56 protein-coding genes (2 of these 56 only partly in view) are annotated in these 55,309 nt (G+C 70.5%); 37 read left to right on the top strand and 19 right to left on the bottom strand.

Annotated features, from left to right (window positions below; translation table 11 throughout):
* Positions 1–86, top strand: the 3' portion of a protein-coding gene (locus tag JJ691_RS18935; protein ID WP_211770075.1) for an alpha/beta hydrolase. 787 nt of this gene lie to the left of the window's left edge; 86 of the gene's 873 nt are visible here — the last part of the coding sequence; its start codon lies beyond the left edge, outside the window; it ends in the stop codon at positions 84–86.
* On the opposite strand, the gene JJ691_RS18930 is transcribed toward JJ691_RS18935, so the two are convergent.
* Positions 80–742, bottom strand: coding sequence for a GntR family transcriptional regulator (locus JJ691_RS18930; RefSeq protein WP_211770074.1), 663 nt, complete (start codon positions 740–742; stop codon positions 80–82). The genes JJ691_RS18935 and JJ691_RS18930 overlap by 7 nt on opposite strands.
* Before the next feature lie 45 nt (positions 743–787).
* Here JJ691_RS18930 and JJ691_RS18925 point away from each other — a divergent pair, with 45 nt between their 5' ends.
* The gene (locus tag JJ691_RS18925; RefSeq protein WP_211770073.1) at positions 788–1,210 is read left to right on the top strand and encodes a VOC family protein; all 423 of its coding nucleotides are present in this window, start codon (positions 788–790) and stop codon (positions 1,208–1,210) included.
* A gap of 110 nt (positions 1,211–1,320) precedes the next feature.
* Here the strand turns inward: JJ691_RS18925 and JJ691_RS18920 are convergent, their stop codons facing one another.
* Positions 1,321–1,872, bottom strand: a complete 552-nt coding sequence (locus tag JJ691_RS18920; protein WP_211770072.1) for an Lrp/AsnC family transcriptional regulator — start codon at positions 1,870–1,872, stop codon at positions 1,321–1,323.
* 111 nt (positions 1,873–1,983) lie between these two features.
* Here JJ691_RS18920 and JJ691_RS18915 point away from each other — a divergent pair, with 111 nt between their 5' ends.
* The 7 genes from JJ691_RS18915 (at position 1,984) to JJ691_RS18885 (ending at position 8,484) form a co-directional block, all read left to right on the top strand.
* Positions 1,984–3,186 (top strand): aminotransferase-like domain-containing protein, encoded by a 1,203-nt coding sequence (locus JJ691_RS18915; protein ID WP_211770071.1) that lies wholly within the window; start codon positions 1,984–1,986, stop codon positions 3,184–3,186.
* Entirely contained in the window at positions 3,183–3,605 is a 423-nt protein-coding gene (locus JJ691_RS18910) for a cupin domain-containing protein (RefSeq protein ID WP_211770070.1), read from the top strand. Before JJ691_RS18915 ends, JJ691_RS18910 begins: the two co-directional genes overlap by 4 nt.
* Position 3,606: 1 nt before the next feature.
* Entirely contained in the window at positions 3,607–4,380 is a 774-nt protein-coding gene (locus tag JJ691_RS18905) for an SDR family oxidoreductase (protein ID WP_211770069.1), read from the top strand.
* Positions 4,381–4,863: an HAD domain-containing protein gene (locus JJ691_RS18900; protein WP_211770068.1), complete on the top strand. Its 483-nt coding sequence runs from the start codon at positions 4,381–4,383 to the stop codon at positions 4,861–4,863. It begins immediately after the preceding gene.
* 168 nt (positions 4,864–5,031) lie between these two features.
* Positions 5,032–6,036: a glycoside hydrolase domain-containing protein gene (locus JJ691_RS18895; protein WP_211770067.1), complete on the top strand. Its 1,005-nt coding sequence runs from the start codon at positions 5,032–5,034 to the stop codon at positions 6,034–6,036.
* Positions 6,037–6,093: 57 nt separating this feature from the next.
* Complete coding sequence (locus tag JJ691_RS18890; protein WP_211770066.1) at positions 6,094–6,900, top strand: SAM-dependent methyltransferase; 807 nt, start codon at positions 6,094–6,096, stop codon at positions 6,898–6,900.
* Positions 6,901–7,347: 447 nt separating this feature from the next.
* Complete coding sequence (locus JJ691_RS18885; protein WP_211770065.1) at positions 7,348–8,484, top strand: HNH endonuclease signature motif containing protein; 1,137 nt, start codon at positions 7,348–7,350, stop codon at positions 8,482–8,484.
* A gap of 100 nt (positions 8,485–8,584) precedes the next feature.
* Here the strand turns inward: JJ691_RS18885 and JJ691_RS18880 are convergent, their stop codons facing one another.
* On the bottom strand, positions 8,585–9,475 hold the full coding sequence (locus tag JJ691_RS18880) for an alpha/beta fold hydrolase (protein ID WP_211770064.1): 891 nt from the start codon (positions 9,473–9,475) through the stop codon (positions 8,585–8,587).
* A 69-nt stretch (positions 9,476–9,544) separates the two neighbouring features.
* Here JJ691_RS18880 and JJ691_RS18875 point away from each other — a divergent pair, with 69 nt between their 5' ends.
* Positions 9,545–10,024, top strand: coding sequence for an SLATT domain-containing protein (locus JJ691_RS18875; RefSeq protein ID WP_211770063.1), 480 nt, complete (start codon positions 9,545–9,547; stop codon positions 10,022–10,024).
* A gap of 101 nt (positions 10,025–10,125) precedes the next feature.
* Complete coding sequence (locus tag JJ691_RS18870; RefSeq protein WP_211770062.1) at positions 10,126–11,676, top strand: beta-N-acetylhexosaminidase; 1,551 nt, start codon at positions 10,126–10,128, stop codon at positions 11,674–11,676.
* Here JJ691_RS18870 and JJ691_RS18865 read toward each other — a convergent pair.
* Complete coding sequence (locus tag JJ691_RS18865; RefSeq protein ID WP_211770061.1) at positions 11,650–12,399, bottom strand: helix-turn-helix domain-containing protein; 750 nt, start codon at positions 12,397–12,399, stop codon at positions 11,650–11,652. The genes JJ691_RS18870 and JJ691_RS18865 overlap by 27 nt on opposite strands.
* Positions 12,400–12,560: 161 nt before the next feature.
* On the opposite strand from JJ691_RS18865, the gene JJ691_RS18860 reads away from it, so the two are divergent.
* The 5 genes from JJ691_RS18860 to JJ691_RS18840 are packed head-to-tail and all read left to right on the top strand — an operon-like array spanning position 12,561 to position 17,103.
* On the top strand, positions 12,561–13,475 hold the full coding sequence (locus JJ691_RS18860; RefSeq protein ID WP_211770060.1) for an NADP-dependent oxidoreductase: 915 nt from the start codon (positions 12,561–12,563) through the stop codon (positions 13,473–13,475).
* 28 nt (positions 13,476–13,503) lie between these two features.
* Positions 13,504–14,415, top strand: coding sequence for a LysR family transcriptional regulator (locus JJ691_RS18855; RefSeq protein WP_211770059.1), 912 nt, complete (start codon positions 13,504–13,506; stop codon positions 14,413–14,415).
* A 57-nt stretch (positions 14,416–14,472) separates the two neighbouring features.
* Positions 14,473–15,339, top strand: coding sequence for an alpha/beta fold hydrolase (locus JJ691_RS18850; protein ID WP_211770058.1), 867 nt, complete (start codon positions 14,473–14,475; stop codon positions 15,337–15,339).
* Positions 15,336–16,319: an NADPH:quinone reductase gene (locus tag JJ691_RS18845; RefSeq protein ID WP_211770057.1), complete on the top strand. Its 984-nt coding sequence runs from the start codon at positions 15,336–15,338 to the stop codon at positions 16,317–16,319. The genes JJ691_RS18850 and JJ691_RS18845 overlap by 4 nt, the downstream gene beginning before the upstream one ends.
* Before the next feature lie 43 nt (positions 16,320–16,362).
* The gene (locus JJ691_RS18840; RefSeq protein WP_211770056.1) at positions 16,363–17,103 is read left to right on the top strand and encodes a dienelactone hydrolase family protein; all 741 of its coding nucleotides are present in this window, start codon (positions 16,363–16,365) and stop codon (positions 17,101–17,103) included.
* A 2-nt stretch (positions 17,104–17,105) separates the two neighbouring features.
* On the opposite strand, the gene JJ691_RS18835 is transcribed toward JJ691_RS18840, so the two are convergent.
* Positions 17,106–23,300 carry an SDR family NAD(P)-dependent oxidoreductase gene (locus JJ691_RS18835; protein ID WP_211770055.1) on the bottom strand — a complete coding sequence of 2,065 codons (6,195 nt, stop codon included), beginning with the start codon at positions 23,298–23,300 and terminating at the stop codon, positions 17,106–17,108.
* Positions 23,301–23,445: 145 nt separating this feature from the next.
* Between JJ691_RS18835 and JJ691_RS18830 the strand changes: the two genes are divergently transcribed.
* Complete coding sequence (locus tag JJ691_RS18830) at positions 23,446–23,862, top strand: hypothetical protein (protein WP_211770054.1); 417 nt, start codon at positions 23,446–23,448, stop codon at positions 23,860–23,862.
* Here JJ691_RS18830 and JJ691_RS18825 read toward each other — a convergent pair.
* Positions 23,854–24,714, bottom strand: a complete 861-nt coding sequence (locus JJ691_RS18825; protein ID WP_211770053.1) for a LysR family transcriptional regulator — start codon at positions 24,712–24,714, stop codon at positions 23,854–23,856. The two genes, JJ691_RS18830 and JJ691_RS18825, sit on opposite strands and share 9 nt — an antisense overlap.
* Before the next feature lie 68 nt (positions 24,715–24,782).
* On the opposite strand from JJ691_RS18825, the gene JJ691_RS18820 reads away from it, so the two are divergent.
* On the top strand, positions 24,783–25,658 hold the full coding sequence (locus JJ691_RS18820) for an EamA family transporter (protein ID WP_249228024.1): 876 nt from the start codon (positions 24,783–24,785) through the stop codon (positions 25,656–25,658).
* Positions 25,613–26,113 carry a methylated-DNA--[protein]-cysteine S-methyltransferase gene (locus JJ691_RS18815; protein WP_211770052.1) on the top strand — a complete coding sequence of 167 codons (501 nt, stop codon included), beginning with the start codon at positions 25,613–25,615 and terminating at the stop codon, positions 26,111–26,113. The genes JJ691_RS18820 and JJ691_RS18815 overlap by 46 nt, the downstream gene beginning before the upstream one ends.
* Here the strand turns inward: JJ691_RS18815 and JJ691_RS18810 are convergent.
* Together JJ691_RS18810 and def are read right to left on the bottom strand one after the other, a co-directional pair.
* Positions 26,110–26,733, bottom strand: a complete 624-nt coding sequence (locus tag JJ691_RS18810; protein ID WP_211770051.1) for a phosphate signaling complex PhoU family protein — start codon at positions 26,731–26,733, stop codon at positions 26,110–26,112. The genes JJ691_RS18815 and JJ691_RS18810 overlap by 4 nt on opposite strands.
* Before the next feature lie 96 nt (positions 26,734–26,829).
* Entirely contained in the window at positions 26,830–27,369 is a 540-nt protein-coding gene (gene def / locus JJ691_RS18805; protein WP_211770050.1) for a peptide deformylase, read from the bottom strand.
* A 56-nt stretch (positions 27,370–27,425) separates the two neighbouring features.
* Between def and JJ691_RS18800 the strand changes: the two genes are divergently transcribed.
* Positions 27,426–27,908 (top strand): helix-turn-helix domain-containing protein, encoded by a 483-nt coding sequence (locus JJ691_RS18800; RefSeq protein ID WP_211770049.1) that lies wholly within the window; start codon positions 27,426–27,428, stop codon positions 27,906–27,908.
* Positions 27,909–27,974: 66 nt separating this feature from the next.
* The gene (locus tag JJ691_RS18795) at positions 27,975–29,552 is read left to right on the top strand and encodes a chloride channel protein (RefSeq protein WP_249228023.1); all 1,578 of its coding nucleotides are present in this window, start codon (positions 27,975–27,977) and stop codon (positions 29,550–29,552) included.
* Here the strand turns inward: JJ691_RS18795 and JJ691_RS18790 are convergent, their stop codons facing one another.
* Positions 29,553–30,167 carry a DUF4142 domain-containing protein gene (locus tag JJ691_RS18790; protein ID WP_211770048.1) on the bottom strand — a complete coding sequence of 205 codons (615 nt, stop codon included), beginning with the start codon at positions 30,165–30,167 and terminating at the stop codon, positions 29,553–29,555.
* 261 nt (positions 30,168–30,428) lie between these two features.
* Between JJ691_RS18790 and JJ691_RS18785 the strand changes: the two genes are divergently transcribed.
* Positions 30,429–30,710, top strand: coding sequence for a hypothetical protein (locus tag JJ691_RS18785; protein WP_211770047.1), 282 nt, complete (start codon positions 30,429–30,431; stop codon positions 30,708–30,710).
* Positions 30,711–30,812: 102 nt separating this feature from the next.
* Positions 30,813–31,727, top strand: a complete 915-nt coding sequence (locus JJ691_RS18780; RefSeq protein WP_211770046.1) for a DUF3048 domain-containing protein — start codon at positions 30,813–30,815, stop codon at positions 31,725–31,727.
* Between the two features lie 51 nt (positions 31,728–31,778).
* On the opposite strand, the gene JJ691_RS18775 is transcribed toward JJ691_RS18780, so the two are convergent.
* Positions 31,779–33,017, bottom strand: a complete 1,239-nt coding sequence (locus JJ691_RS18775; RefSeq protein WP_211770045.1) for a glycosyltransferase — start codon at positions 33,015–33,017, stop codon at positions 31,779–31,781.
* A gap of 2 nt (positions 33,018–33,019) precedes the next feature.
* Complete coding sequence (locus tag JJ691_RS18770) at positions 33,020–33,637, bottom strand: TetR/AcrR family transcriptional regulator (RefSeq protein WP_211770044.1); 618 nt, start codon at positions 33,635–33,637, stop codon at positions 33,020–33,022.
* Positions 33,638–33,767: 130 nt separating this feature from the next.
* On the opposite strand from JJ691_RS18770, the gene JJ691_RS18765 reads away from it, so the two are divergent.
* From JJ691_RS18765 to JJ691_RS18750, 4 genes are all read left to right on the top strand, one after another.
* On the top strand, positions 33,768–34,757 hold the full coding sequence (locus JJ691_RS18765; protein WP_211770043.1) for a quinone oxidoreductase family protein: 990 nt from the start codon (positions 33,768–33,770) through the stop codon (positions 34,755–34,757).
* A 15-nt stretch (positions 34,758–34,772) separates the two neighbouring features.
* A complete protein-coding gene (locus JJ691_RS18760) occupies positions 34,773–35,282 on the top strand; it encodes a DUF302 domain-containing protein (RefSeq protein ID WP_211770042.1) in 510 nt (169 codons plus the stop codon).
* Between the two features lie 90 nt (positions 35,283–35,372).
* Positions 35,373–36,599, top strand: coding sequence for an MFS transporter (locus JJ691_RS18755; protein WP_211770041.1), 1,227 nt, complete (start codon positions 35,373–35,375; stop codon positions 36,597–36,599).
* A 36-nt stretch (positions 36,600–36,635) separates the two neighbouring features.
* The gene (locus JJ691_RS18750) at positions 36,636–37,208 is read left to right on the top strand and encodes a TetR/AcrR family transcriptional regulator (RefSeq protein WP_211770040.1); all 573 of its coding nucleotides are present in this window, start codon (positions 36,636–36,638) and stop codon (positions 37,206–37,208) included.
* Position 37,209: 1 nt separating this feature from the next.
* Here JJ691_RS18750 and JJ691_RS18745 read toward each other — a convergent pair whose 3' ends face one another.
* The 4 genes from JJ691_RS18745 to JJ691_RS18730 form a co-directional block, all read right to left on the bottom strand.
* A complete protein-coding gene (locus tag JJ691_RS18745; protein ID WP_211770039.1) occupies positions 37,210–37,794 on the bottom strand; it encodes a hypothetical protein in 585 nt (194 codons plus the stop codon).
* Positions 37,752–38,495, bottom strand: coding sequence for a creatininase family protein (locus tag JJ691_RS18740; protein ID WP_211770038.1), 744 nt, complete (start codon positions 38,493–38,495; stop codon positions 37,752–37,754). Before JJ691_RS18740 ends, JJ691_RS18745 begins: the two co-directional genes overlap by 43 nt.
* A gap of 74 nt (positions 38,496–38,569) precedes the next feature.
* Positions 38,570–39,073 carry a hypothetical protein gene (locus JJ691_RS18735; protein ID WP_211770037.1) on the bottom strand — a complete coding sequence of 168 codons (504 nt, stop codon included), beginning with the start codon at positions 39,071–39,073 and terminating at the stop codon, positions 38,570–38,572.
* 58 nt (positions 39,074–39,131) lie between these two features.
* Entirely contained in the window at positions 39,132–39,719 is a 588-nt protein-coding gene (locus tag JJ691_RS18730; protein ID WP_211770036.1) for a TetR/AcrR family transcriptional regulator, read from the bottom strand.
* 107 nt (positions 39,720–39,826) lie between these two features.
* Here JJ691_RS18730 and JJ691_RS18725 point away from each other — a divergent pair, with 107 nt between their 5' ends.
* The 5 genes from JJ691_RS18725 to JJ691_RS18705 all read left to right on the top strand — a co-directional run bounded on the left by JJ691_RS18725 (position 39,827) and on the right by JJ691_RS18705 (position 46,363).
* Complete coding sequence (locus tag JJ691_RS18725; RefSeq protein ID WP_211770035.1) at positions 39,827–40,858, top strand: ABC transporter permease; 1,032 nt, start codon at positions 39,827–39,829, stop codon at positions 40,856–40,858.
* Entirely contained in the window at positions 40,858–41,508 is a 651-nt protein-coding gene (locus JJ691_RS18720) for an ABC transporter ATP-binding protein (RefSeq protein ID WP_211770034.1), read from the top strand. Before JJ691_RS18725 ends, JJ691_RS18720 begins: the two co-directional genes overlap by 1 nt.
* A gap of 91 nt (positions 41,509–41,599) precedes the next feature.
* Positions 41,600–44,572, top strand: a complete 2,973-nt coding sequence (locus JJ691_RS18715; RefSeq protein ID WP_211770033.1) for an NACHT and WD repeat domain-containing protein — start codon at positions 41,600–41,602, stop codon at positions 44,570–44,572.
* Between the two features lie 110 nt (positions 44,573–44,682).
* Complete coding sequence (locus JJ691_RS18710; RefSeq protein ID WP_211770032.1) at positions 44,683–45,540, top strand: oxidoreductase; 858 nt, start codon at positions 44,683–44,685, stop codon at positions 45,538–45,540.
* A gap of 10 nt (positions 45,541–45,550) precedes the next feature.
* Positions 45,551–46,363: an NAD(P)-dependent oxidoreductase gene (locus JJ691_RS18705; RefSeq protein ID WP_211770031.1), complete on the top strand. Its 813-nt coding sequence runs from the start codon at positions 45,551–45,553 to the stop codon at positions 46,361–46,363.
* Here JJ691_RS18705 and JJ691_RS18700 read toward each other — a convergent pair.
* Together JJ691_RS18700 and JJ691_RS18695 are read right to left on the bottom strand one after the other, a co-directional pair.
* Positions 46,360–47,904: a purple acid phosphatase family protein gene (locus JJ691_RS18700; RefSeq protein ID WP_211770030.1), complete on the bottom strand. Its 1,545-nt coding sequence runs from the start codon at positions 47,902–47,904 to the stop codon at positions 46,360–46,362. The two genes, JJ691_RS18705 and JJ691_RS18700, sit on opposite strands and share 4 nt — an antisense overlap.
* Before the next feature lie 93 nt (positions 47,905–47,997).
* A complete protein-coding gene (locus tag JJ691_RS18695; RefSeq protein ID WP_211770029.1) occupies positions 47,998–48,456 on the bottom strand; it encodes an anthrone oxygenase family protein in 459 nt (152 codons plus the stop codon).
* Positions 48,457–48,528: 72 nt separating this feature from the next.
* Here JJ691_RS18695 and JJ691_RS18690 point away from each other — a divergent pair, with 72 nt between their 5' ends.
* From JJ691_RS18690 to JJ691_RS18680, 3 genes are read left to right on the top strand one after another with little or no spacing between them, the layout of a single operon-like run.
* The gene (locus tag JJ691_RS18690; RefSeq protein WP_249228021.1) at positions 48,529–49,200 is read left to right on the top strand and encodes a TetR/AcrR family transcriptional regulator; all 672 of its coding nucleotides are present in this window, start codon (positions 48,529–48,531) and stop codon (positions 49,198–49,200) included.
* 41 nt (positions 49,201–49,241) lie between these two features.
* Positions 49,242–50,342: a serine/threonine-protein kinase gene (locus JJ691_RS18685; RefSeq protein ID WP_211770028.1), complete on the top strand. Its 1,101-nt coding sequence runs from the start codon at positions 49,242–49,244 to the stop codon at positions 50,340–50,342.
* A gap of 45 nt (positions 50,343–50,387) precedes the next feature.
* Positions 50,388–52,691 carry a molybdopterin-dependent oxidoreductase gene (locus tag JJ691_RS18680; protein ID WP_211770027.1) on the top strand — a complete coding sequence of 768 codons (2,304 nt, stop codon included), beginning with the start codon at positions 50,388–50,390 and terminating at the stop codon, positions 52,689–52,691.
* 13 nt (positions 52,692–52,704) lie between these two features.
* Here JJ691_RS18680 and JJ691_RS18675 read toward each other — a convergent pair whose 3' ends face one another.
* Positions 52,705–53,133: an uL11 family ribosomal protein gene (locus JJ691_RS18675; protein ID WP_211770026.1), complete on the bottom strand. Its 429-nt coding sequence runs from the start codon at positions 53,131–53,133 to the stop codon at positions 52,705–52,707.
* 108 nt (positions 53,134–53,241) lie between these two features.
* Here JJ691_RS18675 and JJ691_RS18670 point away from each other — a divergent pair, with 108 nt between their 5' ends.
* Together JJ691_RS18670 and JJ691_RS18665 are read left to right on the top strand one after the other, a co-directional pair.
* Positions 53,242–54,060 (top strand): hypothetical protein, encoded by an 819-nt coding sequence (locus JJ691_RS18670; protein ID WP_211770025.1) that lies wholly within the window; start codon positions 53,242–53,244, stop codon positions 54,058–54,060.
* Positions 54,053–54,469 carry a GntR family transcriptional regulator gene (locus JJ691_RS18665; RefSeq protein ID WP_211770024.1) on the top strand — a complete coding sequence of 139 codons (417 nt, stop codon included), beginning with the start codon at positions 54,053–54,055 and terminating at the stop codon, positions 54,467–54,469. Before JJ691_RS18670 ends, JJ691_RS18665 begins: the two co-directional genes overlap by 8 nt.
* Here the strand turns inward: JJ691_RS18665 and JJ691_RS18660 are convergent.
* Positions 54,424–55,309, bottom strand: the 3' portion of a protein-coding gene (locus JJ691_RS18660) for an LCP family protein (protein ID WP_211770023.1). Its footprint extends 602 nt past the window's final position; 886 of the gene's 1,488 nt are visible here — the last part of the coding sequence; its start codon lies beyond the right edge, outside the window; its stop codon occupies positions 54,424–54,426. The two genes, JJ691_RS18665 and JJ691_RS18660, sit on opposite strands and share 46 nt — an antisense overlap.

Raw genomic sequence — 55,309 nt, 5'->3', positions numbered from 1 at the left:
CGCATTACGACGTGTACCGGGGCGGCGCGGCCTTCGATGAGGTGGTCGAGGCTGAGGTCGAGTTCCTGCGCCGGATCGTTCAGTGACGCGCGAGATGTGCCAACAGCGCGCGGCGGGCGGAGTGCACGTGCTCCTCGGCCGTGCGAGCCAGAGCTTTGGCGTCGTGGCCGCGGATCAGTTCGGCCAGCTCGCGATGCTCGGCGACGACGTGGGCGAGGTAGTCGTGCGGGCTGACCGTGATCCGGCGCAGTTGGAACAGGTACACCTGAGACCGGACCGCCTGCCAGGACTGGATGAGGCGGCTGTTGCCGGCGGCCGCGTACACCGCGTCGTGGAAGGCGATGTCGAGGGCCAGTAGCCGTGGGCCACCGCGATCGAGATCGGACGACATGGTCTCGACGATCTGGTCCAGGGCGGCGAGGTCGTCGGGGCTGGCGGCGGTGCGGGCGGTGATGGCGGCCAGGCGGTCGAGTGCGGCCCGGACGGTGTACACCTCCTCGACGTCGCGCGGGGTCACCTCGATGACGGTGGTGCCGCGATGCCATTCGCTGCGCACCAAACCCTCACGTTCCAACAGTGCCAGGCCTTCACGCACCGACCCCCGGCTCACGTCGAGGCTGGCGGCCAGTTCCACTTCCCGCAGCGGCGCGCCGGGCGGGAAGTGGCCGGCGAAGATCGCGTCCCGGATCCGGTCGGCCGACTCCTCGGCCAGGCCGCGGCGGGCCGCCCTGGGCAGGTTCATGTCCTAATGTTGACATTCGAACATCGGCGCTTCAAGGTGGGAGCCATGACCACGCGCCCTGCCTTCCACCTGGCCATCCCCGTCGACGACCTGGCCCGCGCCCGCGCCTTCTACGGCGGCGTGCTCGGCCTGGCCGAGGGCCGGTCGGCCGAGCACTGGGTGGACTGGGACTTCCACGGCCACCAGGTCGTCACCCACGTCGTCGCCGGCGCCCGCAACGAGGCCGGCCGCAACCCCGTGGACGGGCACGACGTGCCGGTGCCGCACTTCGGCCTGGTGCTCACCGTCGAGGACTTCCACGTGCTGGCCGGCAAACTCCGCGCCGCCGACACGCGGTTCGTGATCGAGCCCTACCAGCGCTTCGCCGGCGAGCCGGGGGAGCAGTGGACCATGTTCCTGCACGACCCCGCGGGAAACGCCCTGGAGTTCAAGGCGTTCCGCGACGAGGCCCAGCTGTTCGCCAAGTGAAGCCGAGCATGATGTTCCGCTCGGCGTCGGACAGCACCCGCCGGTAGACCTGTGCCGGCCCGAAAGGCGGGGCAGTTCGGTGAGCCGCCTCGGTCAGCTTCCCCGTTCGCTCAGCGGCCCGGGCCGGCGCGCCGGATCATGTCGGCGATCAGCTCGCTGGCGGTGTTCTTCGGCCGCATCTCGGCCACCGACAGCGAGGTGTTGGTGCGCTGGATGCCGGCGATCTGCCAGACCCGGTTGATCAGCAGCTCGCGCAGGTGGGTGTGGTCACGCACGCGGACCCGCACCAGCATGTCGACCCCGCCGGTGACGATCACGACCTCCTCCACCTCCGGCAGTCCGGCCAGCTCGGTCATGATCGAGCCCTGCTCGACGCCCTCGGCCGCGGTGACGGTCAGGTAGGCGATCGTGGGATAGCCCATGGCGCTCCAGTTGAGCCGCACCCCGTAGCCCTCGATCACGCCCTGCCGGTGCAGCCGGGCGATCCGGTCGGCCACTGCGGGCGCGGACATGCCCAGCTCACGGGCCAGGCTGCGCTGGGAGATCCGGGCGTCCTGGCTCAGCAGCAGCAACAGCTGGAGGTCGACGGCGTCCAGCTGGGCCGGCTCCACGGGCGGGGCCGCGTGCGCGGCGATGCCGCCGAGCGGCTTCACCCATTCCATCGTCACTCTCCGTCACTTGAATGGTGTCTGGACGCCTCGACCATGCGTATGTAAGGTCAGTGACGAAACTCTCCTGGCAAACGCAAGTACCTGTCAAGGCGGGGGTGGCATGTGATCGACTGGAGCGAGCGGCTGGCCCGACGCGCCCGCACCGCGCCCGACCTCATCGGCGGCATCCTGGCCCTGGCCGGGGCGCGGGATCTGATCAACTTCACCGGGGGCTTCCCCGATCCCTCCCTGTTCGCCACGGACGTCGTCGGCGACATCGCCCACAAGCTGATCGAGACCGACGCCGCGGTGGCGTTGCAGTACTCGCCGAGCGAGGGCATCGCCAGCACCCGCGAGGCACTGGCCGATCGGCTGGCCGCCACCGACGGCCGGCGGCCCGGCGACGGCGAGCTGATGGTGACCAGCGGCGGCATCGACGCGATCACCCTGATCGCCAGGACCATGCTCGATGCCGGCGACGTGGTGGTCGTGGAGGAACCCAGCTATCTCGGCGCGGTCTCCGGCTTCATGGCCTTCGATCCCGTGCTTCGCGGCGTGCCCCTGGACGAGGACGGCCTCGACGTCGACGCGCTGGACGCGTTGCTGACCACGCTCCCGGCGCCGCCGAAGCTCGTCTACACCATTCCCGACTTCCAGAACCCCAGTGGCCACACCATGTCCGTGCCGCGGCGGGCCGCGCTGGTGGAGCTGTGCCGGCGGCACGGCATCCTGATCATCGAGGACGTGGCGTACAGCCAGCTCGGCTTCGACGACGGGCCGCGGCCCAGCCTGTGGTCGCTCGGGCCGGACGTGGTCGTGCAGATCGGCACCTTCTCCAAGGTGTTCTTCCCCGGCGTGCGGCTGGGCTGGGCCGTCGGTCCGGCCGAGGTCGTCACGCGACTGTGCGTGGCCAAGCAAAACTCCGACCAGTGCGCCGGCGCGCTCGGGCAGCGGATGATGGAGGAGTACCTGCGCGCTGGGCACCTCGACGAGCATCTGCCGCTCGCTCGCGCCCTGTACCGGGGTCGGGCCACCGCGCTGGTCGGTGCGCTGGAACGGCACTTCGAGGGGCTGGGCACGTGGACCGTGCCGCGTGGCGGTTTCTTCAGCTGGCTGCGGGTTCCCGGCGTGGACACCGTGGCGCTGGCCGACGTCGCCCGGGAGAGCAAGGTCGCCTTCGTGCCCGGCGCCGGGTTCTTCGCCGAGGCTAGCGACAACGAGCACCTTCGGTTGTCCTACAGCAGAGTCAGCGAGTCCGACATCGACGAGGGCGTCGCGCGGTTGGCCGCCGCCGTCCGGTCCCTGCGGGAGAGGCGGGCGTCTTGACCACCAGCTCGGAGCACTTCAGCACCGAGGGCGGCGGCACGCCGACCGCCCCCGGCCGGTTCGTCGACGTCGACGCCATCCAGGCGATGACTCTGGTGCCGGGCCTGGACTTCCGGCCCGTGCTCGGTCAGAGCATGCTGCTGAACTTCGCCTCGTACGAGCCGCACACCGAGGCGCCGACGCACAGCCACGCCGAGGAGCAGATCGTCATCGTCACCGAGGGCGAGTTCGAGTTCACCATCGACGGCGTCACCCGGACCATGCGGGCCGGCGACGTCGCTGTCGTGCCGCCATGGGTGCCGCACGGCGCGCGGACGCTCGACACCACCTGCAAGGAGATCGACGTGTTCACGCCGCCGCGGTCGACCCTGGTCGACTACGCCGCCACGCAGGTCTCGCCGTCGACCGTCGAGGACTGACATGGATCTCGGACTGGCCGGCCGCCGGGCGCTCGTCACCGGCGGCTCCAAGGGAATCGGCCTGGCCGTCGCCGCCGAGCTGCTCGCCGAGGGCGCCCGGGTCGCCATCTGCTCCCGCAACGCCGCCGAGCTCTCGGCCGCCGCCCAGTCCCTCGACGGCGAGGTGTTCCACCAGGTCGCCGACGTCACCGACGCCGCCTCCGTCCAGTCCTTTGTGGACTCAGCCGCCGCTGCGCTCGGCGGTGTGGACATTCTCGTGAACAACGCCGGTCGGGCCCATCCCGGCGACTTCGAGACCCTCTCCGACGAGGACTGGCGGGCCGACCTCGACGTCAAGCTGTTCTCCCAGATCCGCTGCTTCCGGGCCGCCCTGCCGCACCTGCGGGCCAGCGACTCGCCCCGCGTGGTCAACGTCAACGCCGTCTACGCCCGCCAGCCCGACCCAGCCTTCTTCGCCACCACCGTGGTCCGGGCCGCCTGCCTCAACCTGAACAAGGCCCTCGCCCAGGAGTTCGGCGCCGACGGCATCCTCGTCAACAGCGTGAACATCGGCTTCGTCGACACCCCGCAGTGGGCCAACATCCACGCCCGCCGCGCCCCCGACACCGACCGCGGCGAGTTCCTCGACTCCCTCGCCGCCGCCGAGGTCCCCCTCGGCCGCTTCGGCCATGTCGACGAGGTCTCCGGCCTCGTCGCCTTCCTCGCCGGCGCCCGCGCCAGCTACATCACCGGCGCGGTCATCGACGTCGCCGGCGGCATGGGCAAATATGTGTGAGTGCACCGCCCGCTGATCTTCCTGGACGTCGACGGAACGCTGATCCCCTTCGGCGGCGGCCCCTATCCGAGCCACCACACCGATTCGGTCAATCCGCTGCTCGAACGCCTGGATCCGGCGCATGGCGCCCGGTTGTCCGCACTCCCGGGCGATCTTGTCTGGGCCACCACATGGCTGTCCGAAGCCAATGAGCTGATCACGCCCGTGCTCGGCCTGCGACCGCTGCCGATCGTCGCCTGGCCCGACTCCGACGACGAGGAAACCCCTGGCCTGCATTGGAAGACGCGGCATCTGGTGGCGTACGCGGCCGGTCGGCCGTTTGCCTGGGTGGATGACGAGATCGGGGCGGTCGACCGAGCCTGGGTGGTGGCGCACCACGGCGGGGATGCCCTGCTGCACAAGGTCAATCCGCGGGTGGGGTTGGTCGCGGCGGACTACGCGGCGCTGGCCGAGTGGGGTCGGCGGACCCGGATGGCGGATTGACGAGGGTCGGGGGTGGGCCGGTGGCGGGAGGAATGGCGAAATGCCGGCGGGGCTGCCTCTTCGGGCGCTACCGTTGACGGTGGCCATCCGAGGGAGCGGACGTCGGCCAAACTTCTCACTGCCACTGCAATTGAAGGGGGCTGCCGTGGACATGTGTGACGGTGACACGTGATCAGAGGACTGGACTATTCCGCGGGACGGCCGCGCGGCTCGGCCATCAGGGCCGCCGGCTACGACTTCGTGCTGCGGTATCTGGACAACGGGTTGGGCGAGCACGTGTTCCTCAGTGCCGCTGAGGTGGCGGACCTGCGGGCCGCCGGCGTCGCGATCGGGCTGGTGTTCGAGAAGAAGCTGCGTCCCCCGGCGCCGGATCGCTCCACGCTGGGGCGGTCCGCCGGAATCGCCGACGCGCAGGCGGCGATCGCGCAGGTCAACGCGTGTGGACTGGCGGGCTGGCCGATCTACATGTGCATCGACTTCGACATCCCGGACTACGCGCCGAATTCCTCGGATCCGATGGCGAAACTGGGGCCGTGCGGGCAGTACCTGGCCGGCGCGGCCAGCGTGCTGGGCCATGCCCGAATGGGCGTGTACGGCGGTTTCTACGCGGTGTCGCGGGCGTTGGACGCCGGCCTGGCGACCTACGGGTGGCAGTCGATCGCGTGGTCGGGCGGCCAGGTCGACCCGAGGATCAATGTGCTGCAACGCAACGACCTCGTCGTCACGATCGACGGCACGGAGTGCGACGTCGACGAGGCACACCAGAGCGATTTCGGCCAACAGGACCGGCCGGTAGCGGTGGGAGGAAACGACATGGCTGTGTTCCTGAAGAACCTGGACGACCCGACCCAGTACGCCACCCAGGACGGTCCGCTGGTCAGCGGGGTCCGCGAGGCGGTCGGGCAGGCGACGCTGAAGGCGTGGCCGGGCGCGAGCTGCGAGATCGGCCTGAGCAACCAGGAGTTCACCGACCGGGTGAACAAGAGCAAGTCCATCGAGGGCCTGGCCGCGGCGATCGCGCAGCTGCCGGCGTTGTTGGCCAAGGCGATGCCGGTGAGCACCGGGTCGCTCAGCGCCGACCAGTTGACGGCGGCGGTGGCCGCGGGCGTGCGGCAGGCGCTGGACGGCATGAGCCAGACGACGGTGCTGCACGACAAGGCCGCCAGCAGCTGAGCGTGTTCACCGGGGCGTGCCTGGCCGGGCGCGCCCCGGTGAACCACAATGGCGGCCATGCCCGAGCACGATGATCAGGAATCGGTGGACGTCAGCCGTCCCAATCCGGCCCGCATGTACGACTACTACCTCGGCGGCGCGCACAACTTCGCGGTGGACCGGGAGGCGGCCGACCGGGTGCTGGCGATCCTGCCGGAGACCCGCGAGTTCGCCATGCGCAACCGCGAGTTCCTGCAGCGGGTCGTGCGTTTCCTGGCCGAGGACGCCGGCATCACCCAGTTCCTCGACCTGGGCTCCGGCATTCCTACGGTCGGTAACGTGCACGAGATCGCCCAAGCGGTGCGGCCGGGCAACCGCGTCGTCTACGTGGACCACGAGCCGGTGGCGGTCGCCCAGTCGCAGCGGCTGCTGGCCGACAACCCGTACGCGACGGTGGTGCACGCCGACGTCCGTGCGCACGAGACAGTGCTCAACCACCCGGAAACCCAGCGGCTGCTGGACTTCTCCCAGCCGCTGGCCGTGTTGATGCTGCAGGTGCTGCCGTTCATCCCGGACGCCGACGACCCGGCCCGGACGATCGCGGCCTACCGGGACGCGTGCGTGTCCGGCAGTTATCTGGCCGTGGCGCACAGCCTGTCGTTCGACTACTGGCCGGGCGCGGTGGCCGAGGCCGTCGACATGTACACGAAGAGCACGCACCCGCTGAACCTGCGCACCCCCGACCAGGTCGCCGCGTTTTTCGACGGCTACGACCTGGTCGAGCCGGGCGTGGTGTTCACGGCGGTGTGGCGGCCGGAGAAGCCGGTGACCGACGAGGAGGCGATCGGCAGCCGGGCGGTGGCGGGGCTGGGGCGGTTGGCCTAGCTCGTGGCTCGTCGACCTCGGTCGGGTCGTGGGTTGCGGGCCTGCGTGGACGGTTGGCCAGTTCGCGTGGGTTGGGTGGGCGGTGAGGTTGGGTGGGCGGTGAGGTTGGGTGGGCGGTGAGGTTGGGTGGGTTGCCGGCGGTTGGGTGTGGGGTTGCTTCTAGGGATGGCTGTGGACGTGGGTGGGGTGGGGCTCGGGTGGTTGTGTTGCCGTGGGGTGGGTTGCCTGGTGTGGGGTGTGGGTCGGGTGTCCGCACCGCGTAGTTGCCGTATGCCGGCATGTCATTGCCGGCCGCCGGCTGGTGGTTTCCCGCCGGCCATCGCCCGTGCCTCGTATCGCCCCACCCCGCCGCGTCAGAGGAAAGCGCTTGCCTGAATGTGTCACCCACACAGGTAATCCCTGCCCCACAACAGGAATCGATCACTGTGGGGCGGTAGAATCGGGGGTATGGAAGCGACCCTGACCGCCGACGCCCAGTGGTGGCGCATGGACGAGGGATCGCTGTGGGCCGCCGGCCAGCAGAGCCAGGACCGGCAGCGCGCGGAGTACGTGCGGCAGGTCGAGCTGGTCGCCGAGCTGTGGGACCGCACGGCGCGAGGCACAGATGACCAGCGGGCGCTGGTGGCGGATCTGGCGGCCCGGTGGAAGATCACCCGGGCGGAGGCGCGGGATCTGCTGCGGCACGCGTTGCTGTTCCGCCGCGAGGCTGTTCGCGAGGCGGCGCGGGCGGGGAGGCTCAGCAAGCAGCACCTGACCGTGCTGGACAAGACCCTGGCCGAAGCACCCGAGCCGGACCGGGACAAGGTCGAGACCGAACTGCTGGACAAAGCCCGCACGTTCGACGGGGCGGCGCTTCGAATGCTCGGACAGCGCATCCTGCAACTACTCGACCAGGACGGCAAAGAGCCTGACGACCCGGACCTGGCCGAACCCGCCCGCGAGTTCCACTACACCAACCGGCGCGACGGCTCCATGGTGTTTCGGGGCAAGTTCGACCCGGAGAGCGGGGCGACGTTGGAGGCGATGCTCAGCCCGCTGGCGAAGCCGGCCTCCGCTAGCGACACGCGCACCACTGCGCAGCGTCAGGGCGATGCGCTCGCCGAGATCATCGACCTCGCGGCCGGCAGCGACAGCCTTCCCGATGAGGGCGGCGAGAAGCCGCACTTGGCGCTGACCATGCCGCTGGCGGACTTCCTCGCTCAGCGGGGTACGGCCGAGATGGACGGGTCGGGGCCGCTCAACGCCGCTTCCGCGCGCCGGATCGCCTGCGACAGCACCGTTCTGCGCGTGGTCCTGGGTGCCCAGTCCCAGCCCCTAGACATCGGGCGCGCCACCCGAACGATCCCGACGCAGATCCGCCGGGCGTTGATCATCCGAGACCGGGGATGCGCCTTTCCGGGATGCCATCGAAGACCACGGCAATGTCATGCCCACCACGTGATCCACTGGGCAGACGGCGGACCCACCAGCACCGACAACCTCGTGCTGCTGTGCGGGCAGCATCATCGACTGATCCACCACAGCCACTGGTCAGTCAAGATCAACGACGGGGCACCGGAGTTCGGGTGGGCGGCAGCCAGCTAGGAGACGGCAGCCCACCCCGACGACGTGCTGCGGCCGCGCGGTCAAAGGCCGGTGACTGCCCCACAAGCAGCAGTGCCCGGCTCACCGGTGAAACACGGACTTAGCCGTGCCAGCTGAGGATGCGGGACGAGACCCGGTCCGGGGCCTCGATCTGCGGCAGGTGGCCGAGTCCGGGCAGCACGTCGACCGTCCACTGTGGAAGGCGGCGAGCCGCTTCCCGGGCCGAGCCGACGGAGACCATCCGGTCCTGCTCGCCGTGCACCAGCAGCACCGGCGCGGTGATGTCGTGCAGGGCGGCCCACGCGGCCCGGCGGCCGTTGTTGATCGTCAGCAGTGATCGGGCCGAGGCCAGGAAGGCGTCGTCGGCCCCGGGCATGGCGTCGCGGATCTCGATCAGGGCCACCAGCGCGTCGACGAGGTCCGGCGGCACTCGTGACGGGTCTACGCAGCAGCGGACGAACGTCTCCCGCACCTGCTGGCGGGGCGTGCGCCCGAGCCGGCTCAGCGCCAGCACGCCCCGGCCCATCGGCAGCAACGCCCGGCCGAACAGCATCGTCGCGGCCACGTCCAGACGGGAACGGGACACCAGCGGCAGCGCCGGGTCGATCAGGATCAGTTTCGACACCGTCTCCGGGCGCGCCGCCGCCTGCCGGGCCGAGATCAGGCCGCCCATCGAGTTGCCGACCAGCACCACTGGCCCGCCGGCCACCTGCTCGATGAAGGCGTTCACCAGCTCGGTGTTCGCCTCGATGGTCGACACCCGCTGGTCCGGCGTCGTCAGGCCGTACCCGATCAGATCGGGCGCCAGCACCCGGAACCGCGCGGTCAGCCGCGGCGCGAGCACACTCCAGTCCAGATGCGAGCCGCCGAGCCCGTGCACCAGCACCATCGGCGGTCCGTCCACCGGCCCGCCGAAGTCCACGTAGTGCACCGGGCCGCCGAGGTCGGCGTGCCGGCTCGTCCCGCCCCAACGGGCCAGCGAGGACGTCATGCACCCCAGGATACGGACGACCCCGAACGGCGGCTGGAAGATGAGCGCCGGTGCTCTAGCGTGCGGCCGATGCGAGCGAGGGAATGGCCCGAACCGCCCGATCCGGGGCTCGGACCAGCAGACCTGATCAAGGACTTGTTGCTGCGGATCGAGGTCGGGAACGAGTACGCGCGCCGGCGCAAAGAGCGTTTCCGGCGAAGCTCCGTGGCGGTGAAGAGTGTTGGGCTGGCGATGTCCGCGGCGTCGACGGTGATCCTCGGGTTGCAGAACCTGAACTTCTGGGCAAGCGTCGGTTTTGTGCTGGTCGCCCTGCTGACCGTCATGAACACGCTCGAGCCGTTCTTCGCGTGGCGCTCCCGGTGGGTGCTCATGGAGGAGGCCCAGTACCGGTTCTATCGGCTGCACGACGACCTGCGCTTCTACCTGGCTGCCAATCCGATCGATCAACTGGACCGGGAGCGGGTCGACGCGGCGTTCGAGGAGTATCAGCGGATCTGGGGCACGCTCGGCGAACGGTGGCTGGAGTCCCGACGCGTTCCCGGCCCGTGAGTTCCGGTATGTGAACGCGATATCGGCAGGTCGGCGGGTTTCGCTGGATCGATCACGCCGATAGCCTCAGCGGCGGTCCCCTGCGAGATCGGCGGTCGGCGATGGTGCGGAAACTGCTCTGCCTGACGGTGTCGTGCCTGGCGGTGGCGCTGTTCGCGCCGGTGGCCGTGGCCGCGCCGGACACGCCGCCGCCGGTGCGGGTGGTGCCGCAGCCGTCGTCGATCGTGACGTTGCCGGGTCAGGCTTTCACGCTCAGGCCGACGACGAGAATCGTGGCGTCGGGCGGGGCGGCGGACACGGGCCAGTACCTGGCGGGGCTGTTGCGGCCGTCGACGGGATACCGCTTACCGGTGACGAACACAGGGCTGCCGGGGGACATCAGGCTGGATCTGGGCGGACCGTCGAGCCTCGGCGATGAAGGGTATCGGCTGACGGTGACGGCGGTCGGCGTCGAGATCGCGGCGCACACGACGGCGGGGTTGTTCTACGCCGTGCAGACGTTTCGCCAGCTGCTGCCGGCGAAAGCGGAGGCGCGCACCGTCCAGAGTGGACCATGGACGGCACGAGGGGTGGCGGTGCGGGACACGCCCCGCTACGCCTGGCGCGGGGCGATGCTGGACGTGGCCCGGCACTTCTTCCCGGTGGCGCAGGTGGAGAACTACCTCGACCTGATCTCCCTGTACAAGATCAACACGCTGCACCTGCACCTGAGCGACAACGACGGCTGGCGCATCGACATCAACGGCTGGCCGCGGCTGGCCCGCTATGGCGGCAGCACCGACGCCACCCGCGGGCCGGGCGGCTTCTACACCCAGGACGACTACCGGGAGATCGTCCGCTACGCGGCCAGCCGGCACGTCACGATCATCCCGGAGATCGACACGCCGGGGCACGTCACGGCGGCCCAGGCGTCCTACGCGGAACTGAACTGCGACGGGGTGGCGCCGCCGCTGCTGAACCCGGGCTGGAGCTCGCTCTGCGTGCCGCTCGAGGTCACGTACAAGTGGCTGGACGACGTGATCGGGCAGCTGGCCGCGTTGACGCCGGGGGACTACATCGACATCGGCGGCGACGAGGCGGTCAACACGAGCCCGGCCGACTACAAGTACTTCATCGACCGGGTCCAGCAGATCGTGTTGTCCCACGGCAAGAAGCTGTTGGGCTGGCACCAGATCGAGGCTGGCGACCTGACCGGCACGGCCACCGCCCAGTACTGGGGCACCGCCGGGTCGGCCGACGACGAGGCGCTGGCGCGAGTGGCCCAGCAGCGCGGCAACAAGCTGGTGCTCTCGCCCGCCGACAAGACCTACCTGGACATGAAGTACGACGCGTCGACGCCGATCGGGCAGGACTGGGCCGGCTACACCAGTGTCAGCGACGGCTACGACTGGGACCCGGCCACCTTCGTGCCGGGCGTGGCCGACGACGTCACCGGCGTGGAAGCTCCACTGTGGACGGACGTGTTCCCGACCTGGCACGACGTCGAGTACATGACCTTCCCGAGGCTGCCCGGGATCGCGGAGATCGGCTGGTCGCCGGCCAGCACGCACTCGTGGGCCGACTACCGGGTCCGCCTGGGCGCGCAGGCCCAGCGGTGGGATGTGCTGGGGGTTTCCTACTACCGCTCACCCGAGGTGCCCTGGGCCGGCTGAGCGGCGGCCGATCCGGCGGCCGAGGTCGGCGTGCTCGCGGGCGACGGCCAGGCGCTGCTCGGCCAGGGCCAGGGCGGCCGAGTGCTGGCGGAGCCGGCGGTCGAAGCCGACCAGCGGCGTCCCCCGCCAGCAGTCGAGGCTCGCGGCGTACAGCTCGTACGCGCGGACGAGATCGCCCATGCTGCCGGCGGCCGCGGCACGGCCGGCGTACGCCTGGAACTCCAGCACGTCGAGTTGGCCGCATTCGACGTTGAGCCGGTAGCAACTTCGGTCGGTGGTGGTCAGCGACAGCATCGGGCCGAGCATCCGGCGGACCGCGTCGGCGTGGCCGCGCAGCAGCCGCCGGTGTGATGCCGGCGGCTCCTCGCCCCACAGCACGTCGGTGATCTCGTCCCGGCCGACATCCCGGTTCGGCTGGAGCGCGAGGATCGCCAGCAGCGCCGCCGCCTTCGGCCGCAGTAGGCCCAGCTCGCGGGTCCGGCCCAGCACGACCAGGGGACCGAGCACACCGATCTGCACCTGGTCGCCGGCCCGCGCCGGCACGCCGTCCAGCACCTGCTGGATCTGCTGCCGCGACGCCATCCGCGGCGTGCTGATCTTGCCGTTCTCCCAGTAGCGCAGCGAGCGCACGCTCACCCCGGCTCGCACCGCCAGCTCGCGCTGCGTCAAGCCGGCCGTCTCCCGCTGCGCCCGCAGTGACCGACCGAACTGCCCATCGTCCACGATTCGCTCCCCACCTGGTCCGACCAGGCAAGCAGTAGTCGCCGGCGGCAAGTTCGGTGTCGGTGTCGGGCGGCGAACAACAACACCCGAACATTCGCGGAACAACGCCGGACACGGCAGGGTTGGGCCAGACAGGTGACAGCCGGAAGGGGCGAACGTCGATGTCGGACACGTATCGGGCCGTGGAGTACTCGCAGCACGGCGACTCCTCGGTGCTGACGGTGGGGGAGCGGCCGGTGCCCGAGCCGGGCCCGGGGCAGGTGCGGCTCGCGGTGCGGGCCGCTGGGGTCAACCCGTTCGACTGGAAGGTGCGCAAGGGTCTGTTCGGTCCGTCGATGCCCGGCAAGTTCCCGGCCGTGCCCGGGTCCGACGTCGCCGGCGTGGTCGAGGCCGTCGGGCCGGAGGTCACCGCCTTCGCCGTCGGCGACGAAGTCCTGGGCGCCGCCTCCGGTTCGTACGCGGAGCGGGCTCTGGCGTCCGTGGGCAACCTGGTCCCGAAGCCCGCCACCCTGTCGTGGGCCGCCGCCGCCGCCCTGAACACCGGCGTGACCACGGCGTATCGCGCGTTGGCGCTGCTCAACCTGGCCGCCGGGGAGACGCTGCTCATCGACGGCGCGGCCGGCACCGTCGGCACCGTGGCGGCTCAGATCGCAATCGCCAGGGGGCTGACCGTCATCGGCACGGCCAGCGCCCGCAACCACGAGTACCTGCGCTCCCTGGGCGTCATCCCGGTGCTCTACGGCGCCGGCCTGATCGACGAGGTCGACGCCATCGGCCAGGTCGACGCCGCCCTCGACGCCTCCGGCCGGGGCGGGCTGCCGGCGCTGATCGAGCTCACCGGCGGCACCGAGCGGGTGATCACCATCGCCGACGGGAACGCGGGTTCCCTCGGCGTCCGGTTCACCTCGGGCAGCGCCGAGGAGCAGGTGCCCGGGGCCCTGGCCGAGGGTGTCGCGCTGGCCGCCGCCGGCAAGCTCAAACTGCCGGTCGCCACCTATCCGCTGGTCGAGGCGGCCGAGGCCCAGGACGAGAGCGAGGAGGGCCACGTCCGGGGCAAGCTGGTGCTGCTCGTCTGACCACGGCGGTTGGTGAGACACTCCGCTTATGATCAGTTCGCGTCAGCTGGAGTACTTCCAGGCGGTGGCCCGGGAACTGCACTTCACCCGGGCCGCCGAGGCGCTGCGGATCGCCCAGCCGGCCCTGTCCCAGCAGATCCGCAAGCTGGAGCGGCAGCTCGGCCTGGACCTGTTCGAACGCAACAACCACAAGGTCTCGCTGACGCCGGCCGGCGCGGCGCTGCTCAAGCACACCGAGCGGATCCTGTCCGACCTGGTCGCGGTGGAGCAGGAGATGCTGGGCTGGGCCGGCGGCGTGCGCGGCCGGATCCGGCTGGGCCTGGCCCGGGGCCTCACGGCCAGGCTGGCCCGGGTGTTCGCGGCGTTCTCCAGCACGTACCCGGCGGTCGAGGTCGAGCTCCAAGAGCAGAACACCAGCGAGATGCTGACCGGCCTGCAAGCCGGCCGCCTCGACGTGGTGACGCTGGCGGCCCCGCCGCCGCCCGGCGACCGGAGCCTGCTGTCCCATTCGCTCGGCGCGGAGCCGTTGGTGCTGGTCACTGGGGTGGACACGGCGCTGGCCCGGCAGACCCGGCTGCGGCTGGCCGAACTGGACGGCGTGGACCTGATCAAGTACCCGCCGGGCTCGGCGGTGGGGGAGATCATCGCCGGGGCGCTGGCGGCGGCCGGCGCGCAGCCGCGGGTGCGGTTCGAGACCCGTGACTACAGCACGGCCCGGACACTGGTGAACGTCGGCCTGGCGGCGGCGATCATGCCGAGGTCGGTGGCGCGGGCGGACGGGCCGCGGGTGCATGTGGTGGAGCTGTCCCCGGAGCCGGTGTGGACGCCGGCCCTGGCGTGGTCGGCCCACCGCCGGCCGACTCCGGCCCTGGCCACGCTGATCGACTTCATGGTCGGGCATCCCGCCCTCGCGGTCAGCGGTGATATCTCCGAGGTCTGACCATCAGCGTCATCAGGTCTTGGACATATGGCCGTGGGGTGGCCGAAAGTGACAGCCATGACCTCGTTGGCCGAAGCACGCGTCCGTGGCCTGGCCCAGCGGCTCTCGCTGGACCTCGGCTGGCCCCGCCGGCTTGGCCGGCCGCCGGCCCACACGCACCGGGTGCGGCTGACCGACCACGACACGATCGTGGCCCAGCGCGGCGACACCGGGCCGGCGGTGCTGCTGGTGCACGCGCTCGGCCTGGACTGGCGAATGTGGGAGCCGGTGATGGACGCGCTGGCCGACGGCCGCCGCGTGTTCGCCTACGACGTGCGGGGGCACGGCGCGGCAGCCGGCTCGCCCAGCCCGTACACGATGGCCGACACGGCTCGTGACCTGATCGGCGTGCTGGACGCGATCGGCGTGCAGCGGGCCCACGTGGTCGGGCTGTCGTTCGGCGGCGGTATCGCCCAGACCGCCGCCGTGGCCGCGCCGGAGCGGTTCGCGTCGCTGTCGCTGTTGGCCACCACCGACTTCCCGTTCGACGCCTTCGAGGGGCGGGCGTCGTCCGTGGAGACCGACGGCATGGCGGCGCAGGTCGCCCAGTCGCTGACACGGTGGTTCACCGCCGACGCGCTGGCTGTGAACGGGGACGGCGTCCGGTACGCCCGCGAACGCGTGCTCAGCGGCAACCCGGTGGACTGGGCCGCCGCCTGGCGGGCGTTCAAAGGCCTTGACGTGCAAGGGAAACTGGCCGGTCTGGGGCTGCCGACCCTGGTGTTGGCCGGCGCGGCCGACGTCTCCACCACGCCGGAGATCATGCGCGGCATCGCGTCCAGGATCCCGGGCGCGCGTTACCGGAAGCTGCCCGGCACCCCGCACATGCAGACGCTGGAGCGGCCGGAATTGGTCGCCGCGGCGCTGGCGGAGTTCCTGACGTGAGGGCCGCCTGGTACGCCCGGCCCGGCGCCGCCGACGAAGTCCTGGTGGTGGGCGAGTTTCCCGAGCCGGAGCCGGGCATCGGCGAGGTGCGGGTCCGGCTGCGGGCCACCGGCGTCAACCCGGCCGACGTGAAGCGGCGGGCCGGCGTCGGCGGACGGACGATGATCGCCGCGCGGGTGGTGCCCGGCGACGACGGGGCCGGCGTGATCGACCGGATCGGGCCGCGGGTCCCGGTTACTCGTCTCGGCAGCCGGGTGTGGGTGCACTCGGCCAACCACGGCCGGCCGCTGGGCACGTCCGCCGAATACGTGGTGGTGCCGGCCGACCGCGCGGTCGCCTTGCCGGAAGGCGTGTCGTACGAGGCCGGCGCGTGTCTGGGCGTGCCGGCTCTGACGGCCCATCGGGCAGTCTTCGCCGACGGCCCGGTGGCCGGAAAGACCTTGCTCGTCACCGGTGGAGCTGGGGCGGTCGGCCACTACGCGATCGAGTTGGCCAAGCACGGCGGGGCCACGGTGCTGGCCACCGCGAGCACGCCGGAGAAGCAGAAGTCCGCGCTGGCCGCCGGGGCCGACCACGTCGTCGACTATCGCTCGGACAACGCCGCCGCCGAGATCCTGGCGTTGTCCAACGGCGGCGTGCAGCGGGTCGTGGATGTCGCGTTCGGGGCGAATCTTCCGTTGACAGCAGCGGTGATCGCGACGAATGGGACGATCGCAGCGTACGGTTCCGACGCGGTCGCCGAGCCGGCGCTGCCGTTCTACGCCTTGATGCGTCGTGGCGTGACCATCCGCACGGTGCGGGTCTTCACCATGCCGTCGCCGGCGATGTGCGCCGCCACCGAGCACATCACCCGGCTGCTGGCCGACAACGTGCTCACGCATCCGGTCGCCGCCCGGTTCCCGCTGGCCGACATCGCCGCCGCGCACCGGCTGGTGGAAAGCGGGGACGCGGTGGGCAAGGTGCTGATCGTCGAGCGGTAGGTTAGACGGAAGCATGGTTCCGAATCGCGAGTGGAGTGACCGCATGCGCAAGGAAATGGTGAACGTGCCGACCGAGGACGGCGTGGCCGACGCCTACCTGGTGGTGCCCGACGGCGGCGGTCCCGGGGTGATCCTGTTCATGGACGCCTTCGGCCTGCGGCCGCGGCTGGAGGAGATGGCCGAGACCATCGCCGCCCGCGGCTACGCGGTGCTGGTGCCCAACCTGCTCTACCGCGGCGGCCCGCTGCCCAAGATCGACATGGCCGACCTGGCCGACGCGAGCAAGCGGGAGGCGCTGTTCGGCCGCATCATGCCGCTGATCGGCGCGCTGGACACCGCCGCGATCACCCGCGACGCCGCCAAGTACATCGACTTCCTGCATGCGCAGGACGGCGTCGAGGCCGGCCCGGTCGTGATCACCGGCTACTGCATGGGCGGCACCAACGCCCTGCGCGTGATCGAGGCGCTGCCGGACCGGGTCAAGGCCATCGCGTCCTTCCACGGCGGCCGCCTGGCCACCGACCAGCCCGACAGCCCGCACCTGGCCGTCGGCAACATCACCGGCGAGGTCTACTTCGGACACGCCGACAACGACCACTCCATGAGCGTCGACCAGATCAAGGTCCTGGAGGCCGCCCTGGACGAGGCCGGCGTCACCTACCGCTCCGAGCTGTACGAGGGCGCGACGCACGGCTTCACCATGTCCGACACCGCCGCCTACAACGCGGCTGGCGAGCAGCGCCACTGGGAGAACCTGTTCGCCCTGCTGGAGCGCACTCGCTGAGGCTAGCGGTGGATCTCGCTGTGCAGGTGTGCGGCGAGATCCACCACGGTCGGCCGGTCGAACAGCAGCGCGGCCGGTAGGTCCAGGCCGGTGAGCTCGGCCAGGCGGGCGCGGGTCTCGACCACCGTCAGCGAGTCGAAGCCGAGATCGGGAAACGGCCTGTCGGTCGGCAACTTGGCCGGATCCTCGTGCCCGAGCACTGCGGCGAGCTCCGCTTGCAGCAGGGTGGTCAGCTCGTCCAGCGAAGGGTTTCGCGGCCAGCGGCGCCTCGTGGCCGGCCGCACACCGGCGACGGCGGGGATTTCCCTTGCACCACCGTCGAATCGGACCGGGATGAGCACCGGCTGGTCGGATCCCAGGGCGGCGTCGAACAGGGCCAGGCCCTGCTCCGGGGTGAGGCCGACGATGCCGGCGGCGGCGATGCGGCGGCGGGCCTGCTCGGAGAGCTGGCCGCCGAGGCCGACATCCCAGAGCCCCCAGGCCAGCGAAACCGCCGGTAGACCGAGGGTTCGGCGGTGTGTGGCGAGGGCATCGAGGAATCGGTTGGCGGCGCCGTAGTTGGCCTGACCCGCCTTGCCGAAGACACCGGCGATCGAGGAGAACAGCACAAACGCCGACAGCGGCAGATGCCTGGTCGCCTCGTGCAGATTCCAGGCCCCGTCGGCCTTCGGCCTCAGCACCTCGTCCATTGTGGACGGAGTCTGGGCGGCGAGCACGGCGTCGTCGAGCACGGCGGCCGCGTGGATGACCGCAGTGAGCGGCGGATCGCATTCTCGCACCAGTCGTTCGACGAAGTCCCGGTCGGCGATGTCACCGGCGACAACCCGGGCCTCCACATCGACGGCACCTGGATTGCGGCCGACCAGCACCAGGTGTCTGACGCCGTGCTCGGCCACCAGGTGTCGGGCGATCAGCGACCCGATCCCGCCGGCCCCGCCGGTGATCAGCACCGTGCCGGCCGGGTCGATCGGCCGGTTGGTCGACGGAACCGCCCGGGTCACACGCAGGGCACGCGGCACACCGTCGCGGATGGCCAACTGCGGTTCGCGGCTGCCGCCCACCATCGGCAGCACCCGGTCGAGCGGGAACTCGGCGTCGAGGTCCACCAGCGTGATCCGCTCCGGGTACTCGGCCCCGGCCGACAGGCCCAGCCCCCACACCGCCGCCGCGGCGAGATCCGGATCCGGCCCGGTGGCGTTCCTCGTGACCAGCACCAGCCGCTGGCCGGTTTCCTGCCACTTGTGCAGTTCTGCCAAGGCCTGGCTGGTCAACGAGCGTAGATCGCCGCCGGCGATCTCGACCAGCTTCGTGTCGTCGATGACCGGCGCGCGGGGGACTTCGATCCAATGTGGACGGTAGAGCATCGTCTGCTGGCTTGGCAGCGGTCGGGTGCGCATCGAGGCTACGACCGCGATCGGCTCGCCGGCGGTGTCGAAGAGCTCGACCCGGACCGGGACATCGCCCTGCGTGTCCGAACTGGCCGGCCTGCAGCGGACCCTCGCCCGGCCGGCGGTGGCATAACGGTCGATTCCCGCCCAGAGGAACGGCACCCGGTCAGCGCCGGGTCCCTCGGCGAGGGCCGTCGCGTGCACGGCGGCGTCGAGCAGCACCGGGAACGCGTCGGCCTCGACCTCGGCGAAGATATCGGCGCCTCGCCGCCAGAGCGCCGTCACGGCGCGGAAGGCCGGCCCGTAGCCGAGGAAGTCGTAGGCGATGTCCAGCTCGGTGGCGTCGGCGGGCGGCCATTCTCCTTGATATGGCGCGGGTTTCGGGGACGGGGAGGCGATGCGGCCGGTGGCGTGGCGGATCCACTCGTCGCCGGCCAGGGCGTAGATGTCGATCCGGCGGTCGTCGAGCACGACCTGGAGTTGGATCTCGTCCCGCACGCGCAGCGGCCGCTCGATGGTCAACTCCTCGACCGCCTGACCGGCCTGCAGGGCGACCTCAAGGAACATCGTGGCTGGCACCAGGGTTTCGCCGCCGACGATGTGGTCGTCCAGCCACGGATGGGTGCGCCGGCCGATCGCCCCGCCATGCATGATCCGCGGCGAGTCCGGGGCCCGCAACGCCGGCCCGAGCAGGCTCGTGGTGGTTCTCGCCGGCTGCGGGTCCAGCCAGTAGCGGGTGCGCTGGAACGGATACGTGGGTCCGTTGACGAGTCGGGCACCGCTGCCACGGAACAGCGCTGGCCAGTCGACGCCGATGCCGGCGGTGTGCAGCGTGCCGACCGCGTCGAGCAGTCCACGGCCGGCATGCGTGGTGGAGACTGCCCGCGTTGCGGTGCGGCTCAGCACGGCATCAGGGCCGACCTCCAGGAAGATCGAGGTGTCTGGGGCCAGCATGGCCAGCCCGTCGGCGAAGCGGACGGTTTCGCGGGCGTGCCGCACCCAGTGGTCGGCGTCGATCTTCGTCACGACGTGCCCGGTGAGTCCGGAAACCAGCGGAACCTCCGGCCGGCTATAGGTCAGTTTCTCGGCGATGGTCCGGAATTCGTCCAGCATCGGTTCGATGAGCGGCGAGTGGAAGGCGTGGCTCACCTTGAGCCGGGTGCTGCGCCGGAACCGGCCGGCGATCGCCGTCACCGCGGCCTCCTCGCCCGACAGCACCAGCGAGCGCGGGCCGTTGACCGCCGCGATGGACACCGGCCCGGTCAGCAGCGGCGTCACCTCGGCCTCGGTCGCGTCCACGGCGATCATGGCCCCGCCGGCTGGCAACGCCGCCATCAGACGGCCCCGCGCGGCCACCAGCGCCGCCGCGTCCGCCAATGACATGACGCCGGCAATGTGCGCCGCGGCGATCTCGCCGATCGAGTGCCCGACCAGGAAATCCGGTCGCACGCCCCACGATTCCAGCAGCCGGCACAGCGCTACCTCGAACGCGAACAAGGCACCCTGGGCGTTATCGGTGTGATCCAGCTGTTCGCCGGTGAACGCTGCCTCCCGCACCGAACCGCCGACCGCCGCGCACGCCTCGTCAAAAGCCTTGGCGAACACCGGGAACAGCCGCGACAGCTCGACGCCCATGCCCGGCCGCTGAGCACCTTGGCCGCTGAACATGAAGGCCACCTTCGCCCCGGCACTGACGGTGTGGCCGGTGGTCTCGCCGTCGGCAATGGCCCGCAGCGCGGCGAGGTCGGAGGCCATCGCCCGGTGGTCGAGCGCGGTGCGGGTGGCGAGGGTGAAGGAGAGATCAAGCGTGTGCTCAATGGCCAGCAGGCCGGCGGCGACGGCCCGCAGCGCGGCTGGATCCGCCGCGCTGAGCAGCAATGGAGCCGCCGGGAATTCATTGCGGGCGGGAACATCGGCTACCGGCGGTTCTTCGATGATGACGTGTGCGTTGGTGCCGCCGATGCCGAACGACGACACGCCGGCGCGCCGGATCCGGTCCCCGGCGGGCCACGGCTGGGCCTCGGCCAGCAGCGACACCAAGCCGGCCGACCAGTCGACGCGTGGTGTGGGATCGTCGGCGTGCAAAGAGGGCGGCAATTGCCCGTGCCGCAAGGCTTCGACCATCTTGATCACGCCGGCGACGCCGGCGGCGGCCTGGGTGTGGCCCAGGTTGGACTTCACCGAGCCGAGCCACAGCGGACGGTCCCGCCGCTGGCCGTAGGTGGCGATCAGCGCCTCGGCCTCGATCGGGTCGCCCAGGGGAGTGGCGGTGCCGTGCCCGTCGACCGCATCGACATCCACAGTGGACAGACCGGCGTCGGCCAACGCCGAGTGGATCACTGCCCGCTGGGCCCGGCCGCTCGGCGCGGTCAGGCCGTTCGACGCCCCGTCCGAGTTCACGGCGGATCCGCGCAACAGGGCCAACACCGGATGGCCGTTCCGCCTGGCGTCCGCCAGACGCTCCAGCAGCAGGATGCCGACGCCCTCGGACCACGCGGTGCCGTCGGCGTCCGCGGCATACGACCGGCACCGGCCGTCCGGGGACAGGCCGCGTTGCCGGCTGAAAGCCAGAAACGCGCGGGGAGTGGACATCACGGTCGCCCCACCGGCCACCGCGAGCGAGCACTCGCCGGCGCGCAAGGCCCTGGCCGCCCAATGCAGAGCCACCAACGACGACGAGCAGGCGGTGTCGACGGTGACCGCCGGCCCGTTCAGGCCATAGGTGTAGGAGATCCGGCCCGACGCGACCGCGTGCGAGGAGCCGATGCCCAGCCGCGCCTCCAACTCGTGCGAATCGAACCGGCTGGCGTAGTCCTCGTTCATCACGCCCACGAACACGCCGGTGTCGCTGCCGCGCAGGGGTGCGGTGTCGATGCCGGCCCGCTCGAACAGCTCCCACGACGTCTCCAACAGCAGCCGCTGCTGGGGATCGGTGGCCAGCGCCTCCCGTGGCGAGATTCGGAACAGCCCCGCGTCGAAGTCGGCGGCGTCGTAGAGGAAACCGCCGCGCCGCGTGACGGAACCGCCGATGTGGTCCGGATCCGGGTCGTAGAGGTCCAGGTCCCAGCTGCGGTCGGTGGGGAAGTCGCCGGTCGCGTCGACGCCGTCGGCCACCAGGCGCCAGAGGTCCTCGGGCGACCGGACACCGCCCGGATAGCGGCAGGCCATGGCCACGATGGCGATCGGCTCGTCGGCGGCGGGCCGCCGGCTCTCCGGCTCGGACGTCCGCTGACCGTCGCGGATCCGGGCCACCTCGGCGATCAGCTCGCCCGGCGTGGGAAAGTCGTAGACGAGCGAATGCGGCAGCTCCACGCCGGTCAGCGCGACGATCCGGTGTCGCAATTGGACACTGGCCATCGAGGTGAGCCCGAGCTCGGCGAACGGCCGGTCGCGCCACCGGTCGCCGCCGTCGTCGCCACACAGCGCGATGATCTCGGCCCGCACCGCGGCCTCGATGTCGGCGCCGGGTTTGAACATCCGGCGCAGCGGCTTTCCTGACGCCGTGCGGGGAATCGCCTCGGCCGTCTCGAAGGCGACCGGCACCTTGTGCGGGGACAGTCGCCGCAGGCAGAGCCGGCGCAGCTCGTCGGCATCGAAGCCGCCCTCGGCCGGCACGATGTGCGCCACCGGCACCTGACCGAGCACGTCGTCGGGCCGGCCGACCACCAGGGCATCGCGCACCGACGGCGATTCCGCGAGAATGGTCTCGATCTCCAGCGGGTGCACGTTCTGCCCGCCGCAGATGATCACGTCGTCGACCCGGCCCCGCACGGTGAGCCGACCGTCGGTGAACTCGCCGGCGTCACCGGTGCGATACCAACCGTCCACAATGGATTTAGTCGGCTGGTTGTGGTAGCAGAGCATCAGACCCGGACTGCGCACCTGGATCTCGCCGTCCACGATCCGAAGGTCCACGCCGGGCAGGGGAGTCAGCGCGTCCTCGCCCGACTGCTGCACGGCGATCTTGCCGCCGGCTTCCGTGCTGCCGTAACCGTCGAGGAACGGCACATCGCCGAACAGATCCCGCACTGCGGCCCGGGTGGCCGGCGGGCACGGCGCCCCCGAGGACAAGCACAGTCGAGGCGTGCCCCCGCGTCTCAACTGGAGGTATGTCGTCGGCACACCGGCCAACACGCACCCGGGATGCTCGGCGAGCAACTGCTCCAGGTTGCCGTCGGCGATCCTGGTGTGCGCGCCGACGGTGAGCGAACCGATGATTGCCAGCGACAGCGCATAGGCGTGGTGCATCGGCAGGGGCCACAGCATGGTGTCCTGTTCGGACAGTCCGAACGTGGTGGCGTAGCACGCCGCTGTCGACCACAACATCGCCCGCTGCGTGGTCAGCACGCCCTTGGGCCGGCCGGTCGTGCCGGATGTGTAGAGCAGCCAAGCCGGTTCGTCCACGCCGAGGTCGTCGCGCGGCGGGCCGAACGACGGCCCGTCCTCGACGACTACCGTGCGCAATCCCGTGCGCCGGGCCAGGTCGGCGTTGCTGGCCTCGGTCACGATGAGTGTCGCACCGGAATCCTGGGCGATGTACGAGAGTTCCGCTTCCGTTGCCCGCACGCTCACCGGCACGGCGATCGCCGCCGACCGCAGCGCCGCCAGCAGGTACTCTGCGAACTCCACCCGGTTTCCCAGGTGGAGCAGGACCCGTTCGCCTCGTTCGACGTCGAGGCGACCGGTGTCGCGCAACAAATCCCCGTAGGTGACGGTACGGCGGCCGTCGCTGAACGCCGGCCGGTCGGCATTGTGACCGCGCAACGACGGCAGCAGCGGTCTGAGCAGGTCCGCGCGGAGGCTCCCCATCAACCAGGTCTACCTGATCGCGCCGCCGATGTACGGCGTTTCCAGGGATTTCCCTCGTGCCGCCGTGGTCGTCGACATCGGTTCGGCCGCCGTGCCTACCTTGACGTGGTCCGACCAGCCAGCCCTGTCCAAGGGAGAGGCGCCCATGACCGCCGTTGCCAACACCCCGTCCGATCTCCAGCTGTTCGCCGGCGACCGCATAGTCGTCGGCGAGGCGGTGGACGCGCTGATCATGCGCGCCGGCTTCGGGGCCGAGGTGAACGGCATCCTGACCCGCTGCATGCTGCACGCGCCGATCATCCTGTCGGCCGGCCGGCGGTGGGAATGGATCTTCCTTACCCAGGCCCGGACCGCGCTGCGCCAGGCCACCTGGGCCGACTTGGTGCGGATCCAGGTGGGCTGGCTGCACGCCGGCGCCGAACTGCTGCTGCCCACCGACGACGCCGACGGCACGGCCGAGCGCCGCTGGCAGCAGCGGCCGCTGTTCGGGCAGCCGCTGCCGCCGTGGACCGCCGTGGTGTCCGCCGCCCGGTCCGCGTCCTCGGTGTGCGGCCTATGGTGATCCTTCCTGGTACAGCTCCGTGAGCAGGGCGATCGCCGCGTGCGTGGCCGGATGCGGATCATGGCTGCGCCACACCAGGTTCACCGGCACCGGCGGGGCGTCGCGCACCCGCCGGTAGACGATCCCGTCGCGCCGGTACTGGGTGACCGTGGACTGCGGCGTGATGCCGACGCTGCGCCCGGTCGCGATCGCGGCCAGCCAGTCGTCGACGTCGTTGATGGGCTCGAACCGGGGCTGCCGGTCCGGCGGCCACAGGTCGACGGTGGTCGTGCCGGTGCGGTGGTCGACCATCACCACGCGCTCGCCGACCTCGGCCAGGGTGATCGACCGCCGCTTGGCCCACGGGTCGTCGGCGGCCAGCACGCAGTAGCGGGGTTCGCTGCCCACCGTGGCGTGCGAGTAGCGGTGGTGGTCGATCGGCGTGCGGACGATGGCCAGGTCGCACAGGCCCTCGGCCAGGCCGCCGGTCGCCGTGTTCGTGCGGACCAGCAACAGATCCACACCCGGATAGCGGGCCGCCCACCGGCGCTGGAACTCGGCGGTGTGCCGGCCGACCGCCGACCAGGCGTGTCCGATGCGCAGCCGGGTGTGGCCGGTAGTGGCCTCGCGGACCAGGTTGTCGGCCTCGGCCAGCAGCTGCCGGGCGCGGGCCAGCACCTGCACGCCCGCGGTCGTCGGCGTGACGGAACGGCTGGTGCGGTGCAGCAGCCGGACGCCGAGCACCTGCTCCAGGGCGGACAGCGTGCGGGACACCGCCGCCTGGGACACCCCCAGCTCGATGGCCGCGTCGGTGAACGTGCCGGCGTCCACGATCGCGACCAGGCAGCGGAGCTGACGCAGTTCGAGATCCATGACTCCAGCGTATAGATAGCGCGTCGGATGCATTTTGCGTATGCGACGGCGCGACGCAGGCTGCCGGTATGACTGAGCGCGAACGCGTCGGTGGGATGGCGATGATGTTGGGCGGCGCCCTGTCCAACCAGGTCGGTGCGGCGACGGCGGCGCTGGCGTTTCCGGTGATCGGGCCGGCCGGCGTGGTCGCCGTGCGGCAGTGGGTGGCCGGCGCGCTGCTGCTGGCCGCCGGCCGGCCTCGGTTACGGGAGTTCACCGGCCGCGAGTGGCGGCCCGTGCTGGCCTTGGCACTGGTGTTCGCGACGATGAACCTGTCGCTGTACACCGCGATCGACCGGATCGGCCTCGGGCTGGCCGTGACCCTGGAATTCCTCGGGCCCGTGGCCGTCGCGCTGGCCGGATCGCGGCGGTTGGTCGACGTGGGATGCGCCCTGGTCGCGGCCCCCGCCGCCGTGGTGCTCGCCCGCCCGCAGCCCAGCGCCGACTACCTCGGCATCGGGCTTGCGCTGCTCGCCGCCACGTGCTGGGCCTGCTACATCCTGCTGAACCGGACCGTCGGCCAGCGGCTGCCCGGCGCGCAGGGCTCCGCCGCCGCGGCTCTCGTGTCGGGGCTGGTGTATGTGCCGATCGGGCTGGTCGTGCTGTTTCTGCACCCGCCGACCATCAACTCGCTTGGCGAGGCCCTGGCCGCCGGCGTGCTGTCCTCCGCCATCCCGTTCCTTATCGACCTCGTCGCCCTGCGACGCGTGCCGACCCAGTTCTTCGGGCTGTTCATGAGCGTCAACCCCGTGCTGGCCGCCCTCGTCGGGCTCGTCGTGCTCGGACAGCGGCTGGCCTGGATCGACTGGTTGGCCATCGCTGCCATCGCCGCCGCCATGGTGGTCGCTAGTCTGGGGCCATGGGCGTTCGGCACACGGTCACAGGCTCGCCGGTCGGCGACCTGACCCTCGTCGCCGACGGGTCGGCGCTGATCGGGCTGTACTTCGAGGGGCACAGCCGCAATCCCCGGCTGCCCTCGCTCGGCCCCCGCGACGACTCCGGCTTCGAGGACGTCATCGCCCAGCTGGACGAGTACTTCGCCGGCTCCCTGACGTCGTTTTCGGTGGAGCTGGCCCCTCGCGGCTCGTCGTTCGAACTCGCCGTGTGGCAGCAGTTGTTGGCGATTCCCTACGGCGAGACGCGGACCTACGGGCAGTTGGCCGTGGCGCTGGGGGATCCCGGCGGCGCTCAGGCCGTCGGCAACGCCAACGGCTGGAACCCCATCAGCATCATCGTGCCGTGCCATCGGGTCGTCGGCGCCGACGGCCGCCTCACCGGCTACGCCGGCGGCCTGTCCCGCAAGCGTTTCCTGCTGGCACTGGAAGAACCGCCGGCCGAGGACCTCGGCCGCCTCTTCTAGACCCGCTGCTTGGGCTGGTCCGGGCAGGTCGCCGCGAACTGGGCCGCCAGCAGCACCGCGTGGTCGGCGTACTGCTCATAGAACTGGCTGACGAGGCCGGCGTCGATGCGGTTCATGTCGTCCCCGCAGAGCGTGGTCAGCACCGGGAACAGGGAGCGGTGCAGCTCGTCCATCTCCTTCTCCGCCGCCGTCACCGTCGCCACGTAGCCGCGATCGCCGTAGTACAGCACGCAACCGGCCGACAACGTCATCTCTCTGGCGATGTCCCCCATGTTGGCGAACCTTTGCCGCAGCGCCACCGGCAGCACCGGCTGTTCCCCGTGCATGCGGACGATCTTGGCGATGTGCCGGGCCAGGTCGTGCATCCGCTCCAGCTCCGTCACCGCCCGGGCCGCCGCGATCGCCTCCCGCAGCTCCCGATGGGCCAGCCGGCGCCGCCCCACCAGCACCGCGATCGTCTCCTCCTGCCAGTCCACCAGCCGGCTCGCCGGCGTCGGCGCCTCCAGAACCTTCCACGCCGCAACGGGATCAGCCGTCAACAGCGCCGAGGTGGCCTGATCGATCGTGTCGGCCACGATCTCGCACGTGTCCGTCAGCTCGACATCCGGTACCTGCCGCATCCCCCCACCGTAGAACCGCCCCCACCGCTTTCCGCCGTCCTTACGCGGTCCGCCGCTCCCGACCCGCAAATCCTGACGCTTTGCCAACACCTCGGGTCAGCGTTGCCAGAAACCGGCGTGCGGGGAGACCTTGACGGTGGGTGGGGTGTGCCAGTCGGCGGCGCGGATCTCGCGGAGGGCGGCACGGCGGCGTTGGGCGTCCATGCGGTCGATGAACAGGACGCCGTCGAGGTGGTCGGTCTCGTGCTGGAGGCAGCGGGCCAGGTGCCCGGCGCCGACTATTTGCAAAGGGTCGCCGCGCATGGTCCAGCCCTTGGCGACGACGTTGAGGCGGCGCACGGTGTCGAAGTAGAGGCCGGGCATGGACAGGCAGCCCTCGGGGCCGTCCTGCTCCTGTTCGTCGGGGAAACGCAGGGTGGGATTGACCAGGTGGCCGCGGGTGCCGTCCAGTTGGAAGACGAACACGCGGCGCAGGATTCCCAGCTGTGGCGCGGCAAGCCCGGAGCCCTGCTGGTCGTCGAGGGTGTCGTGGAGGTCCCGGACGAGCTTGTGCAGCTCCCGGTCGAAGTCGGTCACGGGGGTGGCGGGCTGGGTGAGCGCGGGGTCGCCGAACAGGCGCACGGGCAGCACGGTCATGGTGGCGAGGGTAGGACGGTTGCCGATGAGTTTGCAAACAAGTAAGTTTGCAAACTATGGATGAGCATCCGGTGCGGGAGGCGCTGCTGGAGCTGCTGCGCACGCGTGACGAGCTGACCTCGACGGAGGCGGCCCGGGAATTGGGCGGCAACACCGGGGTGTACTCGTTCCACCTGCGCAAGCTGGCCGAGCAGGGCCTGGTGGAGGACGTGCCGGGAACCAGCGGCCGGGCCCGGCCATGGCGGCTGGCCAAAGGTGGGCCGACGGCCGAGCTGGGGGAGCTGAACCGGCGGCTGGAGGACGAGAGTTACCAGCGCTGGCGCGACAACCGGGCCCAGGCACCGGTTGCGTGGCGCAAGGACGAGGCGTTCAGCGAGATCGTCTATCTGACCCCGGAGGAGATGGCGGCCATGGGCGACGCGATCCGCTCGGTGATCGCCCTGTTCCGGCACCGCGAGACCGTCCCGGCGGCGAGGCCGGCGGACGCCGCGCCGGTGGCCGTGGTGGCACGCCTGTTCCCGATGCTCGACCCGGACTGACGACCGGCCCGTGAGCTCGGCCACCGCCGATTGACGGCATCTGTTGCACTAAGCAATGGTTACTGCATGCAACGATCTGCCCGGCTCGGGGACTTCCACGTGCGCCCGAGGATGCTGCTGATCACGGGCATCGCGGTCGCGGTGGGCGCGGCGGCGGCGGTGGCCGCCTGGGCGCTGCTGAAGCTCATCGGCCTGATCACCAACGCGGTGTTCTACCAGCGCGTGGCCACCGACCTGGTGGCCCCGGGCGCGGTGCACCACCCGTGGTGGCTGGTGCTGACGGCCCCGGTGGTCGGCGGCCTGGTGATCGGCCTGCTGGCCCGCTACGGCTCGGAGAAGATCCGCGGCCACGGCATGCCGGAGGCCATCGAGGCGATCCTGACCGGCGGCAGCCGCGTGTCGCCGAGGGTCGCGGTGCTCAAGCCGGTGTCGGCGGCGATCAGCATCGGCACCGGCGGCCCGTTCGGCGCGGAGGGCCCGATCATCATGACCGGCGGGGCGGTCGGCTCGATCCTGGCCCAGACGCTGAAGCTGTCGGCCGACGAGCGCAAGACGCTGTTGGTGGCGGGGGCGGCGGGCGGCATGGCGGCCACGTTCAACGCCCCGCTGGCCTCGATCCTGCTGGCCGTGGAGTTGCTGCTGTTCGAGTGGCGGCCACGGAGCCTGGTGCCGGTCTCGGCGGCGGTCGTGGTGAGCACCGTCTGCCGAGGTGTCATGCTGGGGGTGGACCCGGTGTTCGCGGTGGCGGCGCCGACGTCCGCACCGGGACCGGCGTTCGACGCGTTGGCGCTGGTCCCGGGCCTGACCGGCGGCCTGCTGGCGATCGGCGCGACGGCCCTGGTCTACTTCGCGGAGGACCTGTTCGCCCGGCTGCCCGTGCACTGGATGTGGTGGCCGGCCCTGGGCGGTCTGATCATCGGCGTCGGCGGCCTGATCGAGCCTCGGGCGCTCGGCGTCGGCTACGACGTGATCGACCAGCTGCTGACCGGCCACGCCACCGAGTCGCTGATCGTCGGCATCCTGCTGGTGAAAACCACGATCTGGTCGCTGTCGCTGGGCTCGGGCACCTCGGGCGGGGTGCTGGCCCCGGTGTTCATGATCGGCGCGGCGCTGGGCGCGGCGGAGAGCGGCCTGCTGCCGCACTTCGCGCCGGGCTTCTGGGCGACGTGCGGACTGGCGGCGGTGGTCGGCGGCGTGATGCGCTCCCCGTTGACGGGCATCGTGTTCACCCTGGAGCTGACCCACGCCTGGAGCTATCTGCTGCCGCTGGTGGTGGCCTCGATGTCGGCCTACGCGCTGTCGGTGTTGCTGCTCAAGCGATCCGTGCTGACCGAGAAGATCGCCCGCCGCCGGCTGCACCTGACCCGGGAGTACACCACCGATCCGCTGGAGGCGTTCTTCGCGCACGAGGTGATGACGCCGGACGAGAGCGTCGCCGCCACGCCGTCCCGGGTGGTGGTGCACCCGGACGAGACGCTGCGGGAGGTCGCCAACAAGCTGGCCGAGGCCTACGTGGAGAAGGCCCCGGTGGTCGACCGCCATGAGCCGACCCGGCTGGTCGGCGTGATCACGCTGGCCCAGCTGCTGCACGCCCGCCGCCGCGACCTGCACGAGGAACACCACCGGGAGCGGCTGCTGCCGTGATCACGGCTGCGGCACGGGCAGCTGCGAGTAGTCCACGTCGCCGGTCTTCTCCAGCACCTGGATGTGCATCTTGATGAAGTCGTTGGCCGAGTCGGCCAGCGGCCGCACCACGGTGTTGCGGGTGTCGGCGCGCACCTGGGCGATCAGGATGAACGCCTCGCCGTGGGCCTGCCGCAGCGTGTTGGCGTAGTCGTCGTCGAAGGTTTTCCCGTTCTCCCTGGACATCCGGTCGATGCCGATCTGCATGTCGTCGGCCGGCCGGTCGGGCAGCGTGAACCCGAGTTTGGCCGCGGCCTGCTGGTCTTCCTTCTGTAGCTCGACATGCTGCGTGACGATCATCGCGGCGGCCGCCCGCACCTGGGGGTTGGCCGACCGCTGCAGGGCCCACTGGGACAGCTCGATCTCACGGATGCTGGTCTGCTGCACCAGCGTCATGAGCTTCATGTCGGCCGCGCTGAGCGGCCCGTACTGGTTGTTCGCCAACGCCTCGGCGGTGGTCGGCGCCGGGGCGCTGCCCGCCGTCTGGCCGCTGCCCATTGCCTGACCGCTGCCGCAGGCCGCCGTGGACAGCGCGACCACCACTCCGCACAGGCCCAGCATCGTTCGTGCCCTCATCCGTCACGCTCCACCATGGACTGTTGCATGATCACACTGTTGTGCACTGCCACTGTTCGGTACGCGTGGCGGCCGTGGTCGGTTCAGCGTTCATGTTCCATGAAGCACTATGGCTTCAGTGGCGATCGAAGACAAACCACTGGCTCAAACCTTGCTCAAGTCCGTAGCTAGGACGCCGTGATCGGGGGAACACTCCGATCTCACAGGCCGCGCGGCTGGGGTCGGGGGACCACGCAGCGGCGGCCGCAGGAGGTGTTGGCCATGATGAACGTGGTGTTCCTGGTCGTGATCGGCGCTGTGCTGCTCGGTGCCTTCGTGTGGGCGCGTCGTGGCGGCCGCCGCGGTGGCGGCAGCGGTTCCAGCAGCGGCTTCTTCCTCGGTGGCATGGACAGCTCGTCGCAGCACCACCATCACCACCACGGCGGCCTCGGCGGCGGTCACCACCACCACCACCACGGCGGCGGCTTCGGCGGCCACCATGGCGGCGGTTTCAGCGGCGGTCATCACGGGGGCGGGTTCAGCGGCGGCGGCCACCACGGCTGACCGGGTTGTGGTGATCTGCCGAAGTCGTGGCAGATCACCACTGGTGACCTGATCGTGTGATCGGCCGGGTCGCGGCGGGGTGATGTGGCGTTAGATGGGGGAATGGCGCGATTCCGGCTGGTGCCCGTGGCGGCGGTGCTGGTGCTGATCTCCTCGTGCGCAGGCCAGCCGGCGCCCGGCCCGACACCGACGACCACGACGCCGGCGGTGCCGCCGGGGTCGGCGCTGGTCGTGAAGATCGACAACGTGGCGGCGGCCCGGCCGCAGACCGGGCTGGGATCGGCCGACGTGGTGTACGTGGAGCCGGTCGAGGGCGGGCTGACCCGGATCGCGGCGGTATACCTGGGCAAGCTGCCGCCGGTGATCGGCCCGGTGCGCAGCGCCCGTGAGACCGACATCGACATGCTGGGCCAGTACGGCCGGCCGACGCTGGCTTGTTCGGGCTCGGCCCCGGAGCTGGTTCCGTTGCTGCGCAACGCCGGCATGGAAACCGGCTGCCAGAGCGCGGTTCCGGCCGCGTACTTCCGGGACAGCAGCCGGGTCGCGCCGCACGACCTGTACCTGCACCCGGATCAGCTGCCCAAGGGCACCGGGCCGATCACCCAGGAGTTGACCGGCGCCGCGCCGGCCGGCGGCACGGCGACGACCAAGCAGCACGAGCAGGTGGCGTCGGCGGGCTTCGACTTCGAGTGGTCGGACCAGAAGTGGCTGATCTCCATGGACGGCACGCCGCTGACCACCACCGACGGTGGCCGCCTCAGTGCGGCAACCGTCGTCGTGCAGCACGTCACGACTCGAGCCGGCACCGTTCCCGGTGATGTGGCGGGGAATCCGTCGCCGGTGGCCGTCACGGTCGGCAGCGGTCAGGCCACCGTGCTCCGCGACGGCCAGTCCTTCCAGGCCACTTGGTCCCGGCCGAGCCGCACCGACGCCACGATCTTCGCCGACGCGTCCGGCCGAGCGGTGCCGGTGGCCACCGGTCCACTGTGGATACTGCTCGCACCGAGCGGAACCTGATCTGCTCCAGCCTTACATTCGGTGTGTCCCAGAGCGTGACTCGCCGGGGTGTCAGGTGAGGCGTTCGACTGCGGTCACGACGGCAGCGGCGCCGTCCTCGTCGGCGAGTTTCGCCGCCACGGCCTTGGCATTGGCCCGAAGACCGGGATCGGTCAGCGCGGTGGTGATGGCGGCGGCCAGTGAATCGGCGGTCATCTTGGACCGGGACAGGGTGCCGGCGCTGACCCCGAGCTCGTGCAGGCGCCGGGCCCAGAACCGTTGGTCGCCACCGGCGTTGGGGATGCCGACCGCGGGGACACCGGCCCGCAGCCCAGCGCCCGCGGTGCCGGCGCCGCAGCTGTGCACGACGGCCCCGACATGGTCGAACAGCCAGTCGTGCGGCACCTCGCCGATAGTGATCACATCGTCCGCGGTGACGCTGAGACTGGCCCAGCCGGCCTGCACGAGGCCGCGAACCTTGGCCTTGCGCAACGCTTCCGCGATGACACCGGATACTCGCTCGCGCTCCGCCTGCACCATGGGCAGGCTGCCGAAGCCCACGTACACCGGCGGGGGACCGGCGGCCAGGAACCGCACGAGATGTTCGGGCGGCTCCCAGCCCAGCGGCTGTGGCGGCCACCAGTAGCCGACAACGTCCAGCCCTGGCCGCCAATCTGCCGGCCGTGGCGCGACGAGCGGCGAATATCCGTGCAGGATGGGCCATTCCGCCTCAGTGCGACGCCGGCGCAACGCCTTTGTCGACACCTTGGGCAGTCCCAGTTGTCGCCGGAAAGCGGCGACCGGCTTGCCGTAGACGCGATCGACGGTCGTCGCGGCGAGTCGGCCGGCGGTTCGGTTGAGCGCCGGGCTTGCCGACCACGCGCCGAGGAGGGACGGCGGATACGCCGCTGTGATGGACATCGGCTGGAGTCGGACGCCGATGCTCGGAATGCCGCGGGCCTCGGCGAGCGGATGCCCGGCCAGTTCGGCGAACGGAGACAGCAGCAGGATGTCCGCCGGCTCGTCGGCCAGGGCCTTCAGCAGCGCCTCGCCGGTGGTCTGCATTCCCTTGGGAGACAAGAATTGCATCACTTGCTTGACCGGATCCCGCACTTCGCTCAGGTCGGCGTTCTCGCCGGTGCCCACCTCGTGTGGCAGATAGCGAAGCCCGCTGTCGGCGATCAGGTCGTAGGAAACGGTGAGTGCGGTCAGCACGACCTCGTGCCCCGCCTCCTGCAATCGGCTGCCGATCGCGATCATCGGCGCGACGTCTCCCCGCGAACCGATGGCCGTGACCACCACCTTGGCCATGACTACCCCCTTCTTGTCGCTCTCTCGAACAGAGCCACCAGTTCCTCTCCGTAGCCGTCCATGTCGAAGTCCGGGTCGCGAACGAGGTCGAGCACGGCCCCGTTGAGCGCGCCCCGGATCGCCATCGCGGTCCGGGCCGGGTCGAAGTCCCCGAACTCGCCGGCGTCCTGGCCCTCGCGCAGGATCGCCGCCAGGTCCAGCTTCGCGAGGCCGGCCACCAGATCCGGCCGCATCTCCAGTCGGTCCATGAGTTCACCGTCGGCCGTGCGGTAGCTCAGTCCGATGTCCAGCACCGCCGCGTACTGCATGCGGTTCGTCTTGATGAAGTCCGCGTTGGCCAGGATGTAGGCCCGCAGCCTGGCGGCCGCGGTCCGCTCCATCTCCAGTGCGGGCACGATCGCGTCGACCGCCGCCGTCCAGGCATGGTTGATGATCTCCCGGACCAGTTCGTCCTTGTTGGCGAAGTGGTACAGCACAACGCTCATGGCCACGCCGACCCGCTCCGCGATCTTGCGGATGGAGGCCTGGGCGTAGCCGATCTCGGCGATGACCTCGATCGCGGCGAGAATGATCTGGGTCCGCCGGGCGTGTTCGGTGAAGGTCCGGTCGTTCGATCGCACGATCCAAGATTAGATCGGTCGATCGAACAGTGTCAACGGCCGGCGAGCCGCGACGCGGCCCTCGGCAACGTCCGGTCGGGTACCCGAGCAGGTCTGCTGGTGAAATAAGCATAAGTGCTACGGTTATTTCATGCGTGCCATTCAGTACGACCGCTTCGGCGACTACGACGTGCTCGGCTTGGCCACCGCGCCCGAGCCGACCGGCGGCGACGGCCAGGCCGTGGTTCGGGTGACCGTGGCTGGCGTCAGCCCGCTCGACAACACCGCCCGACAGGGCAAACTCCCCGCCGGCGCGGTCAAGCCGTTCCCGGTGATCCCCGGTGTTAGCGGCGTCGGTGTGCTGGTGGAGCCCGGCGGATCGGCCCTGCCCGCCGGCACCCGGGTGGCGATCGGCGGCGGCCGGTACGGCCTCGGCGTGGACGGCGTCTGGGCCGAGCTCGTGGCTGTCGCCCCCGCGGACCTCGTGCCGCTCCCGGATGCCGTCGACGACACCACGGCCGCCGCGCTGACCGCCGGCGCCGGCTATCTCACGGCACTCCTTGCCCTCACTGAGGTTGTGGGTTTCCGTGCCGGCCAGACCGTGCTCGCGCCGGGAGTCGGGGGAGCGGTAGGGCAGGGCGGTGTGGAGATCGCTCGGGTGCTCGGCGCGGCCAAGGCCATCACCACCGCCACCTCCTCGGTGAAGGCCGCGCTCGGTCGCGACGTCGGGTTCGAAGTCATTGACCTGTCTCAGGAATCGCTGCGAGACGGCGTCGCCCGGCTGACCGACGGCAAGGGTGTCGACGTCGTGCTGGACGGCGTCGCCGGCCCGCTCACCGGAGAGGCCCTGGGCTCGCTGGCCGTGGACGGTTCGCTGGTCAGCATCGGCTACTCGGCCGGGATGACCAGCACCGTCAATGTCACCGACCTGATCTGGAAGAACGCGCACGTGCACGGTTTCCGGTTCGCGATGTTCACCCCGGACCAGGTGGCCGCGGCCAACGTGAAGCTGCTGGACCTGGTGGCGCGGAAGGAGATCACCCCGCTCGTCGACAGCGTGTACCCGCTGGCCGAGGCCGCGCGGGCGCAGCGGCACCTGATCGAGGGCGGGTCGTTCGGCCGCGTCCTGTTGTCCGTCTGAAAAGGAGTGTTGTAGATGCCTTCCGTCGAACGTGTCGCGCATCGCCTGGAAGTCCCTAGTGGACAGACGTTCGCCGAGCTGCGGCAGCGGTTCGAGGACGCGGTGCCGGCCTATGACGTGGAGCTGTTCGCCGGCTTCGTCGCCGACCGGGTCGACTGGGCGACCGTCACCGAGGCGACCGATCGTGTTGCCACACATGGGTTCCTGCGTTACTGGACGGTCGACGCCGGTCCGCTGATGAGCTTGGCCGGCAACAACCTCAACTGCGCCGGCTATCTGATGGGCAACCACCTCATCGCGCAGCGCATGTACCGCCACGACCCCGGCATCATGCTCTACGCCCCGCTGCGGGTGGCGATCCACGAGGACGTCGACCGTCGCGCCTGGCTGTCCGTCGACCGCCCGAGCGACCAGTTCGGCAGCTTCGGGCGGCCCGAGATCGCCGCCGTCGGCCGGGAGCTCGACGCCAAGGTGGTGAACCTGCTGGGTGTGCTGGACCTCCCGGTGCCGGCGGAACTGGACTGAGTCACAGGTCACTTGCGTGAGTGAACAGGTCTGTCTAGTCTCGGTCGCAGTGCCATTGGACAGACCTGTCTACTCACCTCGGAGGGTGTCGTGAGCTCTCAGACCATCACTCGGACCCGACGGGTCGACGACACTTTCGCCCGGTCGGGGACCCGGCGCGGCGGCACAGCCCAGTTGCTGCTGCTGGCCTCGATGGTGGTGACGTTGCTGGCGGCGTCCAGCGCGCCGACCCCGATCTACGCCATCTACCAGGCCGAATGGGGCTTCTCGCCGATCACGACGACCATCGTGTTCGGTATCTACGCGATCTCCGTGCTGGCGTCGCTGCTCACCCTGGGCAAGCTGTCCGACCACGTCGGCCGCAAGCCGGTGCTGCTGGTCGCGCTGGTCGTCCAGGCGTTGACGATGATCATCCTGGCCACCGCCGGCGGGGTGCCGGCGCTGCTGATCGGCCGGCTCGTGCAGGGCATCACCACCGGCGCGGCCATCGGCGCCATCGGCGCGGCCATGCTGGACATCGACGCCAAGCGCGGCCAGCTCACCAACGCCCTGGTCCCAGGCATCGGCACCGCCACCGGCGCATTGCTTTCGGCGCTGCTGGTGACGTTCCTGCCGGCCCCCACCCACCTCGTCTACTACGTGCTGCTGGCCGTGTTCCTGGCTCAGGCCCTGGGTGTCGCCTTCCTGCGTGAGACGGTGACGCGGGCGCCGGGTGCGCTGGCCAGCCTCAAGCCGGAGATCAGCCTCCCGCGTGCGGTCCGTGCACACGTCATGGCCGCGGCCCCGGTGCTGTTCGCCGTCTGGGCGCTGGCCGGCCTGTACGGCGCGCTCGGCCCGGCGCTGATCGGCAAGCTGATCGGCGGCAACAACGCCGTGCTGGCCGGTGTGCTGCTAGTTGCTTTCGCCGGCGTGGCCAGCATCGCGGTGCTGGTGCTGCGCAACCTGAGCCCGGTCGCGGTGATGCTGACCGGCACCAGTGCGCTGTTCCTGGGCGTGGCCGTAACGCTGGTGGCGTTAGGCGTCGGATCGCTCGCTTTGTTCTTCGTCGGCACGGTCATCGCCGGCGCGGGCTTCGGCGGCGGTTTCCAGGGCGGCATCCGGATCGTCGTCCCCCAGGTGGCCCCGCACGAGCGGGCCGGCGTGCTGTCCCTGCTGTACGTGGTGTCCTACCTGGGCTTCGGGCTTCCCGCTGTGGCGGCCGGCTTCCTCGTGGTGGACGGCCCCGGCCTGATCGGCGCGACCCAGATCTACGGCGGCGCGGTGCTGGTCCTCTCGGTGCTGGCGCTGGCCGCGCTGGTCCGGGCCCGGCGGCGGTAAACTGAACAGGTCTGTCTGGTGAAGGAGTGGATGTCAATGGCGACGGCCACGGGCAAGCTGTCCGCGCGTGAGCGCCTGCTGGCGGCAGCCGACGAGCTGTTCTACAACGAGGGCGTGCACACGGTCGGCATCGACCGGGTCATCGAGCACGCCGGCGTGGCCAAGGCCTCCCTGTACAACACGTTCGGCAGCAAGGACGAGCTGATCCACGCCTACCTCAAGGGCAGGCAGGACCGGCTCGCCGACCACATCATGGCGGCGGTCGACGCCGTCGAGACGCCGCGGGAGAAGGTGCTGGCCGCGTTCGAGGGGCAGAACGCGGCCTACGCCGAATCCGGCTACCAGGGCTGCGCTTTCCACCGCGCCAGCGCCGAATCCCACCCCGGCGACCGCATCGATCTGGCCACCAAGGAGTACCGGGCCTGGATGCGCGGCCTGTTCACCGAGCTGGCCGAGCAGGCCGGCGCCGCCGACCCGACCGTGCTGGCCGCCCAGCTGCACATGGTGTTCGACGGCAACGGCGTGGCCACCCGCAACGACCGCGGCCCGGGCAGCACCAAGATCGCCCGGGCCACCGCGGAGGCGTTGCTCGACGCCGCCCTGGCGTGACCTACTCGAAGTACTGACGCGGGACGTCCACCAGCATCGTGTCGATCTGCCGCTGGGTGACGCCCCGCTCCAGCACCCAGGGGATCACGTCGTCGTGCAGGTGCGTGTAGTTCCACTGCGGCAGCGCGATCTGCCGCATCGGCTCGGCGATCCAGTCGATGTAGCAGGAAGCGTCCTGGGACAACACCATCCGCTCCGCGTAGCCGCGCCGGACCATCTCCACCAGCGTCTGGGCCCGGGCCTCGAACGTCGTCTCCAGGTTGATGCCGAAGCGGTCCATGCCGAGCAGGAAACCGGCGTCGGCGAGCTCGGCCAGGTGATCGCAGTCGGTGGTGTCCCCGCTGTGCCCCAACACGATCCGGCCCGGGGCCACCCCCTCCTCGTCGCACATGACCCGTTTGACGTGCAACGCGGTCCGGGAACCGGGATGCGTGTGCACGGTGATCGGCACGCCGGTCTCCAGATGGGCCTTGGCCATCGTCTCTCCCTCTCTGGCGAGGACCTTTCGACCAGAGGTTCCCAGATCGGCCGCCGCACGGCAGCTCAGCGCGTGGCGTCCAACCAGTCGGCCAGCGCCTGCGCGCATCCCGCCAACAGCTTCTCGCCCTTCGCCGCAGTGGCTTTGCGGGCGTCCCCGGCCACGCCGACGGCACTGATCTCCTCGAACGACACGGGAAAGTAGACAGGCTCGGCCGATCCCGCCGGCAGGCTGATCCGCGGCCCCACCGCCTTGTCCAGCTCCTCGATGCGCACCAGGTCCGGGTGAGCGGCCAGCATCATCGACGTCTCGCCCTCGCAGGCGTGCATGAGGGTTTCCTGCGCCTCCAACGTTTCCCGGACCGTCCGGTCGCCGATCGTGAAGTAGCTCGTGACGCCGATCCTGGTCTGGAGCTCCACCGTCAGCTCGGTCGCCAGCGCGTTCAGGGCCGTCACGTTGCCGCCGTGGCCGTTGACGATCACGATCGTCTGGAAGCCCGTGCGCAGGATCGACCGGCAGATGTCGCGGAGCAGGGCGTGCAGTGTCGCCAGCGACAACGTGAACGTGCCGCCGAACGCCATGTGGTGCTCGGCCAGGCCGCACCACACCGACGGCGCCACCACCGCCTTCCGCCGCGCCTTCACCGCCGCCCTCGTGCACACCTCTTTTGCGAGGAAGTCGTCAACCCCGGTCGGCAGGTGCGGGCCGTGCTGTTCCGTCGAGCCGATCGGCACCAGGACCGTCGCGCCCTCGGCCGCCAGTTCGCGCAGTTCCGTCGCCGTCAGCCGATTCCATTCAACCTCAGCCATTCGTTCAGCCTAGGCGTTCTCGCCGGCCTCCCGGATGCGTCGCCCGACGGCCCCCTTGTACGTCATCCTCGCCGTCAGCAGGCCTGCGCCCGGATCCAGACGCCTTCCGCGTTGGCCCCCGGGATCGCGTTGTAGTTCCACCACTTCGCCATCCACAGCTGGCCCGCGTAGGCCACCACCGCGCCCCCGCTGTACGCCGTGTCCCGCTGCCACTGCGCCGCCTGACACCTCCGCGTCGACGTCGGCGCCTGGGTGGTGGTTTTCGTCGTGGTGGTGATCCGCTTGCCGGTCGTCGTTCTCGGCGGCTGTGTCGTTGCGCGCGGTGCCGTAGTTGTCGGTGGGGCAACCGTGGTTGTCGTAGTGGTGGTCGTCGGCGTTGTCGTGGTCGTCGACTCCGCCACCGGAAACGCCGCCCCCGTAGTCGGCACCGGCTCCGCCACCGGTTCCGGCTCGGACGTGTTGGTGGCCAGGAAGATCACCACCGAGCAACCGAGCGCGCCGATGGTGGCCGCCCAGGTGAGCAGCCGGTCCAGTCGACGGGCGTCGCCGCCCGGCGGCGTCGGATCGTACGGGTCCATCGGGGCGGCAGCCTACGCCCGAGAACGTGACCCGCCGAGCCGGACGCGCCGGGGTGAATCACCTGGTGATGTCGGGGATTCCGTGCAGGACCTGGGTTGTGGCGGCGTCGATGACGCGGCGGTTGGCCAGTTCGTCGGCGCCGAGCAGGGGGCTGGCGGCGTTGACGATGCCCTGGATGAGGTGGGCCCGCAGCTCGGGTTGGTCGACGCCGAGGTCGGTGAGGGCGGTGACGAGCGGGGCGAACAGGCGGGAGTGCTCGGCCATGACGCGTTCCTGGGCGGCGGGGCCGAGGGCATGGCCGGCGAGCACGACGAGGGCGGTGTGCCGGCCGTCGGTGAGCATGCGCAGCTGGGCGCGGACGAAGGCGGCGATGCGGTCGGCGGCGGCGGAGTGGCGCTGGACCTCGGCGTCGAGCTCGGCGATCCAGCGCGGCAGCTCGTCCTCGACCATGGCGGCGACGAGGTCGTCCCGGGAGCGGAAGTACTCGTAGAGGCTGGGCCGGGACAGGCCGACCTGGGTGGCGAGGGCGGACAGCGTGAGCGCGTCGGGCCCCTGCTCGGCGACCAGGACCCGGGCGGCCTCGAGCAGCGTGCGCAGCCGCTGCGCGCGGTGCTCGGCGACGGTGGGGGCGCTGATCTTCGGCACGGAGTCGAGTCTACCGGGTGTTGCCGACGTCACGTTGGAAAAGTGGGTGCAGGTTCCCGACGCTGTGTTGGAATAGTTGCCGACATGGTGTCGGGAAGAGGTGTGGGATGAGGTTTCTCGCCTGGCGGGAGGTGCGCCACGCGCCGGTCCGGTTCGGCCTGATCGCCGGCCTGGTGGCGCTGACGGCGTTCCTGGTTTTTGTCCTGACGGGACTGACGGTCGGCCTCGGCGCGGCCGACGTGTCGGGCCTGCAACGGCTGCCGGTGGACGGCATCGTGTACGCGAAGGGCGCGGCCGACGATCTGTCTAGGAGCGAGTTGCCGGCGACCGATGAGCGGCTGATCGCCGGCGTGCCGGGGGTGACCGGCGTGCGGCCGATCGGGTTCACCATGGCCGCCCTGGCCAAGGGGCAGAACAGCGTGCCGACGGCGCTGCTGGCCATGAAGGATGTTGACGGCGGTGTGGTGCTGGACAATCAGGCGCGGGGGAAGGGCCTGAACGCGGGCGACACCGTGACGGTGCAGCCGGGCAACCTGCCGCTGAAGATCACTGGATTCGCGGATCTGGGCAGCATCCAGCACTCGGCGGTGGCCTACCTGCCGCTGGCCGACTGGCAGCGCCTCCACCACACACAAGGGGTCAGCGCCTACGCGGTGTCCACATCGGACGATGCTGCGCTGGCGGCGATCGCCCGTGTGGCAACGGACACCGACCCGGTCACCAAGGCGGCGGCGATCGACGCCGTTCCCGGCTACCAGGCGGAAACGGGCACCATCGGCATGATCCGGTCCTTCCTGTACGCCGGCGCGGCACTGCTGATCGGCGTGGTGTTCTGGATTCTGACGCTGCAGAAGGAAGGCCCGCTCGCGGTCCTGCGGGCCACGGGCGCGTCGCGACGGCTGCTGATCGGCGCCTACGTCACGCAGGTGCTGGCCACGGCGGTCGCGGGAGTTGTCGTCGGTGCCCTGGCCGGCGTGGCGATGGGGGTGGTGATGCCGCCCGGGGTGTTCGTGCTGCCACCGGGCGAGGTGGTAACGGCTGGGGCGTTACTGCTGGTGGTGGCGCTGGTCGGGGCGGCGGCCTCGGTCCGCCGGCTGTTCACCGCGGATCCGCTGCTGAGCCTGGGAAGGACTGCCTGATGACTGCTGTGTTGCACGACATCCGCCACGGCTACGGTGACGTCGAAGTGCTCCACGGCGTCGACCTCTCCCTCACGGCCGGTGAACTGGTCGCGCTGCTGGGCCCGAGCGGTTCCGGAAAGACGACCCTGCTGGCGATCGCCGGCGGATTGCTCACCCCGACCGCCGGCGCGGTGCACATCAACGAATCACCGCTGTACGTCAATGGAAAGGTGGACCGCAAAGCCGCGGGCGACACGGCATACGTCTTGCAGGCGTCGTCGCTGATCGGGTTTCTCACGGTCATGGACAATCTCCTGGTTCGAGACATCACGGCTGGTAAACGAACCGGCAGTGCCGATCGGAAAAGGGCCCGTGAACTGCTCGACGCCGTGGATCTGGCGGCCAAGGCCGACCGTTATCCGGCGCAGTTGTCCGGCGGCGAACGCCAGCGCGCGGCGGTCGCCGCGGCGCTCTACACCCAGGCGTCGGTCATTCTCGCCGACGAGCCGACGGCCGCGCTGGACCGCGAGCGGGGCCGGGCCGTGATGGCACTGCTGGCCGAGCACGCCCACCGCCGCGACGCCGCGGTGCTGGTCTGCACCCATGACGAACGGGCCCTCGACCTGGCCGATCGGGTGCTGCGCATTGAGGACGGACGGCTCGGCTGAACCCGGATTGTTCGGCTTCGCCGCGGATTTGCCAGACAAACACCTCCTGCTCAACGATCGTGGACGACGAACATTGGGGGGGTGCTGGGGCATGCCACGAAGCGAGCGGCCGCTCGACCCGGGCGACACGCCGCTGCTGCGGTTCGCGGCCGATCTGCGGCGGCTGCGGGAAAGCGCCGGGAGCCCGGTCTATCGGGAACTCAGCGTCAAGGCCCACTATTCGGTGGCTGTCCTGTCGGAGGCGGCCGGCGGGCGGAAACTGCCGACGCTGGCCGTGACTCTCGCCTATGTCGACGCCTGCGGCGGCGACGCCCAGGAATGGGAGCGCCGCTGGCGTGAGGTGGCGGACACGCAGGAAGGGCCCGCCATCGATGACAGCGGCCTGCCGCCTTATCTGGGATTGTCGGCGTTCCAGATCGAGGACGCCGGCCGGTTCCACGGCCGCGGCGCGCTGCTGGCCCATTTGTCGAACCACATCCTGAATCGGCGGCTGGTCGTGGTGTTCGGCGCTTCGGGGGCCGGCAAATCCTCGCTGCTGCGGGCCGGTCTCGCCGCGGCCAGCCTGCGGGACGGCGTCGACGGGCTAGGCCCGCAGCACACGGTCGTCTTCACGCCCGGCGCGCATCCCACCGAGGAATGCGCGCTCTGGCTGGCCGACCTCGTCGCCGCCTCGGCCGCCGAGCTACGGTCCGAGCTGCGCGCCGATCCCACCGCCCTGCACCTGCGGCTGCGCCAGGCGCTCGCCGACGACGCCCGGGAGGCGCTCGTCATCGTCGACCAGTTCGAGGAGGTCTTCACCCTCTGCGCCGACGAGGACGAGCGCCTGGCGTTCATCACCGCCCTGATGCACCTCGCCACCGTTCCCACCAGCGTCGTCCGGCTGGTGCTCGGCGTCCGGGCCGACTTCTTCGGCCACTGCCTGCAATACCCGCAGCTGCGCCAAGTCCTCGGCGAGGGGCCTGTGCTCGTCGGCGCCATGACCGCCGACGAGCTCCGGCTGGCCATCACCAAGCCCGCCATCGACCTCGGCTACACCGTCGAGACCGCACTCGTCACCCGGCTCGTGTCCGAGGCCACCAACCAGCCCGGCGTGCTGCCCCTGATGTCCCATGCCCTGCTGGAGACCTGGCGACGTCGGCAGGGCATCACCCTCACCGCCGCCGGCTACGACGCCGCCGGCGGCATCAGCCACGCCCTCGGCCGCACCGCCGAGTCCGTCTACAGTGGACTAACTCCCGACCGGCAGTCCGTCGCCCGCCAGGTCTTCCTCCGCCTCACCGCCCTCGGCGACGGCACCGAGGACACCCGCCGCCGCGTCTCCCGGGCCGAACTCGACCACGTCGACAACCTCTCCGAAGTCCTCTCGGCTCTGGTCGACGCCCGCCTCATCACCGTCGACCAGGACGGCGTCGACATTGCCCACGAGGCCCTGATCAGCCACTGGCCCCGGCTCCGCGAATGGCTCACCGAGGACCGCGACGGCCTTCGCACCCAACGCCAACTCACCGAGGCCGCCGAGATCTGGGACTCCCTCAACCGCGACGACGGCGCCCTCTACCGAGGCGCCCGCCTGGAGATGACTCGCGAATGGGTCAGGTCCAGCACCCCGTCCCTGTCCCACCGCGAGCGGGCGTTCTTCAACCGGAGCGTCGAGCTGTGCCTGCTGGAGGCGCTGACCGCCAAACGCCGAACCCGCCGCCTCAAGCAGTTCGTCGCCCTGCTGGTGGTGCTGTCGGTGGCACTCGCCGGCACGACCGTGTACTCGCTGGTCACCCAGCAAACGATTAGGCACCAACGAGACCAGGTGACCATCCAGGCTGTCCTTGATCGGCTCCCTGATCTCAGGGTGAGCAATCCCGTGCTCGCGGACGAACTGACCCTGGCGGTGTACCGGTCCGCCCCGTCGGCACAGACCAGAGGACTGTTGTTGGCCTTACCGGTGAACACCCAGCGCAACTCGTGGCGTGTCCCAAACGGGTCGTCCATCGCGACGCAGGCTCTGGACTCGACCTCGTCGATGCTCGCCGATCTGGACTACGACAAGAACACGCTCGCGGTGGACGTGCTGACTGTCAGCGGCGACGTCAGCAGCACAGTGTCCATACCGGCGGGCGAAACGAAGATCGACACCGTGGCCCTGGCGCCTGACGGGCAGCGTCTTGCCGTGGTGCGCGGCGGCGACGGACAGGCTGAAGCGGCTGAGCTCTGGGACATCAGCGATCACACGAAGCCGGTGTTGAGCCGAACCTATCCGGTCGATGTGCCGGTCGGCGTGGCGTTCAGTCCGGACAGCCGGCTGCTGGTCATCAGCAGCGACAACTCGGGCACGACGGTCGGTGGCCGCACGTCGGTGTGGGACCTCAGCGATCCGGCGGCGTCCGCGCCGCGCGGTGTCCTCCCCGACACCAACGGGCCGATCACGTTCTCGGCGGACGGTGGCTGGCTGCTCAGCGCTCCGCACACGACGGTGTCTCCCGCCGACGCTACGGCGTCAGGCACGTCCGAATACCGGACGGATCCCGGCAAGCTCTGGGACATGCGGCAGGTTCTCAGTGGCAAGCCGCCGAGGCCGGTGGCCGCGCCCGGCATCAGCATCAACTCCGCACTGTCCCCGCACGGCACAATGATCGCGACCACTCAGCAGGAACCGAACGCTGGCAGCTTCTCGCTGTGGCAGCTGAAAGACGGAGGCCTCACGAAGACCACCAGCGTGACGACCGGCCTACAGCCGAGACGCCCCGCCTTCAGCCCGGACGGCAGGTATGTCGCCCTGCTGGAGAACGAGGACACGGTCAGCGTGTGGGATGTCAGCGCCCCGACCGCGCTGGCTCTGTACGCGATCCTGCCGGCCGCGAACGGCACCGGGCGGGGGCTCGCCTTCACCAGGAATGGGCATCTGACCGTGGTCGAACCGAACGCGGTGCAAACCCGCGGGCTGGATGCGAACGCCGCCGCAGCCAAGGTATGCGCGGAGGTGAGGCGCTCGGACGTGGTCCGCGACAAGTGGCCGGCCTGGAACACGTTCTTCCCGTCGATGGACGTGCCGGAGCCCTGTCCGCGCTGAGGCTAGCCCTGCCACTCCCAGGAAAGGCGGGGCGCATCCAGCGGCGATAGCGTGGCCGCAGGATTGTGGTGCGAGGCCGCAGGGAGCGGTCGAATGGGAGGCAGGGAACCATGCTGTCTGGTGGCACGATCACGCCGGCGGAGGGGCTGACGCTCACCCGGATCGGGTACGGCGCGATGCAGCTGGCGGGGCCGAATGTGTTCGGGCCGCCGAGGGGCCGGGGTGCGGCGGTCGAGGTGTTGCGGGCGGTGGTGGCCGCGGGGGTGACGCACATCGACACGGCGGACTTCTACGGGCCGGTGGTGACGAACGAGCTGATCAAGGAGGCGCTGCACCCGTACCCGGGGGAGCTGCACATCGTGACGAAGGTGGGGGCCAGGCGAGCGGCGGACGGCGCGTGGGTGATGTCGCACCACCCGCAGGACCTGAAGGCGCAGGTGTACGACAACCTGCGCAACCTGGGCCTGGACGCGCTGGACGTGGTGAACCTGCGGGTGGCGGGCCACGACGTGTCGGACGACGAGCCGGTCTCGGACCAGTTCGGCGCGCTGGCGGAGCTGCGGGAGCAGGGCCTGATCCGGCACCTGGGGCTGAGCGGCGTCAACACCAGGCAGTTCGACGAGGCGCAGGCGATCGCCCCGGTGGTGACGGTGCAGAACCTGTACAACATCGCCAACCGCACCCACGAGGACCTGTTGTCCCGCTGTGAGAAGGAGAACATCGCCTTCGTGCCGTTCTTCCCGCTCGGCGGCTTCAGCCCGCTCCAGTCGGACGCGCTGACGGCGGTGGCGGAGAAGGTGGGCGCCTCACGGCAGCAGGTGGCGCTGGCCTGGCTGTTGCAGCGGTCCCCGGCGATCGCGCTGATCCCGGGCACGTCGTCGGTGGCGCACCTGCGGGACAACCTGGCGGTGGCCGACCTGACGCTGCCGGCCGACGCGGTGGCCGAGCTCGACGCGATCGGGGCCTGAGATGACCACCGTGGGCTTTGTGGGACTGGGCGATCAGGGCGCGCCGATCGCGCGGGCCATTGCCGAAGGCGGATTCGAGCTGCACGTGTGGGCTCGACGGCCGGGGTCGCTGTCCGCGCTGGAGGGCGTTTCCTTTGTGGCGCACGAATCGCTGACCGACTTGGGTGCCTGCGACATCGTGGCGTTGTGCCTGCGGGAGGACCCGGACGCGATCGAGGTGGCGGTCGACGGCGGCCTGCTGGCGGCGATGCGGCCGGGCTCGGTGCTGGTGCAGCACGCCACCGGCCTGCCGGAGAAGTCCCGGGAGCTGGCCGAACACGCGGCGCGGCACGGCGTCGAGTTCGTCGACGCCCCGGTCAGCGGCGGTCATGCCGCGGCCGTGGCCAAGCAGCTCACCACGATCGTCGGCGGTGGGGACGATGTGGTGCGCCGGTGCCGGCCGGTGTTCGAGACCTTCTCCAAGCTGATCGTCCACATGGGACAGATCGGCGCCGGCCAGTACGGCAAGCTGTTCAACAACACACTGATGATGATGAACCACAAGAACGTCATCGACGTGCTGGCGCTGGCCGCCGACCTGGAGCTGCCGCTGCCGCGGCTGCTGGACGTGCTGCGCTCCGGCTCGGCCTCCAGCGCGGCGCTGACGGCCTTCGGGCCGGCGATCACCGTGGTCAACGCCGAGCACCTGCGGACCCTGGAGCTGATCGACATGGATCTGTTCGCGGGTGCGGTGGAGTCGTTGGGGGACAAGGCGAAGACGGTCGTCCGGCAGGCCGTCGCGGGGGCCGAGGGCCTGCCGGAGCTGACCAGGGTGATCGGCTAGCGCTGCACGGTGAACTGGTCGACGGCGGTGCCGTCCTCGGTCAGCGCCTGGACGTTCATCCGCGCGGGTATGGTCCCGCTGGCCGGCGTCACGGTGACGGAGACCAGGCAGTAGCCGGTGTAACGGACGCGGGACCAGGTGACCTTGACGGTCGTGTCGTGGCCGTCCTTGTCGGACACCTTCATCGGCTGGGTGCCGTCGTTGCTGGTCTCGTGCCCGAGGTACGTGTCGGAGCCGGGGAACGAGTAGATGCCACCGCCCCCGCCGCCCGCCACCACGTAGGTCGTGCCGTCCTTCGAGGGCACCACGGTGTCCCCGGACGCCAGCTTGCGGGTGGCCTTGCCGGCGCGGATGGGGTCGGTGCGCTCGAAGATGTGGTTGTGGCCGTTCAGCACCAGGTCCACTTTGTACTGGTCGAACAGCGGACCCCACTGCTGCTGCGCGCCGAGCTCGGCCCCGTTGTCCTGGCACGTGGAGTAGACGCACTGGTGGAAGTAGACGACGATGAAGTCGATGGTGGTGTCGGCGCGCATGGCGGCCAGCGTGGACTTCAGCCAGGCCAGCTGCTTTCCCCTGGTGTAGTTCAGGTTGGCCGGCGTGTTGTAGCAGATGTCGTTGCCGTCCAGGCTGATCAGGCCGACGTTCTGGTAGCGCCACGAGTAGATGCCGGTCGAGCCGCTCCAGGCGTTGTCCGGCATGGTGAACCGGGCCCGGACGCCGCCGTAGCCGTCGGCGGCGTACCACGGCTCCATCTCGTGGTTGCCGATCGCCATCATCCACGGGATCTGCGCGGCGGCCGGCTCGTTCTGCGTGAAGAAGCCGTCCCAGACCCGGGCGTCGTACTTGTTGTCGGTGCCGCCGTCGCCGTCGGTGTTGGCGTAGCTGAGATCGCCCATGTGCAGGTGGAAGGCGGGGGAGAGGCCGGAGATCAGGTTGGCGGTGGCGATCGCGTTGTAGCCGACGCCCTGGTCGCCGAAGGCGGTGAAGCCGAACCCGGCGCCACGGCCGACGGCCGGCGCGGTGTGGAAGGTGGCCACGCCGTCGAGCCGGCCCGCCGGGTCGTATCCCTGGTGGCCCACCACGTAGTAGTAGGTGGTGTCCGGCACCAGGTGGTCCAGCCGGGCGTGGAGGTATTGCTGCACGACGGTTTTCGGTTTGACCAGCGGCTCGTCCTCGACCGGGTGCTGCCAGGACAGCTGGCTGGTCAGGGTGCGGACCTCGGCGGCGATGGGTGTGCCGAGATCGGTGGGGCTGACACCGATCCGGATGAACGGCGCCGTCACCGCGGCCGGCACCTGCCACGACACCACGACCTGCTGGGACGGATCCGCGCCGTAGGCCAGGTGCCGGCCGAACGGTCGGAGCGCCGAACCGGAAACCTTTTCAGTGGCTGCGGATCCGGTGGCCGGCAGCACACCGCCCACCGCCAGCGCCGTTCCGCCGACCACGCCGGCGCGGAACAGTGCCCGACGCGAGTAGCGAGCCGTGTACTGCTCATGTTGCTCGGCCAATGGGAGGCCGCGTCCAGGTGTGTTCCGCATGAACGAAAAAGTTAGGAAACTTTCCTATTTAGTGTCAAGGGTCACACAGACGGCGTCAACCGCCTGGAGCAGGCCGGAACCGGTGTCGAAGAGTCACGGTCCACAAATCGCGCCAAACACGAGTAATCCCAGGCCGATCACGCCGGCCAGCACGCGGATCACGTGCACCGACGCCCATCGGTCGCGTAGCCGCTGCCAGTCCTCGGGCATCGTGTCGGTCGACCAGGTCTTGATCTGGACGGCGATCGGGACCTCGACGGCGACCGTCACGACGAGCGCCACGGCGAAGAGGGCGGCGCCGGCCAGTGTGGTGGCGAAGGTTGTGGGGTGGTCGCCGTAGGACAGCACGAGGGTGGGGACTGTCGACAGTAGGGCGACGGGCATCAGGACGGTCATGAGCGGCGCCAGGTTGAGGTTGAGCCGGCGGCCGATGGCCAGGAAGACGCTCGGCTCGAACGTCGCCAGCGAGCGGGTGAGGGCCACCCATGGTCCCCAGAACACGCCCATGACCAAGGCGTTCAACACGATGCTGAGCAGTTCGGCCGTCTTCATGCCGCAGAATATTACAGTGGCTAAAAATATAGGCAAGGGGTGAACTTGCGGTCACTGAACTATGCTGCTGACGTGACTGGGCGGACCGTGGACTGGACCGAGGGGCGCGAGGGGCTGCGGGAGCGGAAGAAGCGGCAGACGCGGCGGCTGCTCAGCGACACCGCCACGGAGATGTTCCTGGCTCGCGGCTTCGACGCCGTTCGGGTCGCCGAGATCGCCGCCGCGTGCGGAGTGTCGGAGAAGACTGTATACAATTACTTCCCGACCAAGGAGTCTCTGGTCGTCGACCATCCCGACGCCGCGATCGAGGCCCTACGGCCGGCGTTGGCCGATGCCGCCGTGTCGCCGGTCGACGCCGTGCTGGGCATCCTCGATCGCGAGTTGCGGGCCGTCGCGTCGTGGCTGGCCGCCCAACCGGATCCGGCTGCCGCCGCGGAACGCTTCCGCCGCTTCGGCGCGTTGGTCGAGGCCACTCCCGCGCTTCGCGCGTACCAGCGGGACATGGCCGACCGGCTCGTCGCCGTCGCCGCCGAGGCGCTCGCCGCTCGCGCCGGCCTGTCCCCGGACGACCCCGAGCCGCAGATCGCCGCGACGGCGCTGGTCGGCCTGTGGCGGGTGCAGTTCGCCGCGCTGTCCCGATGTGTTGGCAGCGAAGGGCTTCAGGACTCCGTCGCGGCCGAGGTCGGCCGGGCGGCCCGGATTGTCGACCGTGGTCTCGGGTCGTGGGGTGTGCCCGTTCATTGATCCGGGTACCCGCCGCCGATAGTGTCGGTGGAGGGGTGACCATGGGCGGTGAGGTGTTGCTGGCCGGCCGGTATCGGGTCGGGGCGCTGATCGGGCGCGGCGCGATGGCCGAGGTGTGCCGTGCCTACGACATGCGGCTGGAACGGCCCGTGGCGATCAAGCGGTTCACCGCCGGCGGCGACCTCAACCGGCTGCGGTTCGAGGAAGAGGCCCGGGTGCTGGCCCGGCTCAACCACCCCGGGCTGGTCACGTTGTACGAGGCCGGCGAGGTCGATGGCGCCCGCTACCTGGTGATGGAGCTGGTGAACGGCCCGAGCCTGCTCGCGGCGCTGGAGCGGGAGAAGCCGACCCTGGACGAGGTGCTGGCGCTGGGCCGGCAGCTGCTGCCGACGCTGGCGTACGTGCACGGTCGGGGCGTGGTGCACCGGGACGTGAAGCCGTCCAACATTCTCGTCGATCTCGACGGCGAGGCGTTCCTCGCGGACTTCGGGTTGGCCCGGTTGGTCGAGACAGCCGGCATCACCCGGTCCGGTGAAATCGTCGGCACGGCCGCGTATCTGGCGCCCGAGCAGGTGCGGGGCGAGGCCGCCACCACGGCGGTCGACGTCTACGCGCTGGGGCTGGTGTTGTTGCAGTGCCTCACCGGCCGGCAGGAGTTTCCCGGCACCCAGTCCGAATCCGCGCTGGCCCGGCTGACCCGCGACCCGGTGATCCCCGATGACCTGCCCGTCTCGCTGGCGGAGTTGTTGGCCGAGATGACCCACGCCGATCCCGAGTGCCGCCCCGCCGCCGCGGACTGCGCGCTCCGCTGGGAGGCCATCGACACCGCGCTGCCCGTGCCGCGGCGGAAGTCCAAGCCACGCGGGAAGTCGCGGCCACGCCGGAAGGCCTGGCTGGTCGCCGCCGGGATTGCCAGTGCGCTGACGACCTGGCTCAGCGTGGCCACTTCCCTCGACGACCCCAGCGATGCCGGTCCGGCCCGGCACACCGCGCCGCCGACCTCCGCACCGGCGACCCCGACCTCTGGTCCGACGACCGTGACCACCAGCGTCGGCCTGGCCGCCGGCACCGCGAACCCGCCGGACGATCCCACCTCGAAGGCCAAGCACAGCAAGAAGCCCAAACCGTCCAAGCACAAGTGACCCGGAGCCTTGACAGGCTGAGTCTCACTACGCAACTCTGATGGGGTGAGCGAGTGGCACAAGACCGCGTGCAGCCTTTGCTACGTCAACTGCGGCATTGAGGTGCAGACCGAGGGGCGGGCGATCACGCGGGTGCGCGGGGATCGGGAGAACCCGAGGTCGCGGGGGTATCTGTGCCAGAAGGCGCAGCGGCTGACCTGGTACGGGGACCACAACGACCGGCTCACGACGCCGCTGCGCCGGCGCGAGGACGGCACGCACGAGCCGGTGAGCTGGGAGAAGGCTCTGCGAGAGATCGCCGCGAAGCTCAGGGCGGTGCGGGACGCGGACCTGGCGGCGGGGCGGCCGGGGTCGATGGCCTACGTCGGGGGCGGCGGCCAGGGCAACCACTCGGGCGGTGGCTACGGGTTGGCGCTGCGGAAGTGGATGAACTCCAGCCGGTTCTTCGGGGCGTTGTCGCAGGAGAAGACCGGCGACTTCTGGGTCAACGGCAAGATGTTCGGCGGCCAGACCAACCACACCGCCGAGGGCGTCGAGGAATGCGACCTGCTGCTGGTGATCGGCTGCAACCCGTGGCTGGCCAACGGGTTCAACCGGGCCCGCAGCGCGGTCAACGACATCAAGAACGACCCGGGGCGCCGGATGGTGGTGATCGACCCGCGTCGCACGGAGACGGCCGAGGTGGCGGACGTGCATCTGCCGCTGCGGCCGGGCACTGACGCCTACCTGCTCGGCGCGATGCTGGCGTTGATCATCGAGCGCGGCGGACAGGACGACGAATTCCTTGCCACGCATACGGAAGGCTTCGACGAGGTCAAGGCGGCCCTGGGCCGGATTCCGGTCGACGACTGGATCACCCACGCCGAGGTCGAGCGCGAGGACGTCGACCGGGCCGTGGACCTGATCCTGGCGGCCGAGGCGATGACCGTGCGGGTCGAGCTGGGCATCCAGCAGGGCCGCAACTCCACGTTGAACAGTTACCTGGAGAAGCTGCTCTACCTGCTGACCGGCAACTTCGGCCGGCCGGGCACCAACGCGCTGCACACCTGGCTGATGCCGCTGTGGAGCGAATCCCGGGGCGAGCGCTCGGAAATCACCGGCTTCGAGTACATCGGCGGCATGCTGCCGCTGAACACGCTGGCCGAGGAGATCCTGGCCGACCACCCGAACCGGGCCCGGGTGCTGTGGGTGGAGTCCTCGAACCCGGCCAACACGGCCGCCGACACGGCGAGCGTCGAGCGGGCGATCCGCGCCGCCGAGCTGTCGGTGGTGATCGACGTGGCCTTCACCGAGACCGCGGCGCTGGCCGACTACGTGCTGCCGGCGGCCTCCCAGCACGAGAAGTGGGAGTTCACGTTCTTCGACTTCGAGTTCCCCACCAACTACTTCCACCTGCGGCCGCCGCTGTTCGACCCGCTGCCGGGCACGTTGGTGGAGGCCGAGATCTACGCCCGGCTGTTCGAGGAGCTCGGTCTGCTGGACGCGTCCACAGTGGACGAGCTGGCCAGGGTCCCGCGGGTGGAGCTGCTCAAGGCAGCGTCCCCGGTGCTGCAAGAGAATCCAGCGGTCGCGCCGGTGCTGCTGTACCGGACGCTCGGGCGAACACTGCCCAATGGCGCCGCCGTGGCGGCGGTGCTGTGGCCGGGCTGTCTGACGTTGGCCAAGCGGATGCCCGTTGCCGTGCAACGGGCCCTGGACACCGACCTCGAAGGCCCGGCGCTGGCCTCGGAGCTGTTCGACCGGATCCTGGCCAACCCCAGCGGCCTGGCGTTCACCCGGCACTCCTACGACGAGGTCTGGCAGCTGATGCGGCACGACCGCGTGCACCTGGCCGTGCCGGAACTGCTGTCCTGGCTGGAAAGCCTCGACCCGGAGCGGGACCGCTCCGACCCGGAGTACCCGCTGTCGCTGATCAACGGGCAGCGGCGGCGGCACAACGCCAACCAGATCCTGCGCCCGCCGAGCTGGCGCCGTACCGACCCGGACGGCGCGCTGCACGTCCGCACCGACGACCTGACGGCCGTCAGCGCCGAGGCCGGCGACTGGGTGGCGATCGTCAGCCGGGTCGGCCGGATCGTGGTCCGGGCGGAGATCGACGACTCGCTGCGCAAGGGCCAGGTGGCGCTGCCGCACGGATTCGGCATGTCCGTGCCGGACGGCCACGGCGGCCGGGTCGTGCACGGCCCCAGGATCAACGTGATCACCGACGCGCACGACCGGGACCCGATCGCCGGCACCCCGCACCACAAGGACATGCCGGTGCGGCTGGAGCGGGCGACCGCCGCCGAGGTGGCGGCGGCCGCCCGGGACGCGGAAGTGGTGCACGCCCTCATCTCCGCCGGCTCCTGACCGTCCACTGTGTTCACTGGTCGGCCACGGTGACTCCCATGGATCGGGCGGTGCCGGCGACGATGCGCATGGCCACCGCGAGGTCGGTGGTGTTCAGGTCGGGCAGCTTGCGCTGCGCGACCGCCCGCAGCTGAGCGGCGCTCAGCCGGCCGGCGGAGCTGTGCCCGGGCCGGTCGGATCCCTTGCCACCCAGGGCCTTGCGGATCAGGTGCGAGGTCGGCGGCGTCTTCAGGCGCAGCTCGAACGACCGGTCGTCGGCGACGGTGACCACCACCGGCACGACGTCGCCGCGCTGGTCGGCGGTGGCCCTGTCGTAACTTCGCTTGACCTCGACGAGGTTGACGCCGGTCTGGCCGAGCATCTTGCCGAGGTCGGTCATGGCGGCGTTGCCCGCCTCGAGGTGCAGGGTGATCTGGTGGGTCTGCTTCTTCGCGCGTGCCATGGCGGCGGACGCTAGGGACTGACGTAAGTGGAGAGTCAACGCGATTTGCGCGCGCTCGACACCTGTGCCAGCATTGTGTCGACCCTTTGATACAAAGTTGGGGTAGCCATGGAACTGTTCACCGTCAGCCACCTAGTGGTGCTACTCGTCGTCGCCGTCGTGTCCGCGGGCGTCCTGCTGCTCCTGCTGTGGCCGACGGTCCGCAGCGGGGCGCGCGTGCTGCGCAACTGGGGCGTCGCCGAGCCCAGCTCGGAACAGGCCCAGGTCGCGCGCCGGTACCTGCGCCAGCGCAGGTTGCTCTACGTGCTGTTCATCATCCTGGCCGGACCGGTCAGCGGGCTGGCCGTGCTGGCCATCGGCCGCTCGTACTTCCCCTATGTGGGCTGGTTCCTGGCCGCGCTCCTGCTGGCGGAGCTGATCGCGATGCTCCGGCCGGTGCGCGGCGAGGTGCGGGTGGCGACGCTGGAGCGCCGCGGCATCGGCGACGTCCTGCCGATGTGGATGATCGTGGTGCACCTGGTGACGGTCGCCGCGGCGGTGGCGTCGGTGATCGTGCTCGCCGGGGACCCGGACATGGGCGGCGGTGTCGCGCCGGTGTGGGTGCAGGTGCTGGTGGTGGTCGGCAGCGCGGCCGCGGTCTACGCCGTGGCGTGGTTCGCGGTGGCCCGGCCCGCTGTCGGCGACGCCCAGGTCGACCGGGCGCTGCGACTGCGCAGCGCCCGGGTGACGATGGCCCTCGGCACGATGTTCGCGGCTACCCTGCTCGCCGGCTCGCTGAGCCTGATCGGCGGCTGGGTCGGCAGCGGGACCGTGATCACCCTGGGCTACCTCGCGCAGGGCTTCGGCCTGGTGATGTGGGCGCTGATGGCCAGCGTGTTCGCGTTCTGGAGCGGTTTCCGCGGCCAGGTGCCGGCCCGCAATGGCTGACCTGGTCCAGATCGCGGTGGAGCCGGACAACGGCGTCGCCCCGTGGCGGCAGGTGCGGGACCAGATCGCGGCCCGGATCGGCTCGGGTGAGCTGCCCGTCGGCGCGAAGTTGCCGACTATCCGGCAGCTCGCCCGCGACCTGGGCCTGGCCGCCGGCACGGTCGCCCGGGCCTACCGGGAGCTGGAGACCGTCGGCGTGCTGCAGACCAACCGCCGGCAGGGAACCGTTGTGGCGCAACGGGTCGTGCCGGACGAGGCGGCGGAGCAGCTGCGGGTGGCGGCTGCCGGCTACGTGACCAGTGCGCTGGCGTTGGGTTTCGGCGTGGAAGCGGCGGTCGCCGCCGTGCGGGATCAGTTCACGGATCAGTCGACGCAGGGGATGCCGCCGCCGGTGACGGCGCCGCCCTGAGGTCCCTCGGTCGGCACGGCCACCGAGGACAGCGGCGGTGCCGTCGTTCCGCCGGGAAGTGCTGTGGGCCAAGTGAAGTCCGAGCCGAGGTAGAGGGCGACGTGGTGCGCGGCGGCGGCGCTGCTGGGCACGAGCTTGGCGTTGCCGAGCAATGCGGCCAGTGTGGTGGCGTCCTCCTTGGCGGCGCTGCCGTAGTAGACGACAGTGGTGGCCTGATTGGCGGTGCCGGTGGTCTCACCGGCTGTGAAGCCGACGGTCGCCAGCGCGGCCGAGAGCTTCTTGGCGGTGCCGTCGGGCGCGCCGGCGTTGCGGATGTCCACAGTGGAGCCCTGGCCCTTGATCGCCGGCGGTGCGGACGTCGTGGTCGGGGCCGGGGCGCTGGAGGTCGCGGCCGGGGGATTGAACAGGGTGCGCACGACGGCCTGCACGTACGGCACGTCGATGACGTTGATGTCGGAGCCGTCGGAGTCCTTGCTGTAGCTCTTGATCGGCAGCGTGTGGAACTCGATGTTGCCGCCGGTCAGTGCCGAGGCCTGCTGGGCGAAGGAGAGCAGGTCCCAGTCCTTGTCCATGACCACGTCCTTGGCCGCGACGGTGAGCAGGTCCTGCATCTTGCCCAGGCTGCCGAACACGCCCTGGCCCTTGAGTTTGGTGGTGACGGCGGCCAGGAACGCCTGCTGCCGGTGGGTGCGGTCAAGGTCGTTGTTGGGCAGGTTGTCCCGCTGCCGCACGAAGGCCAGCGCCTGCGCGCCGTCGAGGTGTTGCGGTCCCTGCTTGAAGTTCGCGCCGGCGTTGGTGTCGGAGGTGGCGTGGTTGAGGCAGACGTCGATGCCACCGAGC

The organism is Kutzneria sp. CA-103260, from assembly GCF_018263855.1.
Classification (GTDB): domain Bacteria; phylum Actinomycetota; class Actinomycetes; order Mycobacteriales; family Pseudonocardiaceae; genus Kutzneria.
The sequence above is the reverse complement of the archived record's forward strand: the minus strand, read 5'-3'. Positions and strand labels throughout refer to the sequence as shown.

Coding starts and splice junctions, on each gene's coding strand:
- JJ691_RS18835 (WP_211770055.1), bottom strand. CDS start 23,300: ATGGGGAGCCTCCGCGCGGACCTGCTCAGACCGCTGCTGCCGTCGTTG.
- JJ691_RS18710 (WP_211770032.1), top strand. CDS start 44,683: ATGCTGTCTGGTGGCACGATCACGCCGGCGGAGGGGCTGACGCTCACC.
- JJ691_RS18675 (WP_211770026.1), bottom strand. CDS start 53,133: ATGGCACGCGCGAAGAAGCAGACCCACCAGATCACCCTGCACCTCGAG.
- JJ691_RS18825 (WP_211770053.1), bottom strand. CDS start 24,714: ATGGATCTCGAACTGCGTCAGCTCCGCTGCCTGGTCGCGATCGTGGAC.
- JJ691_RS18670 (WP_211770025.1), top strand. CDS start 53,242: ATGGAACTGTTCACCGTCAGCCACCTAGTGGTGCTACTCGTCGTCGCC.
- JJ691_RS18735 (WP_211770037.1), bottom strand. CDS start 39,073: ATGGACCCGTACGATCCGACGCCGCCGGGCGGCGACGCCCGTCGACTG.
- JJ691_RS18815 (WP_211770052.1), top strand. CDS start 25,613: ATGGGCGTTCGGCACACGGTCACAGGCTCGCCGGTCGGCGACCTGACC.
- JJ691_RS18810 (WP_211770051.1), bottom strand. CDS start 26,733: ATGCGGCAGGTACCGGATGTCGAGCTGACGGACACGTGCGAGATCGTG.
- JJ691_RS18920 (WP_211770072.1), bottom strand. CDS start 1,872: ATGGAATGGGTGAAGCCGCTCGGCGGCATCGCCGCGCACGCGGCCCCG.
- JJ691_RS18875 (WP_211770063.1), top strand. CDS start 9,545: ATGCGAGCGAGGGAATGGCCCGAACCGCCCGATCCGGGGCTCGGACCA.
- JJ691_RS18775 (WP_211770045.1), bottom strand. CDS start 33,017: ATGGCCAAGGTGGTGGTCACGGCCATCGGTTCGCGGGGAGACGTCGCG.
- JJ691_RS18700 (WP_211770030.1), bottom strand. CDS start 47,904: ATGCGGAACACACCTGGACGCGGCCTCCCATTGGCCGAGCAACATGAG.
- JJ691_RS18855 (WP_211770059.1), top strand. CDS start 13,504: ATGATCAGTTCGCGTCAGCTGGAGTACTTCCAGGCGGTGGCCCGGGAA.
- JJ691_RS18830 (WP_211770054.1), top strand. CDS start 23,446: ATGACCGCCGTTGCCAACACCCCGTCCGATCTCCAGCTGTTCGCCGGC.
- JJ691_RS18885 (WP_211770065.1), top strand. CDS start 7,348: ATGGAAGCGACCCTGACCGCCGACGCCCAGTGGTGGCGCATGGACGAG.
- JJ691_RS18800 (WP_211770049.1), top strand. CDS start 27,426: ATGGATGAGCATCCGGTGCGGGAGGCGCTGCTGGAGCTGCTGCGCACG.
- JJ691_RS18665 (WP_211770024.1), top strand. CDS start 54,053: ATGGCTGACCTGGTCCAGATCGCGGTGGAGCCGGACAACGGCGTCGCC.
- JJ691_RS18695 (WP_211770029.1), bottom strand. CDS start 48,456: ATGAAGACGGCCGAACTGCTCAGCATCGTGTTGAACGCCTTGGTCATG.
- JJ691_RS18765 (WP_211770043.1), top strand. CDS start 33,768: ATGCGTGCCATTCAGTACGACCGCTTCGGCGACTACGACGTGCTCGGC.
- JJ691_RS18790 (WP_211770048.1), bottom strand. CDS start 30,167: ATGAGGGCACGAACGATGCTGGGCCTGTGCGGAGTGGTGGTCGCGCTG.
- JJ691_RS18930 (WP_211770074.1), bottom strand. CDS start 742: ATGAACCTGCCCAGGGCGGCCCGCCGCGGCCTGGCCGAGGAGTCGGCC.
- JJ691_RS18750 (WP_211770040.1), top strand. CDS start 36,636: ATGGCGACGGCCACGGGCAAGCTGTCCGCGCGTGAGCGCCTGCTGGCG.
- JJ691_RS18795 (WP_249228023.1), top strand. CDS start 27,975: ATGCAACGATCTGCCCGGCTCGGGGACTTCCACGTGCGCCCGAGGATG.
- JJ691_RS18880 (WP_211770064.1), bottom strand. CDS start 9,475: ATGACGTCCTCGCTGGCCCGTTGGGGCGGGACGAGCCGGCACGCCGAC.
- JJ691_RS18925 (WP_211770073.1), top strand. CDS start 788: ATGACCACGCGCCCTGCCTTCCACCTGGCCATCCCCGTCGACGACCTG.
- JJ691_RS18745 (WP_211770039.1), bottom strand. CDS start 37,794: ATGCGCGCAGGCGCTGGCCGACTGGTTGGACGCCACGCGCTGAGCTGC.
- JJ691_RS18860 (WP_211770060.1), top strand. CDS start 12,561: ATGTCGGACACGTATCGGGCCGTGGAGTACTCGCAGCACGGCGACTCC.
- JJ691_RS18725 (WP_211770035.1), top strand. CDS start 39,827: ATGAGGTTTCTCGCCTGGCGGGAGGTGCGCCACGCGCCGGTCCGGTTC.
- JJ691_RS18820 (WP_249228024.1), top strand. CDS start 24,783: ATGACTGAGCGCGAACGCGTCGGTGGGATGGCGATGATGTTGGGCGGC.
- JJ691_RS18685 (WP_211770028.1), top strand. CDS start 49,242: ATGGGCGGTGAGGTGTTGCTGGCCGGCCGGTATCGGGTCGGGGCGCTG.
- JJ691_RS18850 (WP_211770058.1), top strand. CDS start 14,473: ATGACCTCGTTGGCCGAAGCACGCGTCCGTGGCCTGGCCCAGCGGCTC.
- JJ691_RS18760 (WP_211770042.1), top strand. CDS start 34,773: ATGCCTTCCGTCGAACGTGTCGCGCATCGCCTGGAAGTCCCTAGTGGA.
- JJ691_RS18785 (WP_211770047.1), top strand. CDS start 30,429: ATGATGAACGTGGTGTTCCTGGTCGTGATCGGCGCTGTGCTGCTCGGT.
- JJ691_RS18840 (WP_211770056.1), top strand. CDS start 16,363: ATGCGCAAGGAAATGGTGAACGTGCCGACCGAGGACGGCGTGGCCGAC.
- JJ691_RS18715 (WP_211770033.1), top strand. CDS start 41,600: ATGCCACGAAGCGAGCGGCCGCTCGACCCGGGCGACACGCCGCTGCTG.
- JJ691_RS18890 (WP_211770066.1), top strand. CDS start 6,094: ATGCCCGAGCACGATGATCAGGAATCGGTGGACGTCAGCCGTCCCAAT.
- def (WP_211770050.1), bottom strand. CDS start 27,369: ATGACCGTGCTGCCCGTGCGCCTGTTCGGCGACCCCGCGCTCACCCAG.
- JJ691_RS18870 (WP_211770062.1), top strand. CDS start 10,126: ATGGTGCGGAAACTGCTCTGCCTGACGGTGTCGTGCCTGGCGGTGGCG.
- JJ691_RS18905 (WP_211770069.1), top strand. CDS start 3,607: ATGGATCTCGGACTGGCCGGCCGCCGGGCGCTCGTCACCGGCGGCTCC.
- JJ691_RS18720 (WP_211770034.1), top strand. CDS start 40,858: ATGACTGCTGTGTTGCACGACATCCGCCACGGCTACGGTGACGTCGAA.
- JJ691_RS18780 (WP_211770046.1), top strand. CDS start 30,813: ATGGCGCGATTCCGGCTGGTGCCCGTGGCGGCGGTGCTGGTGCTGATC.
- JJ691_RS18740 (WP_211770038.1), bottom strand. CDS start 38,495: ATGGCTGAGGTTGAATGGAATCGGCTGACGGCGACGGAACTGCGCGAA.